Consider the following 57190-nt stretch of genomic DNA (forward strand, 5'->3'; position numbering starts at 1 on the left):
GGAAGTGCAAAAGGGGCAATTTTCTTTTGCCGGGTTCCGCGCTAAAGGGCTCGGCGGGACAGGCGAAACCGTCGCGACGGCGGCTTCGCAGCCATTGCGCTAGAGATCAGGGACGACACGATGAAACTCCGCACCATTACCGCGGCCGGGATTGCCATTGCGCTTGCCGGATGCACGACCATACCTTCCGCCGGCAATCCGATCGAGGCCCGCTGGGTCGGCAAATCGGCCGGCATCTTCTTTGCCGCCTACGGGCCGCCGATCAGCGATCGCGAGGAAGGTGCGAGCACCATCTATACCTGGCGCGGCGGCTACAAGACCGTGCGCATTCCGGCGAAATATGCCGAGGGCGCCGACGGCAAGCGCGGCAAGCAGATTTCCGCCGCCCGCACCGCCTATCTGCGCTGCCAGGCCGAAATCACCACCAATTCCGACTACACGATCCGCGACATCCGCACCGTCGCCGACATCCCGGGCGTCAACGGCCCGTCCTATTGCGCCGAGTTCCTGGCGCCCGAACAGAAATAACGGACGCTTCGTCCGGCATGTGAGGACAGGCGGCCCCGAGTGCCGCCTGTTTTCGTTTGGGATCCACAAGTTCTGCCTCGAAGCATCCGCATGAATGGCAGTTGGAGATCGTTTCAGGCCAGCGGGTTCGCGCCCGTTGTCACGGAGCGAACGATGAGGTCAGCCTGTGCCGTGTGGCCCCCTTATCCGCGTCGATGGATCTCACCCCTCCGCCGGCCCGTAGAGGCCGAGCTCATCGAGAAGCGCCCGCTGCCGGTCGGCATTTTCGACCAGAAGGCCGGTGTAACGCGCGACGATCCGCGCGCGGTGTGCCGGGTCGGAGACGGCGGACAGCGCGCCGGTGACGGCGGCGATCTTTTCCGAGGTCTGGCGCAGCTCTTCCAGAAGTGCGGCCTTGCCGCCGGCCTCCGCGACCACCTGCTTCGTCACCTTGCCGATGCCGGCCGGCGTGCGGCTGCCGCCGGAGACGTAACCCTCCGGCAGGTCGCCCTTGAGATTGACGACTGTTTTAAACCGGATGACGTCGAAGATCTGGTCGACCGCCTGCCTGGCGCCGGTCACCCGTGAGGGGTGGTCGGTGTCGGCGGCGGCGTGCGGCAGGAGTTCCAGCTTGCCCTTGTGGCGCTCCTCGAGCGGCAGGTAAGGCAGCATCGGGCCGCTCAGCGTGCCGGTCGCCGCGTCCCGGAAGAGGTCGGCGTCGATCGCCGCATGGGCAATCTTGCCCGACGACAGGGCCGCGTCGAGCGCCTCGGCATCGACGACTTCGCCGCGGTCGTAATTGACCAGCACCGCGCCGTACTTCATGGCGGAGAGCACCTGCGCATCGACGGTGCCGGCATTGGAATAGATGCCGGTCGATGCGTCCAGGCGGCCGAGGCCGATATGGACGGAGAGCACATCGGCGCCGCTTGCGGCTTCGACCGGGCTTGCGGCATAGTCGAAGCCTTCCGCCTCGATCCAGCGCCTGTGATGCTCGCGGGCATAGATCGCCACTTTCATGCCGAAGGCCTTGGCGAGCTTGGCGACTTCACGGCCGATATTGCCGTAGCCGAGAACGGCGAGCTTGCGGCCCTCGAGCTTTGCCGTCGGAAAATCCTTGAGCTGGCGGCCGGTATCGAAATCGCCGCCGGCGACCATCCGGTGCAGCCGGTCGACCGGCAGGTCGGGAACGACCTTCAGGATCGCCTTCATCACCATCTGGGCGGTCGCCCGGCTGTTGATGCCGGGCGTGTTCATCAGGGCCGCAGTGCCGCCCTCGCCATTGCCGCCGCCCCAGGAGGCCGAGCCCATATTGCCGGTGCCGGCGCCGATGCGCACGCCGCCGAGCGGAAAGACCGAGGCCTTGGGAATGAAGGTCGCCGCCGCAATCAGCGCGTCGTACTGGCCCTTGTCGGTCTGCGGCAGGATCTCCGCCTCGGTGCTGAGGTTCGGCTGATAGAAGAAATGGATGCGGCCCTTTTCGAGGCTGGCGCGATCACCGAGCGGGCCGAGATGGAAGCTGCCGCCCTTCCCCTCGATATAGGCCTTGACCTCGCTATAATCAGGCTCGCCGTCGGCGCCGAAGCGTAAGCCCACCAGATCGGCGATCAGCACGGTATAAGCGCGGTGCGGATCGTCCTTGCGCACGGCGCCATCGGCCTTGACGGGCGCTTCGAAGGTGACGCCGTTCCTTGCCAGCTCCTCCTCGAGCACGACGATCTTGGCTCTGAGATAGGCGTATTGCAGATTATCAAGCAGCGCGACGACATCGTCCGGTTCGCGGATGCCGCCGACCCAGGCGCGGTAATCGCCCGGCGTGCCGGGGAAGGCGTTGACGTAGCGGGCCGCGTCGAGGCCGGGCTCGTATTCGCCGTTCGGATGGGTGATGCCCTCATAGCCGAGCAGCTGCTTGGAACGGGCGATGATGCGGGCGTGGATGGCGGGATCGGTGATATCAGCGTCCTCGACCTTCAGCAGCGTCACCGCCGCCCCGCGCCGTTCGGCATCGGTGACGGTCAAGGACAGCAGCGGATGCGACTTGACCCATTCGTCGATGACGGCGCGATTGGCGGCGGAGCGGCGGTTGAGCTCGACGACGGAACCGACCCGGGCCTCCGACTGCAGCAGGCCGAAAGTGGTCTCGGCAAAGGCGAGCGCGCTGTAGGTGTTGATGACGCCGCCGAGCATGCGGTCTTCAGCCGCATCGTAGAATGGGCCGGCATCGACGGAGCGCTTGGCCGAAAACGGCTGGCGCGGATCGATCGGCGGGGCGATCTTCAGCTGGCGCGGGATCGCCCAGGCCGGATCCTGCTGGTTCTTCTCGATCAGCGCCAGCGCATGCGGCGTGAAGGAGGCGACGAAATAGCCCGAGATGCCGCCGATCGCCTTCTGGAACGGCATGAACAGGCAGCATTTCGCCATCACGGCGCTGACCAGTTCCGGCTCCCACGGCATGGCGCCGAGCATCGAGGTGGCGTCGAACACCGCATGGCGGTTGGCCGGGTCGCCGTCGAGCCAGCTCAAGAGCTCGCGGATCTCGCCGCTGGTATAGGCATTGGCCCCCGTCGTCTCGTGGCCGACGCCGACGAAGATCGACACGCCGAGGTCGGCAAGTTCGCCCGCCGTGGGGATCACGCCTTCGGAGGCGGCGAAATGAATGCGGCTCTCGCAGCCCTTTTCGGCGAAACGCTGCATCTCGATCAGCTGTGTCGCCCAGGACTGGCGGAAGAAGCCGGCGGCCTTCGACGGATCGCTCTCCGGCCGCGGCGTATCGACATAGACGCGCTGGGAAGCGTCGTTGGCATTCATCAGGTGCTGGATGCAGACGGTGAAGCCGCTATGGCCGCCACCGAGCCCGACCGCCATGCGGTTGACCTTCGGGAAACCGAAATAGCGATGGATCGCCCGCATCATGTCGGTCAGGATCTTGTCGGCCGGATAGCCGCGATGCATGCTGCGGGAAATCTCGGCCGTGGTGAAGCCGCCGATATCGTTGCCCCGATCGTCGAACTTGCGATAGGTCTTTTCGATCCAGGCGTCGAAGGCGATGCGCCGCAGGCGGCTATCGACTTCATCGGTCGTCGCATCGGTGATCGGCCCGACGCCGAAGAACGGGTTGGACGGCAGCTTCGGCGCGCCCGACGCGGTCTGTCGAAGGGCGCTCAATCGCTGTTCCTGCATCTGCGCGATATCTGTCATGGCCTGCCTGTCTGTTTGCGGAGCTGAAGTTGCCTTCATGGTGAAGCGACTGTTCCGCCGAGACAACCTCATCTGCGCCGAACGACAGGCGAAACGCGTCATCGGGGTCGTATCGTTGATGATGGCGCGATGGGCGGGGGGACGCGACGCGCTTTCCTGCCTGGAGATCGGCGGTACTGGGATGACGGAGGAGAAGTGGTGCTGCGGATGGAGGGGCAGACGTGGTGCCGCGAGCTGCATCGCCGGTGCGTCTGGCAACAAAGCCAACCACACTCTCCGTCGTCCCAGGGCTTGACCCTGGGATCCACAACCAAGGACGCGCGGACTGCTATTTCTTTGCCCCGATCCACCTCGTCCCAGCCGCATGGATCCCAGGGTCAAGCCCTGGGATGACGGAGGAGAGGTGGTGCCCGGGATGGAGGAGGAGAGGTCGTGCCGGGGACCAAAAGCCTCGTCAGGGCGCGAAGCGAACCGTGAGCGCGGCGCCACAAAGCATCACAGCCGCAACCATCCCCGCACAAAAACGGGCTTGCCGCACGCAACCATCCGGCGTATGTCTTGCCCGTCGCGAAAAGCGACTGCCTCCCTTGATCCGCTCAGTGGCGGAGTAAACAGGTGGACGAATGGGTCGTCCAGGCGGTCGAGCACACGCCGGCCATGCGCTTCAGCCATGGTTCGGCCAGCACTCCCTGAAACCAACGCCTGACGAGATCAGGCCTCATCGTGAGCCCTCGGCGTCGCGACGCAATTCCGTGATTTGAACGAAATCAGGGAAGCGCTGGCGAGCCTCCCGGCTTGCGTCGACCGTGGAACGCACCCATGACCAGATCCCTTATCGTCATCTTTACCGCCATTGTCCTCGATGCCATCGGCATCGGGCTCATCTTCCCCATCCTGCCGTCGCTGCTCCAGGACATCACCCACAGTGGCGACGTCGCCCCCTATATCGGCGCTATGACCGCGCTTTACGCGGTGATGCAGTTCATTTTCGCGCCGGTGCTCGGGGCGCTGAGCGACCGGCTCGGCCGGCGGCCGGTGCTGCTGCTTTCGCTTGCCGGTGCAGCCGTCAACTACCTGTTCCTGGCGCTCGCGCCCAACCTGCTGCTGCTCTTCATCGGCCGGGCGGTCGCGGGGCTGACGAGCGCCAACGTCTCGGTGGCCACCGCCTATATCACCGACATCTCGCCGGAGGAAAAACGCGCCCGCCGGTTCGGCCTGTTCAACGCCATGTTCGGCCTCGGCTTCATCATCGGCCCGGTCCTCGGCGGCGTGCTCGGCGATCACTGGCTGCGGCTGCCCTTCATCGCAGCCGCCGCACTCAACGGCGCCAACCTGCTGCTCGCCTGCTTCATCCTGCCGGAATCGCGCCGGGGCAGCCGCGCGAGGATCGATCTTGCGGACATCAATCCGCTCCGGCCGCTGCGCTCGGTGCTGGCGGTCAGGAGCCGGCTGCCGGTTGTCATCCTCTTTTTCATCTTCAGCGCCACCGGCGAGGCCTACGGCACCTGCTGGGCGCTCTGGGGCAGCGACGCCTTCCGGTGGAACGGGCTTTGGGTCGGCCTGTCGCTCGGCGCCTTCGGCATCTGCCAGACGCTGGCCCAGGCCCTCCTGCCGGGGCCGGCGGTCAAACTGCTCGGCGAACGCGGGGCAATCCTGACCGGCGTCGCCGGCGCCGCCATCGCACTTTTCGTCATGGCCCTTGCCGAGCGCGGCTGGATGATTTTCGCGATCATGCCGGTCTTCGCGCTCGGCGGCATCGGCGTGCCGGCGCTGCAGTCTCTCGCCACCCGGCAGGTGGATGAAAACAGCCAAGGCCAGTTCCAGGGCGTGCTGGCCTCGGCCGTCAGCCTCGCCTCGATCGTGGCGCCGCTCGGCTTTTCCAGCATCTATTTCCTCGTCCGGCAGGCATGGCCGGGCGCCATCTGGCTGTCGGTCGTCGCCGTCTATGCGCTCGCCGTGCCGCTGGTTCTCGGTCTCGGGCTGAGGAAGCGGGAAACGGCGCCGGCGAGTTGAACCGCTGCGGCACTGGTCTCGCTGGAATCCCTCCGGGAGCCGGTCATCGGCGTTTGGCGAGGACGCCAACCCCACTCTCCGTCATCCCAGGGCTTGACCCTGGGATCCACGACCGGGCACGCGGCTTCAATTTCTCTGCGGTGGGTGGCCATTGCTGTTCAGCGCCAGCCTCATGGATCCCAGGGTCAAGCCCTGGGATGACGGAGGAGAGGTGGTGCCGGCACGCACAAGCCGGCGCGGACGAGAGGTGGTGGCGGGATGTATTTGTCCGCCAGCGCGGAGGCGAGGTGGTGCCGCGACGCGTCGGCTCAGCAGCGGTGAGGAAGCTTCGGCAAAGCGACCCCACACAAGCCTCGGCGAAAGCGAGGTCTCACAAGCTGCGCCGGTTCTCAAGCTGCGCCGGCGGTGCGTTTGGCAACATCGCCACCCCACACTCCGTCATCCCAGGGCTTGACCCTGGGATCCACAGCCAAGCACTCTGCCCACATGGCAGGATATGTTTACATCGTCACCAACCAGAAAAACGGCACCCTCTATATCGGCGTGACATCCGATCTGGAGCGCCGCATCTACGAGCATCGCGAAGGACTGACACCGGGCTTTGCCTGGAAATATGGCTGCACCCGCCTCGTCTGGTACGAGGAGCATTGGGACATCGGCAGCGCCATCCAGCGCGAGAAATCATTGAAACGGTGGAACCGGCAATGGAAGATCGACCTGGTCGAGGCGATGAATCCCGAGTGGGACGATCTCTATCTTACGCTGTGGTGATGGCGGTTGTGTCTTCTGTGGTGCTCTGCGCATGGATCCCAGGGTCAAGCCCTGGGATGACGGAGGAGAGGTGGTGCCCGGACGCATAAGCCGACGCGGACGAGGGGTGTGGCTGGGATGCATAAGTGCGCCAACGCGGAAGCGAGGTGGTGCCGCGAAGCATCGCCAGCGGCGGCGATGAAGCGACGGCAAAAGCGGCGCCGCACAGGCTGTGCCGGCGGCGCGTCTGTCGACGGAGGAGAGCTGGCGCCCTCCCCCGCCCAACGCCGGCGCTCACGCCGCCTCTTCCTTCTCAGCCGCCCCTTCCGCCAGCTTGCGCGCGGCGACGAAATCGACCTTGCCGGAGCCCAGCACCGGCACCTTGCCGATGGTGACCTCGGCCGGCACCATCATGTCCATCGCGCCCTTCGACTTGGCGAAGGCGAGGAATTCGGCGCGGGTGGCGGTCGGCGCGTCGGTGAGCAGCACCAGGCGCTCGCCCTTCTTGGGGTCGGGCAGCGAGGAGACGACCGAGAGCGCGGCCGGCCAGAGTTCGGCGGCGAGCGCCTCGATCGCCGCCAGCGACACCATCTCGCCGCCGATCTTGGCGAAGCGCTTGGCCCGGCCGCGGATGCTGACGAAGCCGTCCTCGTCGATGCTGACGATGTCGCCGGTGTCGTGCCAGCCATCGGCGAGCGGCTCGAGCACGCCGGGCTTTTCGGCACGGAGATAGCCGGCCATGACATTAGCGCCACGCACATGCAGGCGGCCGCCCTCATCGATGCCGGGCACCGGTTCGAGCTTCCATTCCATGCCCGGCAGGATCTTGCCGACCGTGCCGGAGCGGTTGTACATCGGCGTATTGATGGAGATCACAGGCGCGGTCTCGGTGACGCCGTAACCTTCGAGGATGCGCAGGCCGAATTTTTCCATATAGGTGTGGCGGGTTGCCGCCTTCACCGGCTCGGCGCCGGCGAAGATGTAGCGGATCGAGCGGAAATCGTAGGGGTGCACCGTCCTGGCATAACCGTTGAGGAAGGTATCGGTGCCGAAGATGATCGTGGCGTTGGAGACATAGATCAGCTCCGGCACGATGCGGTAATGCAGCGGCGACGGATAGAAATAGACCGGCACGCCCGAGATCAGCGGCAGCACGGTGCCGGCCGTCAGCCCGAAGGAATGGAAGACGGGCAGGATGTTGAACACCTTGTCGCCGCTGTGGAAATCGATGCGGGCGGCGGCCTGGGCGGCGTTCGACAGCACGTTGCGGTGGGTCAGCACCACGCCCTTCGGCGTGCCTTCCGAGCCCGAGGTGAAGAGGATGACGGCCGGATCGTCGGCCTGGCGCTTCACCAGCGGCCGCGCCTTGCGGAGGAGCCCGAGGAGCTTGTCCTTGAGGCCGATTTCGTCTCTGAGATCGTCGAGCCAGACGATGGTCAGCTGCTTCTCCAGCTCCTCGACGACGGGGCCGAGCTTGGCCTGGGCGACGAAGGCGCGCGAGGTCAGCACGTGTTTCACCTCGGCCGCCTTGCAGGACGAGAGGAGATTGGCGGCACCGGCGGTGAAGTTCAGCATCGCCGGCACCTTGCCCGCGCTCATGACGGCGAGAAGGGTGGCGGCGGCGCCATTGGCATTCGGCAGCATGATCCCGAGGTTCTGCTCGGGGAAACGGGCGCGGAACTTGGCGCCGAGCACGGCCGCCCCGGTCAGGAGCTTGCCATAGGTCAGCCGGCCGGTGACCGGATCCTCGACCGCAGGCTTCTTCATGCCGAATTCGTGGCCGGCGCGGATGACCCGCTCGAGCACGGTCGACGAGGTATCGGCGGTGCGGAAGAGCAGGTTCGACATCACCTGGTAGAGTGCGGCGCCGGCCGCCGTGCGGCGCTTGCGGCCCTTCAGCTCCGTGGGCACTTCGAGCTTGACCGGCTCGAGAATGGTGACCTTGACCTTGGGGAACAGCCGGCGGCGGATCTTGCCGTCGTCGAGATAGGAGAAATAGGTCTTTTCCAGCCCGTCGATCTTGACCGGCACCACCATCGAGCCTGTCTTGTCGGCGACCATGGCGGCGCCGTCATAGACCTTCATCAGCGTGCCGGTCACCGTCAGCCGGCCCTCGGGGAAGATGCCGATCGCATTGCCTTCCTGCGCCACCTTGATCAGCGAGCGTGTCGCCATCGGCTTGGTCGGGTCGAGCGGCAGGAATTTGCACATTTTCAGGAAGGGGCGCACCCACCAGGCCTGGGCGATCTTGTAATCGACGGCGAAGGTCGGCTCCTCCTCGGTGATGGCGAGCGCGAGCGCGCCGTCGAGCAGGCTGACATGGTTCAGCGCAATGATCGGCGCCGGGCCGGCCTTCTTGATATTCTCCAGCCCCTCGACCTCGAGGCGCATGAAGGCGCGGAACAGGATCGAGATGAAATCGCGGAAGGCATTGGTCGGCAGCGTCTTCAGCATCAGCCAGGCGACGCCGAAATTGACGATGCCGAGGCCGATCAGAATCTGCGGAATGGAGGCCCCGAGCGCCTGGATGGCGGCGACCAAACCGAGGCCGACGGTGATGAACAGCGCAGACAGCACATTGGCGGCGCCGATGACGCGGGCGCGGTGATCCTCATGCGCCCATGTCTGCAGGGCGGCGAAGGTCGGCACGGCGATGAAGGCGCCCGAGATCGCCATGCCGGCGAGATCGATGGCGACGCGGATGGTATTTTCGCCGGCGAAGAAATCGAGGATCGTCGTCGCGTGCGAGGTCGAGGTGAGGCCCCAGAGGTTCCAGGCGAGATCGAGGCTGAAGAGGCCGAGCAGCGCCGTGCCGACGGGGGCCGGCAACAGCACGACGCGGCCCGCCGACATCCAGGCGGCAATGCCCGAACCGACGGCGACGGCAATCGCGAACACCGTGAGATAGGCGGGTACAACGAGCTCGGAGCCGCCGAGCAGCTCGGTCACCATGGTCGGCAGGATGGAGAGGATGAAGGCGCCGACCAGCCAGAACCAGCAGTTCATCAGCGCCGAGCGCCACAGCCGCTTGTCCTGACGGATTTCCATGACCAGCGTGTAGCTGGAGCGGATGACGTTGCGGTCGATCTGAAGATCCGGCGCCTTGGAGCCGGTCGCCGGGATCATCCGGGCCGACAGCCAGCAGAGCACCGACAGCCCCATCATCATCGAGCCGAAGAGGATGACATTGTCGCCGCTGGAAAAAGCCAGTGCGGCGATGATGGTGCCGCCGAGGATGGCGATGAAGGTGCCGCCCTCGATCCAGGCATTGGCCTTCGGCAGGTCGCGGCGTTCGAGATGATCGGGCAGGATGCCGTATTTGATCGGCCCGAACAGCGCCGAGACGATGCCGAAGCCGAAGAGGGCCGCCATCAGCACAAAAATCGAGGAAAAGGCGAGGCCGATAACGGCAAGGGCGGCGACCGCGATCTCGCAGCGTTTCAGCAGTTCCGCCACCTTGGCCTTGTCGTGCTTGTCGGCGATTTCGCCGCCGAGTGCGGAAAGCAGCAGGAAGGGCACGATGAGGATGACGCCCGCGAGCGTCACCAGCGCCGCGCCCTCGCTTGCCGACATCTTGAAGAGGATGAGGAAGACCAGCGTATTCTTCAGGAAATTGTCGTTGAAGGCGGTCAGGAACTGCGTCCAGAACAGCGGCGCGAATTTCCTCGATGTCATCAGATTGTGTTGCACGGCGAGACCCTCTTTTCGTGGGCAGAGAAGGCCACAGAGTTGTTACGCAAAAGTTGAGTGCGATAACAACTCTGCGATGTGGTTAAGGAAGATCAATCTTCACCGTTACGATTGAAGTTGACCAGCAGCTTTTCGGTGCGGGCATCTTCGACCTTGCGGATCAGCTTCTCGGATTCGGCATTGTCGCGCAGCGTCTTGGTGATGTTCACCGTCGTCTGCACCAGCATCAATATGCCCATGGCGAGATAGCCCTTCCCCCAGAGATCGAGCGGCATCATGTAGAGGCCGAGCGCCAGCATGAAGGCGGCGGCGCCGAAGGAGATGTAGGAGAAGCTGACCCAGCTGGCGGAGTGTTTCTGGAAACTGTCGTTCATAGCAGTGACCCTTTAATTTTGAGGGGTGGATGGTGGGATGACGATGTCAGGCGGCCGGCGTGATGCGGCTCTTCAGTCGGGCGAGCACCTCATCGGCCGATGAGGTGAGCGGCGCGCCGCAGCCGGCATTGGCAAGCTTTTCGATGATGCCGGCCGGCCGCGTGGCGCTTTCCATCTCCTTCAGCGCCGCCGCCGTCAGCTCGTTCTGGCTCTGGCGCAGGCGAAGGCGGGCCAGCGTCTCCTCGGCCTCGTCGAGGGTGGCCAGGCCGGGACCGGCGACTGCGATATCGAGCTTCTGCGCCTCCTGAGTGGCGCGGGCCAGCCGCTCGCCGCGCTGCAGCGCCTGCAGCCGCGCCTCGGCATCCCTGACGATGCCCTTCAGCTTGGCGATCGAAGTGGTGAACTGGCTTTGCGCCTGTTCCGACGCATCGCGCTCGGCCTCGAGAAAGGCGATCGCCTCGGCCGCTTCCCGCGCCAGCCCCTCATTGCCCCTGGTGAGGGCCGCGGTGGCGCGGGTCTCGAGATCGGCGATGCGGGAAAGGATCGTCTGATGCTGCGCCTTCTCCTGCTCGTTCTGGGCGATGGCGACGGCGACGCTGCGCCGCGCCGACTGGATCGACTGGGCGGCATCTCGGATCTGCTGGGCCAGCAGCGGCACGGCGTTGCGATCGGCGAAGGCCTGCTCGGCAGCATGCGCCCTGCCCCGCAGCAATGTGGAAATCAATTTGAACATTTCCTTCCTCCGGTTTATGAACGTTGTTCACGAGACGAGTTATGGCAGAATCATGAACGACGTTCAAGACAATTTTTGAACGTCGTTCAAGAATTCGAAGGGAAATGGTTAATGGCCGGCAGACGAGAAGAAAAACGCGAGGATTTGAAGGCGCGGCTGATCGAGGCGGCGCGCGAGCGCATCGCCCGCGACGGGCTTGCCAACCTGCGCGCCCGCGACATCACCCAGGATGCCGGCTGCGCGCTCGGCGGCCTCTACACCGTCTTCACCGACCTCGCCGAGCTCGTCATCCATGTGAATTCCGCGACGCTGAAGGCGCTCGAAGCGAGGCTGACGCTTGACGAGGCCAGGGGCAAAAGCCCGACCGATCGCCTGCGCAACCTCGCCCAGGGCTACCTCGCCTTCGCGGTGGAACACCGCAATCTCTGGAAGGCGCTGTTCGACCACTTCCCCCCCGCCACCAGCCCGACGCCGCAATGGCACCTCGACGAACACCTCTTCCTGATGGACGTGATCGCCGAACCCCTCGCCGAACTGCAGCCCGACATGCCCGCCGAAGACCGCGCCATCCGCGCCCGCACCCTCTTCGGCGCGGTGCATGGGGTGGTCAGCATCAGCCTCGAAGGCCGCTTCGTGGGATTGCCGCTGGAACGGTTGGCACGCGAGGTGGACGAGCTGGTGCAGACGATTGCGGCAGGCGCGGAGCTGCGGCGGCAAGGGACGTGAGGGTGTTGAAATGGCGGGGTGGAGCGGCGGACCAACGTTGCCGTGTTCGCCGCACCGCCACCACACACTCCGTCATCCCAGGCCTTGAGCCTGGGATCCATGCCCCCCCCGAGCATTGTGCTCGCCGTGTCAGACGGAGCGGCATCATCCGAGTGACGGCCTTGCGGTTCCGGCCTAAACCCCACCCCCCTCTCCGTCATCCCAGGGCTTGACCCTGGGATCCATGCCCGAGCATTGTGCTCGCCGTGTCAGACGGAGCGGCAGGGGGCATCCTATGCGTGAACGCATGTACGCCGAGTGCTGCGAGTGGATCCCAGGCTCAAGGCCTGGGATGACGGAGTGTGTGGGGGCGCCCTGCCAAGCTCCAGCCTCCCCGCACCCACACGCCGGCCAGACTTGCTCCACCATCTCGCCTCTTGCCAATCGCGCCTCCCCACCCTCCGTCCCCCAGGGCTTGACCCAAGCACCCCCACCCTATCACTCTGCACCCAGCCCACGCCCCCTCGCGAAAGGAACCCCCATGAGCCGCATCTTCATCACCGGTTCCACCGATGGCCTCGGCCTCGCCGCCGCCCGCACCCTGATCCGCGAAGGCCACGAGGTCGTCCTCCACGCCCGCTCCCGCGAACGCGCCGCCGCCATCGCCGAGACCTCCGCCGCCGCCCTCGGCCTCGTCATCGGCGACCTCGCCAGCGCCGAGCAAACCCGCTCGATCGCTGACCAGGTCAACGCCATCGGCCGCATGGACGCCATCATCCACAATGCCGGCATCTACCTCGAGAAGAGCCGCGGCGAAACGCCCGAAGGCCACGCCAAAACCCTGGCGGTCAACACGCTCGCCCCCTATCTCCTCACCGCCTGGATCACGAGGCCCCACCGGCTGATCTATCTCACCAGCGGCATGCACCGCAGCGGCAGCAGCGCGCTTGACGATATCGACTGGAAGAAGCGGCCCTGGAGCGCCAGCCAGGCCTATTCCGAAAGCAAGCTCTACATCGCCACCCTTTCCGCCGCCATCGCCCGCCACTGGCCCGACGTCCTCAGCAACGCCGTTGACCCCGGCTGGGTGCCGACCAAGATGGGCGGCGCCGGCGCGCCTGATGATCTGGAGATGGGGCACCTGACGCAGACATGGCTTGCGACGAGCGAGGATGAGGCTGCGAAGGTGAGCGGAGGGTATTGGTATCACCGCCAGCAGCGGGAGGCGGCGGCGGAGGTGAATGATCGTGGGTTTCAGGAGGCGCTGGTGGAGAGGCTGGCGGGGTTGACGGGGGTGCGGTTGTTTGAAGCAGCCGGCAAGGGGTAATATCCGTCGATTATCGAGATCCTCCACACTCGCCAAAGAGACTCTGGATCGAATGTTCAACCTTAATAGGAGCCATGCGAGTCCTCGGGGGAATGTTTGGCGCCTGCGAGATGAAGCAGTCGGCCCTTGCCAGCCCGCATCCGCCGGGAAAACAATGGTGAAGCAGGAGGGAGCGGCCACCATCGGTTAAAGCCTTAGCAGCTGGGCTTTCTGGGATGGCTAGTGGGACACGATGTCCCACTTATGTGTCTCTGCATCGCACGGAAGCCTAAAGGTTGCAACAGTGCCGGTTGTCCCTGCTTGCGATCGGTAAAGAGCAAGCGATAATAACTGCTGCACCCCAGATTAAGGCTGCGTATGACTGGTTCTTTGTCGCCTGGGATGCCGAGGCCACCAAGTTGGCCGCTAGCGCTCAATTCGCTGCCTTAACCCGACTTGAAGAAAAACGAGATGCACTAGAGCGCGGGGTTTTGTACTAATGTTCGGCCAGCTTGATCGCAAATATGCATCTTTTAGTAGGGCTTCCCCGGAAATTGAGGGAGAAGCCGTATCTCTGTGACACTTTCAACGATGAAAGACCAATTCAGGTCATCAAGAGAAATCCAAAACTTCTCTTTGCGTGATGTCATAAACACTGAAAGAATATCCTTGTTGCCAACAACGTAGATAGTCCTTCATGTCCTTGGTGACGATGATTAACCCAGGAGCGAGCTGGCAATATTCCGTAACCATATGAGCCATATGCATGAGATACGCATCAACATAATCGAGCTTATGCTTCAACATCCAAGCAGAATCAGCATTCAGGTAAGCCTGAATATCACTTTCCCTAGGGCCGTGGGGGGCTGGCAGCAAAATAACTCCGCTACCAGGGGTAAGGAGCCATCGCAGAAGTTTTAATGCGAGATCGTGTCGCTTCTTCTTGCCAATAATGAAACTACAGGCTTCTGCCACCACAGGCGGCGGCACTCCGAATATGAACTGGTCCTGTTCTTCAATGAATTGTTCGACCTCAGCGTGAAGCGAATCGTCGGGAAGTGCCAATGCAATCAGAATATTGGAATCAAGTATCGCGAGGTTTCGCGGAAGGTCCAGCTCGATTCCTTCGATTGGATAAAGTGGCATATCACAAGACCAAGTCGGCTCCCAGCGACGCTGCAAGGTCGATCAGGAAGCGATCTATTTCTTCCTCGATTAGCTTCCCCTCTGTGCTCCCCTCTGAGCATTTCATCCGCCTAGTCGCCAATTCGCGAAGCTGCCCAGCTACCATCTCATCCTCTGCGATAGGCGTAAGGACGGGGATTGCGGACAAAACCCCCGGCTCAAACTTCTGGAAATCGCCCCTGAATGAAGGAGTCTGCTGCTTGATCAGGGAGTTGACCACTTGGCTATTAAGATAGGCGCAAAGTGGCAGGCAGAGTTCAGGGTCGGCGGGAACGACAGCGGTCCCGCTTACGATAAACGCTGTGCCACGCTCATCGAGCGCAAACGCGGTAGCAGGAGCAAGGTCTCGGATAAGTAGCTTCGGGCATCGCAGCCACCTTTCATCTCGAGGCCGTATCAATTCATAGTAGTTTGAGCCTGTTCCCTTCAAACTGGAACGCGCCGACAGCAGTTCTCTGTAGGCATAAAAGTATTCATAAGCCCGAGGATAGCGCTCCTTGAGCTCCGTCTCTGTCAGCGCAACATTGTTTCTATATGGATAAAGGAGCTTGCGCGACGGGGCCGTCAGTGAGTATCGCTGCAATTCTGTGCCAAAGACAACAGGTTCTAACAAGTCACGCTCGACAAACCAACTTTCGCCCAGCCCGTTCCTTACTCGTGCAAGTGCAGTGCCGTCGTCGTCCTCTACGTCGAGGATGAACAAGTCATTTGCACCGGTTCGTATTCCCTGAGCAACCGTTGCAATTGAATCTAGCCGAAGGGAAATTTCGTCCATCGCAATACGGTTACGTTGCTCAGCCACAGATAACAGCGACCACGGCGATTTCCCTGGTTGACGAGCCTTGTATGATCTGAGAGTTCCGCCCTCCAGGACTACGTCACGTTCCTCGGCCCCGAAAAGCTCTGCGGTCATATAATCCGGCTCAAGAGACTGTACTCTAATCACCCTCACAGACTGGTTTACAATTCCATGACCATCAGTCTTTTCGGCGATTATGCAGCCTACATACGCATCAGCGTCAAAGACTTTTGTGGAGCCGAAGTCGACAATAACGTCAACAGCAGATTTGACGGACAGCAGCCCCCGTAGGGGTTCGGCGCTTTTGTTCAAGAATAGTCTATTTGGGATAACGAGCCCGAGTCTGCCTCCCTCACGCAGCACTTTCAAAGCCTGCTCTACAAATAGCGACGAAAAATCATAGCGCCCCTTCGCAGTTTCAAACTCTGCTTCAAGTCTATCTCTGTTGGCTACGAGTGACGTCGCCAGAAAGGGTGGGTTGCCGAGGACGATGTCATACTGCTTATTAAGGTTATCCCACGTTCCAGGAGCCAACCCATCACCCACGCGAATGACATTTGATAGATTCGGCAACGGCAATGCGTCGGGCTCTTCAATCATTCGCTGCCAGACATGCAGCCGCGCGGCCGTCACTGCCTTCGGATCGACGTCGATACCCGCGATGTGACCGCCTTCGATAAGCTTACGTGCCCAAGGCTGCGATGAATCATGCCTTTTGAGATGGCCTAGCAGATGGTCCACAGCAGCGACTAGAAAGGAGCCCGAGCCACATGCAAAATCGATTATGTCCGGAATGGCATCAGGGGCAGCGTCTTCGTAGAAACGCCTGATGCAACTACCAGCCAGATAACCAGTTAGAAATCTTGGTGTATAAAACGCCCCAGCCGATTTCCTGACACTCAAACGTTCCACACCTCTTTGAGGCTGGGCGAACATTTCAGTTTGTGCAGGCAGAGGTGCAGGTTGCAGTACGGTAGAGAGGTATTTCTCGTAGGCTAGTCCGAGTACATCCGCGCTGATCCAAGAGAAGTCATAGCGAACATCGCGCCCGGGAATACGCTTCGGGAAATACAAGTCCCGAACGATGCCGGAAAGAATGAATGGCTCAATATCTTTGGCGACGTTTTCCGTGAAAAGATCGCTACCAATCCGTGCCTTCGCACGTTCGTAGATCGTCTCCCAGCGGCCGAAATCAAACCCATCCGACGCTACACACGCTTCTAGAGCAGGCGGAATTGTGTCGTCCAAGCCCCGGTCTTCAATCGTACGCAGAACAAACAATTGAGCGTACAAGGTCTGTAGTTGTTCATCGACCTTAGTGACAGCTCCTCTGGAATATCGAACGGCTCGGTCGCGCCAATTGTCGAGTCTATCTACAAGAGCGTCGTCTACCGCCTGTAGAAATGTCGTTGGTTCCTCTAGAGCCAGCAGGCTGCGCTGCGGCGCACTACTTCTGACACCGGCAGGCGCAAAAGCACTGAGCAATTCCACAGACTTTGTCACCTCCCCCCACTGTATAGGAGGAAGGCGATACCAGTCATTTTCTCGCAGCCATCGAGAACTTAGAACATGAATGCCCTGCTCGTCAGCTACAATGCCCCAAGGGCAGGATGAGTGATACCCATATAAGGCCACCATATCCAGCTCTTGTCGCGTCGCCTGATCATCTAGGCGAGTGAACATAACAGCACCTTCACCCTGAAGATTGGCGGTTTCTACAGTCAGCTCACGCTTACCGACCGCGATCTTACGTGTTTCCAAACCATCAGACGGCCAGCCCAGCGCAACAGCTAAGTCGGTGCCGGTTGAAATTGCTTCTGGTTTTTCAAGCTGTTCCACTACGCGAATCCGTCATATTTTTTACGCTTCTACCATGCGTAGCGATAATTTAAAGATGCCGTGACAAAGCCAGATGACAGGGATGGAGAGCGACCGTCGGCCCCAGATAGTACGAGCAACCTGTGTGAACTGGCCTCGACCACGCTTCCAATCCGTTTGCGTGAAAGTCGCGCAAACTACGATCAGAAAAACCAGAAAATTTTACGAGAGGGTATTTAAGCCTCTTCGCGCAGCCATTTCCCTCATACGGCTTCAACGGCAATGAGCTACGTAACCCAAGGCGGTAATGCGATCATACCGACTGGTATCGGCCGCGCCGTGCACCAAGGCGGCATAACGGCGGGTATAGGGGGTGTCCACAAGAGTATACTCCACCGGACAACAAAGTGATCGCGCGAACCCAATGTGCAGAACCGATAGAGTAGTGGCTGGGGCGCCTGGATTCGAACCAGGGGATGGCGGTACCAAAAACCGCTGCCTTACCGCTTGGCTACGCCCCACCAGAGCTTGAGCGGCGAACCGCTTGCTCACAAATCGACGCCTGATTAGCAAAGCTCTTTGCCTGTCACAATGACTAAGTTGCGCCTGCGGCAGATTTCTGCGCGCGAAGCGGCGGGCGGTGTGCTAGCATGCCGCGATATTATCAACCTGAGATCATCGTCCCGCATGGAAAGTCCCGCATTCGACCTTGCTTTCGAGCCGGCCTATGGGCGGGCCGTGCCGATTGTTTCCGGCATCGCGCGGGTCACGGCGGAAAATCCCGGGCCCTTCACCTTTTTCGGCACCAACAGCTATCTCGTCGGCTCTTCCTCGCTTGGCATCATCGATCCCGGGCCGGAGGACGAGGCGCATTATCAGGCGCTGATGGCCGCGATCGGCGGGCGGGAGGTGACGCATATCTTCGTCAGCCATACCCATCGCGATCACTCGCCGCTTGCCCGCAGGCTGCAGGCGGCAACCGGGGCGGTGACGGTGGGGCAAGGGCCGCACCGGCCGGCGCGGCGGCTGCGGGAGGGCGAGGTCAATCCCTTTGCCGAAAGCTCGGATATGGATTTCGTGCCGGATATCACGCTCGACGATGGGGAGACGATAACGGGTGACGGCTGGGCGCTGACAGCGGTGCTGACGCCGGGGCATACGGCCAATCATGCCGCCTTCGCGCTCGACGGCCGCGACATCCTCTTTTCAGGCGATCATGTCATGGCCTGGTCGACCTCGATCGTCGCACCGCCGGATGGGGCGATGGCGGATTACATGGCCTCGCTCGACAGGCTGATTACACGCGAAGACGCCCTGCTGCTGCCCGGCCATGGCGGGCCGGTCAACGAGCCGAAGACTTTCCTGCCGGCGCTGAAGGCGCATCGCCTCGGGCGCGAGCAGGCAGTGCTGGCGCGGGTTGCGGCCGGCGATCGGGAGATTGCGGAGATGGTGAAGGCGATCTATCGCGATACCGATCCGAAGCTGCATGGCGCGGCCGCGCTTTCCGTGCTCGCCCATATCGAGCATCTCATGGAGCGCGGCGAGGTTGCGGCGGATGGGCCGCCCTCGCTTGCCGCGCGCTATTGGCCGGGGTAAAGGAGAGGCGGAGGGAGATCAGCATGGGCCGCGCCGATTACAGCTATCGCACCGATCCCGCCGTTCCCGCCTTCGCCGATGACCGGCCGCTCATCGTTTTCGATGGCGAATGCGTCTTCTGCTCCGGCTGGGTGAAATTCGCGCTGAAGCACGACAGGCGGCAGCGCTACCGCTTCGTCGCGGCACAGTCGTCGCTCGGGCAGGCGCTCTACCGGCATTACGGGCTCGATTGCCGCGATTACGAAACCAATATCCTCATCGAGAAGGGCCGCGCCTTCTTCAAGTCGGATGGCTCGATCCGCATGGTGGCCGGGCTCGGCTTTCCCTATTCGCTGGTGAAGCTCTTCCGGCTCATGCCGCGGCGCGCGGCGGACGCGCTTTATGAATTCATCGCCCGCAACCGGCTGAAGATTGCCGGACGGCAGAGCTGCATGGTGCCGACGCCGGAGCAGCGCGGCCGCTTCATCGCATGAGCGGCGGCACCTTTTCCCTGCTGATCATCGGCGGCTACGGCGCCTTCGGCGGCCGGCTCGCCCGGCTGCTCGGCGAGGAGCCGCGGCTCAGGCTGCTGATCGCCGGCCGTTCGCTCGAAAAGGCCGATGATTTCGTCTTCGATATGCGATCGCCGAAAGGCGGCGCCGGGCGGCTCGGCGGCAACGATCTCGGCGCCTGGCTGCAGGCGGTGGTGTTCGATCGTGACGGCGATCTCCGGGAGCAGCTGACGCGGCTGAGGCCCGATCTCGTCGTCGATGCCTCCGGGCCGTTCCAGAGCTTCACCGGCGATGGCTACAAGGTGGTGCGGGCCTGCATCGAGCTCGGCATCGATTATGCCGATCTCGCCGACAGCACCGGTTTCGTCGCCGGCGTCAGTGGGCTCGATGCCGAGGCGAAGGCGAAAGGCATCTTCGTGCTCTCGGGGCTGAGCAGCCTGCCGGCCCTCTCCTTCGCGGCGCTGGAGGCGATGGCGCCGCATTTTGCCCGCGTCGACAGCGTCGCGGCCGGCATTGCCCCGTCGGCGCATGTCAGGATCGGCCTCAATGTCGTCCGGGCGATCGCCAGTTATGCCGGCAGGCCGGTGGCGCTGCTGCGCGAGGGGCAGCCGGCCAAGGGGCGCGGGCTGATCGACGAGATGCGGGTGACGATCGCGCCGCCCGGCGTGGCGCCGCTCGCCAGCCGCAGCTTCCTGCTGGTGGATGCGCCCGACCTGGCGCTGCTGCCTGATCGTTTTGCCGGCCTGCAATCCACCTTCACCGGCGTCGGCACCGAGCCGCAGGCGCTGCAGCGGCTCTTGAGATTTGCCGCCCGGCTGGTCGAGATCGGGCTGCTGCCGTCGCTCACGCCGTTCGCCCGGGCGCTGCAGGCGGCCAGCCATCGCTTCGCCGCCGGCGCGCATCGCGGCGGCATGTTCGTGCGCCTGGGCGGCGTCGATCATGAGGGGCGGCGGCTGACGGCGGACTGGTCGCTGATTGCCGAAGGTGATGACGGGCCGTTCATCCCGGTTCTCGGCGTCGAGCTGCTGGTGCGCCGGCTGCTCGACGGCCAACGGCCGGAAAGCGGCGCCCGGCCGGCGGCGGGGGAATTGTCCCTTGCGGATTTCGAAGCGGCCTTCAGCCAGTTCTCCATCGCCTCGGGCGTCCGGCTGGATCACCAGGAAGAGGCCCAGCCGCTCTACCGGCGCATTCTCGGCAACGCCTGGGAGAAGCTGCCGCCGGCGCTGGCGGCGATCCATGCGGGCGGCACCCGGCTTGCCTCCGGCCGGGCGCGGATCGAGCGCGGCAGCGGTCTCCTCGCCCGGCTGATCGCCGGCCTCATCGGCTTTCCCGCCGCCGGCGAGGATGTGCCGGTCGCGGTGCGCTTTGTCGCCGAGGGCGAGCGGGAGATCTGGACGCGCAGTTTCGGCAGCAAGACCTTCCGCAGCTGGCAGGCCGCCGGCCCCGGCCGCGATAGCCACCTGCTCGTCGAGGTGTTCGGGCCGTTCCGGGTGCTGCTGGCGCTGGTGCCGGAGGGGCAGAAGCTCAGGCTCATCGTGCGCGGCTGGCGCTTCTGCGGCATCCCGCTGCCGCTGTTTTTGGCGCCGGGCGGCGATACCTACGAGGAGGAGCGCGATGGGCGCTTCCACTTCCACGTCGAGATCGGCGGGCGGCTGACCGGGCTGGTGGTGCGCTATTCGGGATGGCTGGTGCTGGAGTGAGACCCCTCGCCCTGGCCAGCATCAACGGCCGGCGAAACGCTGTCTGGCGGCCTCGGTGACAGGCGTATAGAGGGCGATGCGGGTCCCCTCGGGGTCGGCAAACTGCGCTGTCCGGTTGGCCCATGGCAGATCCTTGGGCGTACGACCGTGACCCGGTCCTTGAGCCGGGCGAATTCCGCATCGACATCCGACACCATGAATTCGAGAATGGCCGTGCGATTGGCTCCCGGCTCGGCGCTGCCCTCGCTGAACAAGGCCACCGTTTCCGCGCTGCCGATGGCGAGTGTGGCGCCTGGCATGACGATCTCGGCGAAGGCGGGCGCAAGCCATTCGGCGCGGCAGCCGGTCACAAGCTCATAAAAGGCCACCATGCTGTTGATATCGGCGGCGATGAGGCGGGTGGATGCGAATATCATGATGTTCTTCCTTGGCTGCGCGATGATGGGTGCGCGACGATCTCTCGGCTTGCCTTTGTGACACAGCCGTGCTGACAGCGTTGTGGCAGCAGGAATCAGCAGGCATGCGAAAAGCAGAGCGGCTTTTTCAGATCATCCAGATTCTTCGCCGGTCGAGCCGGCCGGTGACCTCGTCGGCGCTCGCGGATGAACTGGAGGTCGCCAGGCGGACCGTCTATCGCGATATCGCCCATCTGATTGCCCAGCGTGTTCCGATCGAAGGCGAAGCCGGGTTCGGCTATGTGCTCGATCCGCGCTACGACATGCCGCCGCTGATGCTGACGCCCGACGAGATCGAGGCGGTCGTGCTCGGCGTGCAGATGGTGGCAAGGCTGAATGATGCGGCCATCCGCAACGCCGCCAGCGATGTCATGGCCAAGATCACCTCGGTCATACCGCCGGAGCTGCTTCCCTTTATTGCCGAGCCCGCGGTCGGCATCAAACCGGAGGCTATCGGCGGCGATGCGACGCTCGACAGGCGTCCTCTGAGGTCGGCGATCCGGGAAGGCCGCAAGCTGGAACTCGACTATCGCGCGGCGGACGGGACGATCAGCAGCCGCATCGTCTGGCCCGTGCTTCTCGGCTATGCCGATAGGCACAGCCTGCTGATCGCCTGGTGCCAATCGAAACAGGCCTTCCGTCACTTCCGCACCGAACGGATCCTCAAGGTCGAGATTCTGGCTGAATCCATCGGCATGTCCAGGAGCCGGCTGCGACAGCAATGGCAGCAGTGGCGCGATGCCGAGATGCGCAAGTCGGGTTAGATGCGGAGATGCTTCCGGCCGACGAGCGTGGAACGGAAACGTCGCGGCATGCCCTTTCGCCCCGTTTACGGGATGGCAGCCGGATGCGGGGCTGGCTGCGCCGATCTGCCACGATGGCGCTGGAAAAGCGACGAAAAGTCGGTTGCCGATTTATACAGTTTACCTGTATAAATCGGCATTGGGATAGCAGAAAGGATCGATCATGGAGATCGAGAATAAAGAGGTGGTTCGCCGCTTCAACGTTGAAGTGATTCAAGACGGCAGTGAGGCGGCGTTCAAAGCCCTGATGGCCCCGGATTTCATCAACCATGCCGCGCCGGAAGGAATGGCGAATGGCCCGCAGAGCATGTGGAACACGTTCCAAAATGTCCTGCGCCCGGCGCTGTCGAATATGAAAGTGACGATCCATGATCAGATCGCCGAAGGCGACAAGGTGACAACGCGAAAGACGATCAGTGGCACTCACTCCGGTCCCTTGATGGGAATTCAACCGACCGGTCGGGATGTCGCCATCGATGTCATCGATATCGTGCGTGTCGAGGACGGCAAATATGCCGAGCATTGGGGCCTGAACACGTTCTCAACCGTCCTTGCGACTTTAGCGAAGGCCTGACGCTACGGACGAACAAGTCTTTCGATGATACGAATTGCGGCTTCGAGTGTTCGCCTGTCCTCCTGGGACAAGCGCTCGTCGATAAGCGCGGCAATTTCCGCCGTCCGAGCCTTTCTGGAGCGGGTCAGCTCTTCCCGGCCTTTCTCGGTTATGGATAGAAGCCGGCTGCGGCTATCCACCGGATTGGGCAACTTGCTGACCAATTCGGCGGTCTCCAATTGGCCTGCGACCAATCGCATGCTCTGATGTCTGACATTGCGTCGGCTTGCCAATTCGGCGACGCTGAGAGGACCGCTTCGATCGAGCAGCGCCAGAGTTTCAGACTGAGACGTTGTCGGCGTGTTTGTATTCGCTCTTATGCCCCTGACGAAATTGCCGACCGTGACGCGAAGACTTTCCGCAAGCGCCAAGGCGGACTCCAGCTTTTCGGGGCTCTCTTCATCTCCGGCCATCGGCCACTTCTTCCTTGGAAAGAATGCGTTGCTCTTCCATAAACCGAGACATGCGGGAAATGAAACGGCATCGACCGATCTGAGTGTGAGGGGCAGTCCTGATGCATCGCAGCTTTCGGCCGAGGACCTGGTAGGCTTGTCGCACGAGATCGGAACCAATAAGGGGTTGAAGGCTTCCTGTGACGGTCGAGATTGATTTCGGTTTCGGGCGACAACTTGAACTCCCCCTGCGGACCAGACTGTCATGGTTCGATGCGACAGCTGCGATGAAAGACAGGAAAATCGAAACAGCCATGCTCCATTCTCACGATCAATCCAACTCGACGATCGCAACGGTCCGCGATGTTCGGCAGGCCGATGCGATCTGTTATCGAAGAGACGGAAGCGGGCAGCTTCGCATCGCTACCATGTCACCGTTCATCTGCTGCACGTCGTCGAGGCGAGATGCGGCACAGCCCGGCTTGGAGGCTCTGCTTTCCAGGCTGGAAGGCGTGGTGGTTTGAAGCTCGGCTTCACCCAATCGCTGTCGAGACTGTTGACGACGCGACGGCGAGCCGCACGCTTGTTGGAGAAGGCATGGCGTCCGCTTCGCCATAAGCCATCCAGGCAGGAGCGACCGAGGCTCCAGACGACCGCCGCATTCGGCAGCAACCCCGGAAGGCTTGTCATGAAGAGCTTCGTGCCCGCCGATCTGCCAAGCAAACCGGCCCTTGTGGTGGTGCTTCATGGATGCCGGCAGACGCCGGAAAGCCTGGACGCCGCCAGCGGCTTCTCGAGACTGGCGAGCGAGAGAGGGTTCGTGCTGATTTACCCGCAGCAGACCCACGCCAACAATGCGCATAAATGCTTCAACTGGTTCCGTCCGAGCGAGGTCGCTCGCGATCGCGGCGAGGTGCTTTCCATCAAGCAGATGATTGACCATGCGCTCAAACGACATCGAGCCGATCGCACGCGCGTTTACATTGTCGGCCTTTCTGCCGGCGGCGCGATGACAGGTTCGTTGGTCGCCAACTATCCGGATATGTTTGCAGGTGCCGCCATCGTCGCCGGGATGCCGGTTGGCGCGGTGCGCGATGCAATGTCAGCGCTGCGGGCGATGAAGTCCGGCGCGGCACTGCCTCCGGATGGCTGGGGCGCAAGGATTGCCGAAATCTCCCCCGGCCAACGCTCCTGGCCGCCGATCAGCATCTGGCAGGGGACTGCGGATCGCACGGTCAATCCGGCAAATGCGAGGGCCTGCGTCGATCAATGGGTTGAAGCGAACGCTGTCGATCGAAGCAGCGCCCGTGTCGAGAAGAAGCCCTGGGGCGAGTTGTCCTCCTGGAACGCCGGAGGTGCACGCCCGGTATCGCTCTATTCCATCCATGGCATGGGGCACGGTCTTCCCGTCAAGAGTCGAAGGCCGACCCGTTCAGGCTCGACAGACCCGTTCGTGCTGACAGCGGAGATCTCGGCTCCGGTGGAACTGATGCGTCTGTGGCGCCTGGCAAGGCGGTAAGCACGCCTGGCCACTCCAGGCGATCTCACCATCGGGCGCTGGGTGTTCCTGCAACGAGTGCTATATTCAATTTCGGTCGTTGCACCTGAGACGAACCGGGAAAGGAATTCTCGATGGGAGAACAGAAGCGCCCGCTGCAACCTGGGAACACCGCGCCCGCCTTCGAGCTCGCCTCGGCCAATTTCGACGGGACGGTCTCTTTGGCCGATTTGAGCGGCCGGCCATTCCTGATCGGCTTCTTTCGCGGGCTGCACTGCCCGTTCTGCCGGCGCCAGCTCGAGCAGCTTGCCGGCATAGAGCCCACCCTCAGCGCCGCCGGGGTGAGGACCGTGGCCGTTATCAACACGCCGGTGGAGCGCGCTCGCCTGTATGTCCGCCACCGTCCGACGCCGGTGACGCTGCTGTGCGATCCCGACTGCCGCACGCATCGCGCCTATGGTGTGCCGCATGCCGAGTTCCTGCCCGAGGGCAGCAGCGAGCAGCCCGAATGGCCTTATACCGCGACGATGGCGCAGTTCCAGGCGGCGCGCATCAACCCCATGGGTGTGTTTCCGGAACCGATCCAGCCGATGGAAGCCAACACGGTGCTCAACGCCAGGGACGGTTTCGTGCTTGACGAAGCCGATCAGGCGATCTTCGCCAAACACCCTACCCAGCTCGTCGGTCACTTCCTGGTCGATCAGAACGGCACCATTGCCTGGGCACAGATGGAGGCGCTGGACGGACCCAGCAGCCTTTGCATCTTCCCGACGGCGACGGAGATCATCGCTGCCGTGGGCGAGCTTGGGCGCTAGGCTGCAGCGTTATCGGTTGGTGGTCGGATGATTGCCGGCGTCTTTGGCGGCCCGCAACAAGGGGGCCGGTCTGCCGCGCCTATCCCGGCTTTGCTGGGCTCGGGGCGTTTGCTTCCACCTCTCCTCCCTCATTCCTGTGCTCGTCACAGAATGAGGGAGGAGAGCTAGGCAATATCGCAGGACCGTCGAGTTTGCGGTACGGTATGCGGGTCGCGTTCGCCGCACCCTCTCCCGGCCCTTCCATTGGGCTCAGGGCGTTCGCCGCTGCAATCGATTCACTGGATCGATTGCAGGCGCTTTGCGCCACCGGAACAGGGGGTCGCGTCTGCCGCGCCCTCTCCCGGCCCTTCGCTTGGGCTCAGGGCGTTCGCTGCTGCAATCGATTCACTGGATCGATTGCAGCCGCCTTTGGCGGCATCGGAACAGGGGGCCGCGTCTGCCGCGCCCTCTCCCGGCCCTTCGCTTGGGCTCAGGGCGTTCGCCGCTGCAATCGATTCACTGGATCGATTGCTGCCGCCCTTGGCGGCACCGCGGCTCACCCACCCGCAATTCCCAGGAGTTCGGAGTCGAGCGCCTTCAGATAATCGTCGGCGATTGCGGCGCTGAGGCCGAGGTCGTGCTGGCCGTAGCGGGAGGCGACGCGGATGTCGACGAAGGTGGTTTCGGCCTCTTCGCGCAGCCGGATGACCATATCGAAGCGCAGGCCGAGGATCAGCGTGCGGGTGGTCGCCTGCAGCGTCACGCCGTTGGCGCCGCGGATCAGCTTGGCGACGTCGTCGTCATAGGGACGCGGCGTCGGCACGGGAATGATGCCGGGCGCGTCGGTCACGGCGTCGTCGTCGGGGTCGGGCTTTGCCGGCCTGTCCTCGAGATCGCGATCCGGCTCGCTCGTGCCAGTGCTCCTGACGATCGTAAAGCCGCTCTGCTTGGCGACCTTGCGCACCGCCTCCAGCACGCGGTCGAGAGCGCCCTCATAGCGCCGGCCGGTCAGTTCGGGATAGGCCTCCATCTGCTTCTCGCGATCCTCCGGCGTCACCAGCGGATTGCGCTTCAGCCAGATCTGGTCGGATTTCGGCGGCGACAGCCAGTCGGGCGCTGCGACCGGATCGGTGGAGACATCGTAGATCGCAGGCAGGCTGAGGTAGCGCTCCGCCGCCACGGCGCCGATGCCAAGCGGAAAGGCGGCATAGATCAGCGCCGCCAGTGCGGCGAGCCCGCCTTCGGCCCCTGATACCCAGAGGCTGCGCAGGCCGACGGCGGCGAGCAGTGCTGCAAGCAGCGCGCCGCCGGCGGCGGCGATCAAAAGCAGCACCAGATAGGGGGTGGCGAGCCCGCCGAAGCGGTGGGCGATCAGCACGGCGAGCGCCAGAACCAGGGAAAATGCCCCGATCAGCCGCGAAGCGTAGGCGGCGTTGGAAACGGGACGGTCGTAACGGATGGGCATCAAACTTACCGGTTGCTCGTCAGCGCCGCGCCATCAACCACGCAAATCGCCTTCTCCCTGTTTAGAGCATGATGCCGAAAAGTGTGAAGCGGTTTTCGGACGACATCTTGCTCTATTTCTTTGATTTAGATTCGGATTCAGATTTAGAGCTTTTCCGGGTTAGATTGAATCATTCTGTTGGCTCAAACGGAGTCGGATGGTCGACCGGCCGGCGCGCGTCGTAGCCCAGCACTACGGCCAAGCCGGCCGGTCGATCAGCCGGCCCGTTTCAGCCAACCCTCCCGCAGATTTGTCTGGCAAATCTGCAAGACTTTGGAATCGCCGGACGCACTTATCGCTTCGCCATGGCGAAGCGGTGCGGCCGGTGGGCCGGGCATCTTTCCGCCAGGACAAAGGCGATCGGCTCGGACGTACCGAGGGGTATGTCCGTCGCCAATCGCCTTTGTCCTGACGAAAATCTGCTCCGGCAGAATGCTTCAATCTAACCCGGAAAGACTCTAGGCCGGGCCGGCCTAAAATTATCCGGATCTGGGGCAAGATTCGGCTGAATTGAAACTGTTGTCTCGGAATATCAGATGGAATTCAGCGGAGACCGCCGGGCAATCGACCGCCGACTTCATAAGCCCTTGCTGATATGTCAAAAAAAGGCCATTCTGCCGCGGTTTCATCTCCAGGGTCACGGACAGGAGAGACGGGATGATTTCACCCGAGATAGCAGCAAGGCCGCAGGCGTCTGCGCTTGGCGGGATCGATCACACCGAACCGACGCTGCCGATGGAGCTCGTCGAGCTCGAACTTTCGCTCGAAGGTTATGCCGGCGGCGATGCCGGCTTCTGCGAGGCGGTGCGCCAGGCAGCCGGCCGTTCCGGCGGCGAACTGCTGTTCGACCTGCCGGCCGCCGGCCTGATCGAGGATTGTCGCCGCATCGCCGTCCTGCGCATCCCCGATGGCGAGGGCATGCGCGTCGTGCTGGCGCTGCTCGATCAGAACGGCACCGAGATCCGCATGCAGGCGCCCGATGAGGACACTGCCCATCTGGTGCGCTTCGCCGATGCCTTCATCGAGGTGCTGGAGCGGATCTGAGCGTCCGTCTCGGTTCTAGCGCCGTTCGACCGCCGCTTCCGCCAGGCTGCGGAAGGGAAATTTGCGGCCGCACTCGCATTTGATCATGAAGCTTTCCTGGTGGTTGGAAGCCCGCTGCACGCCAAAGCCGCGCGGCAGCTGATCGACCTGGAAATCCGGATGCTTGCGCTTGGGATCATCGATCTCCGAGGCCTCGGCAAAACCCGCATTGCCGCATTGCGGGCAGTTCAGTTTCTTCGAAAATCGATCGCGGATGGCCATGCTCGGTTCCAGTGTTTTCGGCCTCCTCATACAGAGGAATGCTCCTTGTGCATAGGTGGGTGGCGAAAGCGGAACCATCTTCCGGCGGTGCCGTTCCTTTTGGAAAGGAGGCGATCATGCCGAACAGAGATCCGATCCCGACACCGACGACCGATACACCGCGCGGGCCGACGCCGACACCCGGCATTCCCGACCGCATCCAGGAAAAACCGCCGCTGACCCCGGCCCAGGACCCGGGCGACACGAAGAACCCGCAAGACCCGCCGCTCGATCCGGCGCTGCTGCCGATCGGGGATCCCGCCGGGGCGGCGTGAAGATGGCGAGAGGCGTTGTCGTCGCTCTCGACGGCTTTTTCTCGTAAGTAACTGAAGCCGCGTGCTTGGTTGTGGATTCCAGGGTCAAGCACCCTGGGATGACGGAGTGTGGGGTTGGCGATGTTGCCAAACGCACCGCCGGCGCAGCTTGGGTGCCGGCGCGGTTTTTGGGATGTCGCAATGCCGCGGCTTGTGCAACGACGCATCTGCCGAAGGTTCCTCACAGCTGCTCAACCGATGCGTCGCGGCACCACCTTGCGCGCTGGCGGACGTATGGGTCGCGGCACCACCTCTCTTCCGCGCTGGCGGCTTATGCATCCCGGCACCACCTCTCCTCGCGGTGAGCCGATCTGTCTCGCGACCACCTCTCCTCCGTCTTTTGACCCTGGGATCCACGCGCGGCAGGCACGACAGACGACGCAGCCGGCATCACCACAGCGTAAGATAGAGATCGTCCCACTCGGGATTCATCGCCTCGACCAGGTCGATCTTCCATTGCCGGTTCCATCGTTTCAATGATTTCTCGCGCTGGATGGCGCTGCCGATGTCGCAATGCTCCTCGTACCAGACGAGGCGGGGTGCAGCCATATTTCCAGGCAAAGCCCGGTGTCAGTCCTTCGCGATGCTCGTAGATGCGGCGCTCCAGATCGGATGTCACGCCGATATAGAGGGTGCCGTTTTTCTGGTTGGTGATGATGTAAACATATCCTGCCATGTGGGCAGAGTGCTTGGCTGTGGATCCCAGGGTCAAGCCCTGGGATGACGGAGTGTGGAGTTGGCGTTCTCGCCAAACGCACCGCCGGCGCAGCCTGTGAGGCGCCGCATTTGCCGTAGCCAGTGTGGCGCCGCGTCTGCCGAAGCGTCATCGCTGCCGCCGAGCCGATGCGTCCCGGCACTACCTCTGCCGCGCGCTGGCGGGCTTATGGGGCGCGCCACCACCTCTCCTCCGTCATCCCAGGGCTTGACCCTGGGATCCATGCGGCTGACACTGCGGGAAGATTGACTGAGGCCGCATGCCGGGGCTGATCCCAAGGCAGCTCAAGGGCGAGCATGACGGAGCGTGGGATGCGCAGGAGAAACCATTCCCGGCCTGGGCCACTCGGCAAGGGACGAGCGGTCGCTTGACGCCCTCGCCCGAATGGCTTTTCCTCAGGGAAAAGCAAGGACCAAACCAATGCGCATCGCCCTTCTCCTTACCCTCCTCGGCCTTTCCGCCTGCCAGACGATGACGCCGGAGGAGCGGCGGGCGGCCGATGAGCAGAAGTGCCTGAATTATGGTTTCCGCCGCGGCACCGACGCGTTTGCCACCTGCCTGCAGCGCATCGATCTCGACCGGCGGGCCGAGTCGCGGGCGCAGAGTGCCGAGTTGATGCAGAGCATGGCCTGGGATCTGAACGGACCCTATATCTATCACGATCGCTGGCGGTACCATCACTGACGTCGGCGCTGCCCGGTCCTACATGTTTTCCGAAATCACCGCCTGCGCCGCCGCCAATCTGGCGATCGGCACGCGAAACGGCGAGCAGGAGACGTAGTCGAGGCCGATCGTTTCGCAGAAGCGGATCGAGGCGGGGTCGCCGCCATGTTCGCCGCAGATGCCGAGCTTCATGTCGTTGCGGGTGCGCCGGCCGCGTTCGGCGGCGATGCTGATCAGCTCCCCCACCCCATCGAAATCGAGCGAGATGAAGGGATCGTGCTCGATGATGCCCTTGCGCTGATAGGTGGGGATGAAGGTCGACGCGTCGTCGCGTGAGATGCCGAAGGTGGTCTGCGTCAGGTCGTTGGTGCCGAAGGAGAAGAATTCGGCGGCCTCGGCGATCACATGGGCGCGCAGCGCCGCGCGCGGCAGCTCGATCATCGTGCCGACGAGATAATCGATCTTCATGCCGGCTTCGGCCATGACATTGCCGGCGATGGCGTCGATGCAGGCCTTGACGTAATCCAGCTCGGAGCGCAGGCCGACCAGCGGCACCATGATCTCCGGCACGACGGCCGCCCCGGTCTCATGCGCCGCAGCCACCGCCGCCTCGAAGATGGCGCGGGCCTGCATCTCGACGATCTCGGGATAGGAGATCGCCAGCCGGCAGCCGCGATGGCCGAGCATCGGGTTGAACTCGTGCAGCGCATCGACGCGCTGGCGCAGCGCAAGCGGCTCCAACCCCATGGCGAAGGCGACCTCGGCGACCTCGTCGTCGGTCTTCGGCAGGAATTCGTGCAGCGGCGGATCAAGCAGGCGGATCGTCACCGGCAGTCCGTGCATGACGGTGAAAAGGCCGGTGAAATCCAAGCGCTGCATCGGCAGCAGCTTGTCGAGCGCCAGCCGCCTGCCCTTCTCATCCTCGGCCAGGATCATCTCGCGCATGACATGGATGCGCTCGCCCTCGAAGAACATGTGTTCGGTGCGGCAAAGGCCGATGCCCTCGGCGCCGAAGGAGCGGGCGGCGCGGGCATCAGCCGGCGTATCGGCATTGGTGCGCACCGTCATGCGCCGGGCGCGGTCGGCCCAGCCCATGATGCGGCCGAAATCGCCCGACAGTTCCGGCTGGATCATCGGCACCTCGCCCCTCAGCACCTGGCCGGCCGAACCGTCGATGGTGATGATATCGCCCTTCTTCAGCGTCACGCCGATGCCGAGCAGGCGCTCGTTGCGTTGATCGATGCGCATGGTGCCGGCGCCGACGACGCAGGGAATGCCCATGCCGCGGGCAACCACCGCCGCATGGCTGGTCATGCCGCCGCGGGTCGTCAGGATGCCTTCGGCGGCATGCATGCCGTGAATATCCTCCGGGCTGGTCTCGACCCTCAGCAGAATGACCTTGCGGCCCTCGGCCTCCGCCTCGACCGCCTCTTCGGCGGTAAAGACGATGGCGCCGGTCGCCGCCCCCGGCGAGGCCGGCAGCCCGGTGCCGATCACCTGGCGGTTGACGCGCGGATCGATGGTGGGATGCAGGAGCTGGTCGAGGCTCGAAGGTTCGATGCGCAACACCGCCTCCTCCTCGGTGATCACTTTCTCGTCGACCATGTCGACGGCGATCTTCATCGCCGCCCGGGTCGAACGCTTGCCCGAGCGGGTCTGCAGCATCCACAGCTTGCCGCGCTCGATGGTGAATTCGATATCCTGCATGTCGCGGTAATGCATCTCGAGCTCGGTGCAGATGCGGGTGAGCTCGCGGAAGGCTTCCGGCATCAGCTTTTCCATCGAGGGCTTGTCGGAGCCGGAGGAAAGCCGCCCCTCCTCGGTGATGCTGTGCGGCGTGCGGATGCCGGCAACGACATCCTCCCCTTGCGCATTGACGAGGAATTCGCCGTAGAGCGCCTTCTCGCCGGTCGAAGGATTGCGGGTGAAGGCGACGCCGGTCGCCGAGCTGTTGCCGAGATTGCCGAAGACCATCGCCTGGATATTGACCGCCGTGCCCCAGCCTTCCGGGATGTTGTGCAGCTGGCGGTAGGTGACGGCGCGCGCGCTCTTCCAGCTGGAAAAGACGGCGCCGACCGCACCCCAGAGCTGGACTTCCGGATTCTGCGGAAACTGCTGTCCCAGCTCCTCTTCGATCAACCTTTTGTAGAGGGAGACGACATGCTGCCATTCGGTGGCGCTGAGCTCGGTATCGAGTTCGTGGCCGAGCTTGGCCTTCTCGTCCTCCAGGATTTCCTCGAAGGCGTCGTTGCCGAGGCCCATGACGACATCGGCATACATCTGGATGAAACGGCGGTAACTGTCCCAGGCAAAACGCGCGTCGCCGGCATCATGGCCGAGCGCCTGCACGGTCTCGTCGTTGAGGCCGAGATTGAGCACCGTGTCCATCATGCCGGGCATGGAGACGCGGGCGCCGGAGCGCACCGACAGCAGCAGCGGCTGGCTGGTGGAGCCGAAATGGCGGCCGGTGATCGCCTCGATCGCCGCTATGCCGTCGCGCACCTCGGCCTTCAGCCGGTCGTCGATATGGCCGCCATTGCTGTAATAGGTGTTGCAGGCATCGCTGACGATCGTCAGTCCCGGCGGAACGGGAAGGCCGAGAGCGCACATTTCAGCAAGATTGGCGCCCTTGCCGCCGAGCATCTCGTGGTCGCGCGCGCCACCCTCCGCCTGTCCGTCGCCGAACCTATAGACCCACTTGGTCATCTTCCCCCCAACTCCAGATCGGGATCAGCGTGATCCCTCGGCTGTCGACGACCCTCGCTCTTTTCTCGCCGTCATCCTCGCCCCTGTGGCGAGGATCTGCTGCGTGTGACCGGTCGCAGATGCTCGGGACAAGCCCGAGCATGACGAAAGAGAAGAAGGCAGTGTCGTCAGCCTGACAAATCAGCTTAATGCCTTGGAGTTGAAATGAAAATCGACAAATGCGGCAAAAATGCTGCGTCGCACAATAATTTTCGCGAGAGTGGCGGCCGAAGGCATGCAAACCGCACCCGATCTGAAGAAGGCATAAAAAAGCTTTGCGGGACTGCAACAATGTCCCGCAAAGCCTTGTTTCCGTCCGGCCAGGAAAACCGGACGGGGGGTCCCTCAACCCAGGACGGTTCATGGAACCACCCTGATCTTCGTGTTCGGCAATACCTCAGGATTTCCCGGGATTGCTCAACACCTCCCGGGTCTTTGCCCTCTACCCGGAAAGCGCATCGCAAATTCGACAATACGCAACGTTGACCGCCCGCTTTTCAGCAAAGTCATCAGGTTGCGTTGAAACAACTTCTAATGCAAGTCAGAGAAAAGAGCATCATCCAAATGGGGTACGGACCGCAAGACAGCCGACCTTTTTTGGTGTTTATCACTGAATGCGGGAAAATTGCGCGCGATTTGTGCACAGTCCGGCTGGAGTTCGGGTTTTGGCCGGCCGATGAGCAACCGCCTCGTCGTCGATGCGACCCTCTCGAAATGCGAGGCAGATCCTGCGCCGATGGCAGACAGCCGTTCCCGCAAAAGCTGACGCCGGACGGCGGTGAATGTCGGAATCCCGTTTGGCCGCACGTCTTCAATGTGGACAAGCGATGGAGAAAGCGATGACGATCACCATTACCGCCTTTGAACGTTCGCCCGATCGGGGCCGGGGTCTCGCGCGCGACATGCGGGTTCGCTGGGCGCTCGAGGAAGCGGGCCAACCTTATGAGGTTCGCCTCGTCTCATTCGAGACGATGAAGCAGCCGGCGCATCTGGCGCGTCAGCCTTTCGGGCAGATCCCGACCTATGAGGAAGGCGATCTTACCCTGTTCGAATCCGGCGCGATCGTCCTGCATATCGCCGAGCGTCATGGCGACGGCTTGTTGCCTGGGGATAGCAATGGCCGGGCGCGGGCGATCGCCTGGATGTTTGCCGCGCTCAATACGGTGGAGACGCCGATCTTCGAGCACAGCCTCGCCAGGATCCTGGAGCGCGACGAACCCTGGTACGAAAAGCGCCTGCGTTCCCTAGAGGGCAGCATCCGCAAACGACTGGACAGCCTTTCTGCCCATCTCGGCCATGCCGACTGGCTCGACGGCGCCTTCAGCGCCGGTGACCTGCTGATGGTCTCGGTACTGCTGCGGCTGAAGTCGTCAAACATACTGGACGATTATCCCAGCCTTGCAGCCTATGTCGCCCGCGCCGAAGCACGGCCGGCCTATCAGCGCGCCTTCGCCGCGCAGCTGGCGGTCTTCCAGGCTGCATCGGGCGGCTGACCAGGGATCATGGGGGGTGAACCGCTTGGACGGAAGTAGTCATTGATTGCTTCGTGTTCTGGCGTTTTCGTTGGTCGAGATACGCAGGAGTTCAATATCCGTGCAACGTCCCAGGCTGGGAGATCGGTGGGGGGGCTGCCCCTCAACCGCAACTACCTCTCGTCCTTCGAGCCCGGTTCATTCTCTCCTCTGCCAACCCAAGCACCACCCTTCCCGCCAGCCCGGCATCACCTCTCCTCACCATCCGGGCACCACCTCTCCTCCGTCATCCCAGGCCTTGAGCCTGGGATCCACGGCCTGGCGCTGGTGGATGCCGCATGGATCCTCGGGTCAAGCCCGAGGAAGACGGAGGATAGGGTGACAGCCGCAGCAAAATAGCGGCGGACCGCCAAATACCAATTCGGTGGCGCCCGTGTGTCTGTCCGCGGCCTCCTGCCGCGTCCCGCGTTTCCGGCCGGTCCCTTGCCTCAATCCCATCACCCTGGGCCCTGAGCCTGGTCTCCGCGGCTCGCGCGGACGCCTTCAGGCGATTTCGCGCAGGCGTTCGGCCGTCTGCAGGTCGACGGAGACGAGGGTGGAGACGCCCTGCTCGGCCATGGTGACGCCGAAGAGGCGGTTCATGCGGGCCATGGTGATCGGATTGTGGGTGATGATGACGAAGCGGGTTTCGGTCGATGCCGCCATTTCGTCCATCAGGTTGCAGTAGCGCTCGACATTGTGGTCGTCGAGCGGCGCGTCGACCTCGTCGAGCACGCAGATCGGCGCCGGATTGGTGAGGAAGACGGCGAAGATCAGCGCCATCGCCGTCAGCGCCTGCTCGCCGCCCGACAGCAGCGTCATGGTCTGCGGCTTCTTGCCGGGCGGCCGCGCCAGGATTTCGAGGCCCGCCTCCAGCGGATCGTCGGATTCGATCAGCTGCAGCTCGGCGGTGCCGCCGCCGAAGAGATGGGTGAACAGCCGCTGGAACTGGCCATTGACGACGTCGAAGGCGGCGACCAGGCGCTCGCGGCCCTCGCGGTTCAAGCTCTGGATGGCGCCGCGCAGCTTGCGGATCGCGTCGATGACGTCGTCGCGCTCCTTGATCAGGGCTTCGAGCTTTTCGCTCAGCTCCTTCTGCTCCTCGTCGGCGCGCAGATTGACGGCGCCGAGCCGTTCGCGCTCCATCTTCAGCCGCTCGAGATCGCGCTCGACCTCGCGCGGATCGGGCAGCGCCTGCATCGGCTGCAGGCCGGCAAGCCGCAGCGCCTCATGCGGCGGCACGTTCAGCGCCTCACGGATGCGGGCTTCGCTTTCCTGCCGGCGCTCGCGGGCAGAGACGAGGCGCTCCTCGGCGCGGCCGCGGCGTTCGCGGTATTCGGCAAGCTCGGAAAGCGCGGTCGCCGCCTTGTGGTCGGCGTCGCGCTGGATGCGTTCGGCTTCGGCGAGCAGATCGCCGGCGTTGCGGCGCGCTTCTTCGGCCTTCTGCAATTCGCTGAGCAGAGCGCGGCGCTTGTCGTCGAATTCATCCGGCGCCATTTCGAGCTCGGCCGCCTCCTCGCGCGCCTCTTCCTCGCGCTCGCGCAGTGTGGCGACATGATCCTCGCCACTTGCCGCCCGCTGGCGCCAGGTCTCGCGCTCCTGGCCGATCGCCATGATGCGACGCTGGCGGGCCTCATTTTCCCTCGCCAGGCTTTCGTGCCGGGCGCGGGCCTCGGCGAGCGCGCCGCGGTCGGTCGCAACCTCCGCCTGCTGGAAGCGCAGCCGCTCGTCGATCAGCGTGAGATCAGGCGCATCCTCCAGCTCGATGCGGGCATTTTCTTCCTGAACGCCGATCTCCTCCAGTTGCGTGCCCAACTGGCTGGCGGCCTCGCTGACGACGTCGCGGCGGCGGATGAGATCGCCGGAAGCGCGCTCGGCCGCAGCCAGCGCCTCGCGCGCCTCGGCGAGATGACGCGCCGACAGGCGGCTCATGTCGCGGGCTTCCGCGAGCCTGCGTTCCTCGATGCGGATGGCTTCGGCGGCGGCTGCCTGCCGTTCCTCGGCCTCGGCAAGCACGTCGCGGGCAATCGCCACTTCACTTTCGAGTTCGGCCAGGCGGTTCTTCTGGGCAAGGCGCAGTGCCGCGGCACTCGGGGCATCTGCGCCGGTGACATGGCCGTCCCAGCGATAGACGGCGCCCTCCTTCGTCACCAGGCGCTGGCCGGGCTTCAGCGCCGCCATCAGCGACCGCGCGTCGCCCTCGCCAACCATGCCGATCTGGCGCAGCCGGCGCGTCAGAGCGGCGGGTGCGCTGATATGGGCGATGAGCGGCGTCACGCCCGGCGGAAGCGCCGGGTCGGCGGCGCCGTCGCCATTGACAGACCAATGGGCCGGCGCCTCGGCATCGAGCGGGGATTCCAGATCGTCGCCGAGTGCCGCACCCAGCGCCGTCTCAAAGCCGCGATCGACCTTCAGCTCCTCGGCAACCGGCGGAAACTTGCCGGCGGCCGCACCGGCGGCAAGCATGCGGGAAATGGTGCGGGCCTCGGTTTCCAGCGCATTCAGGGCGGAGCGGGCCTGATCGACCGGCGCGCGCGACAAGGCCTCGGCCTGGCGGGCGGCGGCGAGCGCCCGTTCGACTGTCTGGGCCGCGGCTTCGGCATCGGCCAGCGCGATTTCACCGGCCTCGACGATCGCCCGTTTTTCATCGGGATCGGCCAGGCCTGATATCTTCTCTGCGATGGCCGACAATTCCGCATTCGCCTCGTGCATCTGGCGCTCGAGGCGCATGCGGCGGTCGGCGAGATCGCGGATGGCGCGCTCCAGCTGGTTGCGGCCGGCGGCGGCTTCCGCCCGCTCGGCCGTCAGCTGGGTGAAGATGCGCTCGCTGTCGGCGAGCTTCGCCGCCGCCCCTTCGAAGGCTTCGCGGGTCTCCTCGGCAAAACGGCCGGAATCGGCGAGGATTTGAGAAATCTCGGCCTCTTCGGCGTCGAGCTTGGCGAGGATGACGGCATTGTCGGCGACCAGCCGTTCCTCGCGGCGGATATCTTCGGCCAGCTGGGCGAGACGGCGGGTCAGCTCGTCGCGGCGGCGCAGGATGCGGCCGGCATCCTCTTCCAGCTGGCTTCTGGCGATCTGCAGGCGTTGCAGGGCGGCAGCCGCACGCGCCTCGCCCTCGCGCAATTCCGGCAGCTTCAGGCTGGCAATACCCTGCTGCTTGGCCGCCTCCATCTGGATCTGCGCCTTTTCGGCGACGATGACGGTTGCCTGGTTGAGGGCGCTGTCGGCCTCGGCCTCGGCCTCCTTGGCCTGCACCCAGCGGATATGCAGGAGCATCGCCTCGCGGGCGCGGATATCGGCCGACAGCGTCTTGAAGCGATTGGCCTGGCGGGCCTGACGCTTCAGGCTCTCGATCTGGCTTTCGAGCTGCGAGGTGACGTCGTCGAGGCGCTCGAGATTGGTTTCGGCGGCGCGCAGCCGCAGTTCGGCCTCGTGGCGACGCGAATGCAGGCCGGAGATGCCGGCCGCCTCTTCCAGGAGCTGGCGGCGGGCCTGCGGTTTTGCCTGGATCAGCTCGCCGATGCGGCCCTGGCCAACCATCGAGGGCGAGCGGGCGCCGGTGGAGGCGTCGGCAAAGAGCAGCTGCACATCCTTGGCGCGGCTTTCCTTGCCGTTGATGCGATAGAGCGAGCCTTGTTCACGCTCGATGCGGCGGGTGACCTGGATCTCGTCGCTGTCGTTGAAGGCGGCGGGTGCGGTCCGCTCGCCATTGTCGAGATAGAGCGCCACCTCGGCGGTGTTGCGGGCCGGGCGGTTTCCCGAGCCGGAAAAGATCACGTCGTCCATGCCGGAGGCGCGCATGTTCTTGTAGGAATTCTCGCCCATCACCCAGCGCAGCGCCTCGACGAGATTGGACTTGCCGCAGCCGTTCGGTCCGACGACGCCGGTCAGCCCCCGTTCGATGATGAATTCCGTCGGCTCGACGAAGGATTTGAAGCCGACCAGGCGCAGCTTGTTGAACTTCATGCGGAAATATCCACGGCAGGAAGCCCCGCCCGCAAACTGCGCTGAAAACAAAAAACGGGCGCACGGCTTTCGCCGTCGCCCGCTGTGGTCGAACGGTCCGGTTCAGATGAGGCTGTCGATGAGCTTCGACATGGTGTCAACCGGCATGTCTCCAGAATAGCGCTTGCCATTGATGAGGAACGTTGGCGTGGCGTTGACGCCGAAATCCTTGGATCCCCTTTCCCGCGTGGCGTTCACTTCATCCAGAAGCTTCTGGTTCGTCAAGCATTTCGTGAAGCTATCCTCAGTAAATCCGGCAAGCTTCGACATCTGCAGCAGTGCGGCGCGGCCGTCATCGGCGGCGGCCCAGACCTGCTGCTGCTTGAACAGCATCGAAACCATCGGGAAATACTGTTCCGGCGTGCTCAACTGCTCCGGATTGGCGGAACTGCAGCGGGCGAGCATGAAGGCGGCTGCGGCACGCGGATCGAAGGGGAATTCGCGGATGATGAACTGCACCTTGCCGGTATCGACGTATTTCTGCTTGATCGTGTCGAAGGTGGTGTTGTGGAAATGGGCGCAATGCGGGCAGGTCATCGACATATATTCGACGATCTTGACCGGCGCGTCGGCCTTGCCAAGCGCCATCTCGGGCAGCGCGCCGGGCTTCAGCACTTCGGCCATGTCGACATCGCCGTCGGACTGGGGCATGTCCCCCGCCGAGGTGGCCGCCGTCTGCATGGTATCGACATCGGTGCCGTCGGCCATGGTCTTGCCGGAGGACGAAGCATCGGCAGCGTCCTTGCTGTCGTTGCAGGCGACAAGCGCTGCGGCAGCTGCGGCGATGGCGATCCCACCCAGGAGGCGGCGTTTCGTCAGTTGCATTTCGGACATCTGCATGGGTTCCCCATAAGTAATGAGAGTGACGGCATGATTGTGCGATATAACGGCTGGCAGCCGCCTACAAGGCACGGTTGGCCAACTTCCTTCAAAGAATTGTGACCGTGATGGGACCGCCGGACAAAATTGCTATCGGTCAGCTCCCGGATTTCATCGATAGACATCACGGCGATTGCCAATCCGCACGATGAGGGTTCGCACGGTTCCATCGTCGATGCTTGCGATCACCCGATAGTCCCCGATGCGGTACTTCCAGAAGTCCCCAAGTTCAGATCCTTTAAGCGCCTCTCCGATGGATCGTGGATCGTCCAGCTTGGCAACGCGATCATTGAGAAACCGGAGGATTCGGCGAGCCGCCTCATGTCCAAGCTTCTCAAGCTCACGCTCGGCTGCCCGGTGAAACTCAATTCTCCAAGCCATGACGTGCCATCAGCTCGGCCAGCGGCACTGTATCGCTCTCACCTCGGCGAAGCTCTTCGAGGCGCTTTTCGGCGAGATAGACATCCTCGAGATCATCGAGATGTTCGAGAATGGCTTGACGCGCGTAGAAGCTCTTGCTGCGGCCCGTGCGCCTGGCAAGCTCATCGAGGCGTGCTTCGATTTCAGGTGGCAACCGCAAGGCCAACATGATTTTTCTCCTGTCTGCTATACAAATATAGCACCCGAAGCGTTCGGTCACCAGTCTCCTCCCGGAAATCTCGCTGATGCGATTACGCAATGCGAGCCCTATACGTCGGTCTCGGGCAGAGTCGAATTCCTTGTGACCCGCGAGCGTGTTGAAGCAGGATCAAAAAATTAAACGCCCGTAGGACGCCTCGGTCGCCAGAAGCGGACAAACTTCCACTCAGATTTGCTCATCAGCGCCCTCTTCCCCGCTTGCCCATCACCGCAGTTCCCAAGCGCTGGATCGCCTGACGCAGCTTGTCGCCCTCGATGCCCTCCATCATGCCTTCGAGCTTGCGCGCGGCCTCGCCCTTCAGCGGCGCGGGCGGGCGGGAGCGGCGGACGGCTTGCGACACCGGCTTCTGGACGATGCGGATCTGGTGGACGGCGGCGAAGCCGAAGAAGCTGTTGATGCGCTGGATAAGTTCGCCCTGGGCATGGGTGAGGAAGAGCGCGCGCGCGCCTTCGCAGGCGATCGTCAGCACGCCGGGGCGGAAGCTGCCGTCATCGCCGCCGCCGCGGGCCCAGGCGATCTTTTCCGGCCGGGTGCAATCGGCGAAATCCTCGCCGGCGATTTCGCTCCACGAGCCGAGTAGCGCCGTGTTGATGCCGGCGCGGCGCGCCAGGACCGGATCGATCAGCCCGTTCGCCAGTTCGGAAATCTGCTTCACATCTTTGCGTGGATAACTCATCGAAACCTTTGAACGGCGTCACGAATTGGTGCGGCCGACTTGATCGCGCGGCGTTGCTTCGCCAAGTATAGGGCCTTCCCCCCATTGCGGCAAATCATGACGACCACGACACTCGACACGCCCTCGGCGAAGCCCCTCCTCGACTGGTACGACCGCCATCACCGCGACCTGCCCTGGCGCGTTTCGCCCGGCATGGCGGCGCGCGGCGTCCGCGCCGATCCCTATCGCGTCTGGCTGTCCGAAGTGATGCTGCAGCAGACGACGGTGCAGGCGGTCAAACCCTATTTCGAGAAGTTTCTCGAGCGCTGGCCCGAAGTCTCCGATCTTGCCGCAGCCGAAAACGAGGCGGTCATGGCCGCCTGGGCGGGGCTCGGCTATTATGCGCGGGCCCGCAATCTGAAGAAATGCGCCGAAGCGGTAGCTAGGGAACATGGCGGCGTCTTTCCCGACACCGAAGAGGGACTGAAATCGCTTCCCGGCATCGGCGATTATACCGCTGCCGCCGTCGCCGCCATTGCTTTCAATCGGCGGGCCGCCGTCATGGACGGCAATGTCGAGCGGGTGATTTCAAGGCTTTATGCCATCGAAACACCGCTGCCGGGCGCCAAGCCGCTGATGAAGGCGAAGGTGGCGCTGCTGACGCCAGCGGCTCGGCCCGGTGATTTCGCCCAGGCGATGATGGATCTCGGGGCGACGATCTGCACGCCGAAGCGGCCGGCCTGTTCGCTCTGTCCGTTTCGCGATGCCTGCCAGGCGCTGAAGCTTTCCGATCCCGAGCTCTTTCCGGTCAAGGGGGCGAAGAAGGACAAGCCGGTTCGCCAGGGCGCGGCCTTCATCGCGGTGACCGCAGAGGGCGAGATCCTGCTCAGGCGGCGGGCCGATAGCGGCCTGCTCGGCGGCATGACCGAGGTGCCGACGACGGGCTGGACGGCGCGCATCGACGGCGAGACCTCCGTCACCGCCGCCCCCTTCGAGGCGGCCTGGCAATCCTGCGGCACCGTCATCCATGTCTTCACCCATTTCGAACTCCGGCTGTCGATCTGGCGGGCGGCGATCGCTGCAAAGCCGAAGCCGAATGCTGGCGTGGATGACGGATGGTGGGAACCGGTTACAAATCTTGAAGCGCAGGCCTTGCCGACCGTCATGAAAAAAGCGATCGCAGCGGCTATTCCTCTCGCGTTCAAAACATCCAGGGCATAAACATGACCATCGAAATAAGGCATATCGTTTTCGACATCGGCAAAGTTCTCATTCATTACGATCCCAATCTTCCCTTCGCCCGCCTCATTCCCGACGAGGCCGAGCGCAATTGGTTTTTCGCCAATATCTGCACCCATGACTGGAACGTCGAGCAGGACCGCGGCCGCACCTGGGCGGAGGCCGAAGCGCAGCTGATCGAAGCGCATCCGACGCGCGAGGAGCACATCCGCGCTTTCCGCAAATACTGGCACGAGATGGTCCCGCACGCTTATGAGGAGAGCGTCGCGATCATGGAGGGGCTGATCGACGAAGGCCGCGACGTGACCATGCTCACCAACTTCGCCTCCGACACTTTCCGCGAGGCGCAGCAACGTTTCCCGTTCCTGACGAAACCGCGAGGCGTCACCGTTTCCGGCGATGTCGGCCTGATCAAGCCTGACATCGCGATCTATGAGACGCATACGAAGAGCTTCGGCCTCGATCCCGCCGCGACGATCTTCATCGACGACGCACCGGCCAATGTCGAAGGCGCCAAGGCCTTCGGCTGGAACGCGGTGCGGTTTTCGGGCGCGGACAAACTGCGCAGCGATCTCGCTGCCTACGGCGTGAAGGTGTGAGAGCCATGGCCTTCGACCCGGCAGAGGAAATCGAACGCTTCCACGCCGCCATCAACGCGCTGGATTTTCCGGCGATCGAGGACTATTTCGCCGAGGACGCGACCTATGTCTCGAACGGCGTCGGCAGCCTCTCGGGGCGACCAGAGATCATGGCTGCCTTCCGGCGCTATTTCGACGATTATCCCGATCAGACGGCGGAGAATTCGCTGGTGGAAAGCCTGACGCCCCTCTCCGGCCGCGCGGTCTGGTCGCTCAGCGCCCCCCACAGCCGGACCGGCAAACCGCTGCTGCGCGAGGGCGAGGAAACGATCACCTTCAATGAAGATGGCCGCATCACGCGGGTCGAAGTCACCGACTATCGCCAGTTCTGATCATTGCGCTTCCCAGCTCAAATAGAAGACGCCCGAGGCTTGAACCCCGGGCGCCTTGGTCTTCTTCCGCAACTGGAGGAAACCGGAAGAAGTTATTTCGATTCGCCAGAGCATGATGCCGAAAAGTGTAAGCGGTTTTCGGACGACATCATGCTCCAATTATCTGGTTTAGGTGGTGCTCACTCCACCTTTGCCAGATCACTGCGGATGACGGACCTGAGCTCGTCGATCGGGCGCAGGGACAGCCCGTCTTCGAAGTGCCAGAAGGTCCATCCGTTGCAAGCATCGAGACCCTGCACCTTGGCGCCGAGACGATGAATGGAGCCGGCCTCGCCGCCTGATGCCACCGTGCCATCGGCGCGCACGATCGCGCTGTAGCGGCGCTTGGCGTCAGTCAGCACCTGGCCGGGCTTGATCAGGCCGCTTTCGACAAGCACGTTGAAGGCGACGCGCACCTCGGCCTTCTTGCCGGTCATGACGGTCAATTCCGCCTTGCCGAGCGGCTCGACGGCGGCGATGCGGGCGGCGGCCGCATCGATATAATCCTGCTCGCGCTCGATGCCGACGAAGTGGCGGCCGAGGCGCTTGGCGACGGCACCCGTCGTGCCCGAGCCGAAGAAGGGATCGAGCACGATATCGCCGGGCTTGGTCGAAGCCATGATGACGCGGGCGAGCAGCGCTTCCGGCTTCTGGGTCGGATGCACCTTCTTGCCGTCCTCGCCCTTCAGCCGCTCGCCGCCATTGCAGATCGGGAACAGCCAGTCCGAACGCATCTGCACGTCGTCATTGGCGGCCTTCATCGCGTCGTAGTTGAAGGTATAGCCCTTGGCCTTGGCGTTGGGGCTTGCCCAGATCATCGTCTCATGGGCGTTCTGGAAACGGCGACCCTTGAAATTCGGCATCGGATTGGTCTTGCGCCAGATGATGTCGTTCAGGATCCAGAAGTTCAGATCCTGCAGCGTGGCGCCGACGCGGAAGATATTGTGATAGGAGCCGATCACCCAGATCGAGCCCGTGGGCTTCAGCACGCGGCGGCAGGCGAGCAGCCACGCACGGGTGAAGGCGTCATAGGCCTCGAAGGAGGCGAATTGATCCCATTCGTCGTCGACCGCGTCGACCAGCGACTGGTCGGGACGATGCAGCGTTCCGCCGAGCTGGAGATTGTACGGCGGGTCGGCGAAGATCACGTCGACGGAGTGGTTGGGCAAGGCTTCAAGGGCGCTCACGCAGTCGCCCTTGATGATGGTGTCAACCCAGGAGTCCGTCTTGACGGAGGCCTTCAGGTCGGCAAGCGGAAAAACTGACGCCATTCTGATACTCACTCATACGCTTTACGCTTAACTCTCCGTTATGGTTACCCAACTTAGTTACCAAAGCCTGAAGCGATGACTGATTTCGGGAATTTATTGTGGCGGCTGGTGAGCAGAGGGATGTAGTTGCCGCCATCCGTCCGCGCTTGACGCAGTTTGCTTCCCGCTCTCGCTGAGCCTACCAAGCGCTCACTCTGACGCCCTCTTGAACCCAGACGTATTCTGTCTCGCAAAGAAACAAAAACGCGATCGTAATCCAGCAGGAACGTTGTCAGCCATTGCCCTAAATCGCTAAACCATCACGGATTGGGAGAAATGTGAGCTTTCTTCGGACCCGGCAAAGGTAGGCAAAATGCGTCGCGGGGCGCGTGATCCATCATGGCAACATACGAGTCGAAATCGGGAATGATCTTGAGCTTGATGGCGAGTCTTACGCAGGTTTCCTTATCTCTACGTGTTTTCAAACAGCTATCAACGCGTTGATAATCAACCTGAGTCTCGACATTTGCGAACATCTCTTGCGGATTTGAATCAAGGCTTAGCCCATATTTGTCAAATCGCGCGCTCACTTCCGGGTCTCTCCAGTTGTAGAGCTTGAGGGCGATCACATGATTGATCAGATGGCTCTGGAGGGCGTTTTCCGGCAGTGGAAAATAAGTAGGCGGAACAAGCGCTCTATAGGGAATGACGACGAAAGCGATATCGCTGAGTGTCTTCTGGTCTCCCTGTCTGGCATAGTGCCACAGTTCTTTCCATGCCTGGGCACAATCGCCGCGATCAAGCAACCCCGACACCTTTGTCTCAAGTGGCGTCAACTTGGTACCTTTGGCGTTGACGATGGTCGGCGCAATTAAGACTGCGGTTGTAAAGACGATCCATTTGTACTGGCTTAATAAAACTTTTCTTTTAATACCCACAGGAACCGGCCCCACAGGCGCGGAATAAATACAACTTGCTGCTGAACTGCCTTTATGTTGCGATTCTTGTCAATCGTCATCATTGCGTACTTTTCTCCCTTCCCGCTCTCGCGGCTCAGGGCGTGGCGCCGGGAACACGCGCTGCCGCAAAAAATATGTTGAGGTTCCTCTCCACACACGCCCCTCCGCCTGTCATCACGCCGCATCATGGACAGTGCGGCTATCGGCCGGCGCCTCGTCGCGTTCGAACATGCCATAATCGCGCACGACACTGGCAATGCGCAGCCGATAATTGGCGAAGATGCCGCCGCGGCCGGCCTGCTGGGCGGCGCGATGGGTCTCGCGGTTGCGCCATTCCTTGACTGCCGCCTCGTCGCGGAAGAAGGAGAGCGATAAGAGCTTGCCGCGGTTGGTCAGGCTTTCGAACCGTTCGATCGAGATGAAGCCGTCGATGGTCTCGAGCTCTGATCGCAGTTCGCCGGCGAGATCGAGATATTTGTGGCGCTCGCCCATATAGGGCACGACTTCGAAGATGACGGCGATCATGGCAGCACCAGCTTTGCGTGGGGAGCAGAGACGTTTTTCAGGAAGACGCGATCCTCCTTCAGGATAAAGCGTTCGCGACGGGCGAACTCGTAATTCTCGCGGCCGAGCGGGTCGGCGGCCAGCCGGGCGCGGTAGGCTTCGTAGGCGGCGAGGCTTTCGATATTGTAGACGCCGTAAGCCGTCGTCGCCGACCCTTCATGCGGGGCGAAATAGCCGATCAGGTCGGCGCCATTCCTCGGGATCGCCTGGCCCCAGTTGCGGGCATACTCAGTGAAGACGTCCTTCTTGAAGGGGTCGATCTCATAGCGGATGAAGCAGGTGATCATCGGGTTCTCCTTTGTGCTTCCCCGTTTTCGCACATTGCCGGACGAAGATGCTTCGGTTACGATCGAACTATGAAGGAAGGACCAGACATTGCCCAGATCGGCGCGCTGATCGGCGATCCTGCGCGGGCCAACATGCTGGCGGCGCTGACCGGTGGGCGGGCGCTGACGGCGACCGAGCTTGCCGGCGTCGGCGGCATCACGCTGCAGACGGCAAGCACCCATCTCGCCAAGCTCGAAGCCGGCGGGCTGCTGGCCCAGCGCAAGCAGGGGCGCCACCGCTATTTCACGCTGGCCGACGAGGCCGCCGCCCGGCTGATCGAAAGCATGATGGGTTTTGCCGCCGGGCGCGGGCATCTGCGCCACCAGCCAGGGCCGAAGGAGCCGGCGCTGCGCAAGGCGCGCATCTGCTACGATCATCTGGCCGGCGATTATGGCGTGCGCATGCTCGACAGCCTGATTGCATCAGGCGCGATCGAGGCGGTCGGAGAGGGTCTGGCGCTGACGGAAAAGGGCGAGAGCGATCTCGCCCGCATCGGCATCGACGTCGGCAATCTCAAATCCTCGCGCCGCCCGCTCTGCCGCTCCTGCCTCGACTGGAGCGAAAGGCGAGCGCATCTGGCGGGCAGCCTCGGCAAGGCGCTGCTGTCGAGCTTCCTTGACAGGGGCTGGGCGAGGCGCACCGCCGAAAGCCGCTCGATCCTCTTTACACCGGAAGGCGACCGGCAATTTCTATTGCTTTTTCCGGCTGGACAGACGGGTGCAGATCTGCAAAACCCTGCCAGCGTAAAGGCGCAGGTGATGAATGCGCCGAACCGACCGTCGGGCATATCCGTCACTCGCCTCGCTTGATTGCCACCCCTGCGCCCCCGCTCCAGTCGAGGCATGTTCGCATTCGGCCGAGCGCGGGCTCCCATCCGGCGTCCTTTGCTGGCACGCGAAGCCGTTTGCGGCTTCATCACCCCTGGCAGCCTTTCTTCCTCATCTTCTTTTCGATCTTTGCCTTCCTTTCGACGCCATCGTCGGCATGTTTTCCGCCGGTCAAACCATGATCCATCATCGCCTGCAGCTGTGCACAGCTTCTGTGATTGTGGTGCTTTCCGCCCTTGGCGGCGGCTCGTGTCGCGCCGCCACAGAAGTGCGTTGCAAATTTCTTCGCCGCTGGCCGATCGCGATCGGATAGAAAAAGTCGGGGGATTATCCGAGCGAGGCTTAGGAGAGAAACAGTGAGGTTTAACCGACGTTCGCCAAGCAGCTATCCATCCGCTCCGGATGCGAAAGCGCCTCGCTAGAACAGGATGATCTAAGGCCGGGTGGGCCTTAAATTTTAATCCTCAAACAGTTAGAGCATGATTTCCTCCGAAAATCGCTCACACTCATGCTCTAGAATCTCACGTCCAACCGGGCATTGGCGCTGTGGCGGTTGAGGCCACCGCCGAATTCTCCTCGGTACGACAGGGAAGCGGCCGCTGCCTCCGTCAGCTGCAACGTCACGGATCCGCCCGCAACGACGCTGTTTTCGGCATTGCGCAGCCCTCTCACGACGAAACTGCCGCCATTTTCGAATGCCAGAGCGGCGAGCGGCGTATCCTGATCGGCAATCCGTCTCCAGGCGACATCAAAACCAGTGGTGACACTCTTTCCGGCGATCGAAGCCTGTCGTTTCGTCCGTAGCCCCACAGTCGTCGCAAACAGATCTTCGCGTGCGCTCTCGCCCGAAAGGGAGGCTGCGCCGCCGTCCTCGTGGAAGCTGTCGCGCTGGCCGATGGCATAGTCCAGTCTGCCGAACGGCGTCACGATCAGGTCAGGGGAAAGGCCGAAGTCGAATGACGCCTCCGAGAAAAACTGGGCGGTACTGCCATGATAGCTTGCCGTTTGACTGTCGGAAAAACCGTCAAAGGCGATGTCGCGGCGCGTTTCGATGTCGTGCCAGCTATTCGACGCCCCGAACTTGACCTGCAGTCCGCCGAATCGCTGGGCGGCATAGAGGCCAAGATGCACGCTGTCGATATTGGCCGTGGAGCCAAGGTCCGGGATCTGGAAAGACGATTGTCCGACGCCTGCGAACACCCCGGCCGAACGATCGTCGATCACCCAGTCGACACCGTACAGCGCACCGCCGCGCGCCGTCGTCGCGCTGGAGGCGTTTCCGTCGCCCTTCAACCAGGAAAGATTGCCATAGGCGCTCGTCCATGCCTTGCCGCCGGTCTCGAACGCCTCGTTCAGCCGGTCATAGACCGCATTGCGCACGTCATCGGCTTCGCTGAAAAGGCCATTTTGCAACGAGGCGTGAATCTCGCCGGAGAGCTGATCGAACGCATCCCTCGCTTCTGCCCTGTCGCTATAAAGAATCGCATTGTAGAGCGCCAGGCTGCTGGAACCGCTCGTCTGGTCGAGAAAGTCGAGCCCGTAAGCCGACTGTTGCTGATTAAAGGTGAGGGCGGCGCTCGGGAACAGAGAGCCGGGGCTCAGCACGGTACGCAGGGTCAAGGTTACGTCGGTGGCGGAATAGCTGAGGAAAGACTTCAGGAAGGCGGAATCGATCTCCAGATCGCCAAAGGTGCCCGACACGGCGCCGGCGGAGACGATCGTGTAGGACTGGCCGTTGATGTAACTCACGGCCGGGTCCCATAGGATTGCCTGGACTTTGGCGCCGTTCAGGAAGGCGGTGCCGGTGACATCGACCTTGTCGCTCAGCCCGGCGCTGCCGATCTCGACCTCGAAAAGAGTGAGTGGATCGAGGTTCAGATCTCCGGAGACCGCGAGGGTTCCAATCGAATTGCCAGGAGCAAGGACGCTGTTTGCGGCAAGCGAGGCGGTGCCGACGCTTCCCGTTCCCTGAAGTCTTGCGCCGGAACCGATGTTGACCGCACCAGTCAGGCTGCCATTGACCGACAGCGTGCCGTCAAGCACATCCGTATCGCCGCTATAGCTGCTGTTTCCAGTCAGGTGAAAGAGGCCATCGCCAGTCTTGACGAGACTGCCATCGCCGGTGATCGACCCGGCGAAAGTGGTTGAACTGTCGTCGCCGCCGACCGTGAGTGTCGCCGTGTTAAAAAGGTTCACATCTCCGCCCGACGAACCGCCGCCGGCGAGCGAGCCGATGGTTTCGGAGGTGGCGACGTCGAGCCCGGTTCCGGCCAGATCAGTAATGGTCACGCCCGCTCCGTCGGCCAATGCATTGCCGTTCTGGATGAATAACCGCCCCTGGTCGATCACCGTATCGCCGGAACGCGTGTTGTTGCCGGAAAGGGTCAGTGTCCCCGCGCCAGTCTTGGTCAGCCGTCCGGTACCCGACACGTTGCCGGCGAAGGTCACAGCATAGCCGTTCGTGTTCACGGTGCCACCGGCGCCTCCGATGACCACACCCCGGGCGGCTGGAGACGCAACAGTGCCGAATGTCTGCAACGTCGCGCCGTCGAGGGTCACGGTATTGGTGGCGCTGCCATCACCGAGAGATGCGGATGAGGACACGAAGAGGGTTCCTCCCAGCACATTCATCGCGCCGGAGAAATTGTTGGGTCCAAATAGCCCAAAAGTGCCGGCGCCCGATTTGGTAACGGAGCCGCTGCCGGATATGACGCCGCTGAACGTCCCGCTCGCGCCGGAAGCGCCAAGGGACAGGCTGGCACTGCCGAGCAGAATGTCGCCGCCGCCGGAAAGGCTCGCAATAGCCTGGTTGAAGCCGCCCATATCCAATTGGGTGCCGTTATTCATGAAGAGTCCGGACGAGGTGGAAAGCGCGTTTGCCGACATCAACTGCAATTTGCCGGCTGAGATGGTCGTTGCACCGGTATAGGACTGCTGGCTGCTGAGCGTGAAGGTGCCGGTGCCGGCTTTGGTCAGGCCGCCGTCACCTGATATAACTCCGTCGAAAGTGGTCGAGCTATTGTCAGCTCCAACGGAAAGAACGGCGTTGCCGGCGACGTCGACACTCCCACTACCGGTTAGTGCATCGACAGCTTCACTTGTCTTGATAGTCAACGTCCCGTCGAGATTGATGTCCGCAAGGCCCCCGAACACCTTGCCGCCATCAGCAGTCAGTGTCGCGCCGGACAGGACATCGATCGAGAGGCCCCCTTGCGCGATTCCCGACCAGAGAAAATCCCCGGAAATCGTCAGCCCGCGGGTGGCGATGATCTCGCCGGAATAATTTCCGGATCCGATCGCCAGCGTTTCCGTCGTGCCTATCATGCCGGAGCCGTAGAGGTTGTTGAGCGAGGCGTCGTACGTTCTTAGATCCAGGGTCGAGCCTGACGACAATCGAAGCGAATCGAGCGTCGAAAGATTTGCAGCGGTGGCGGCATCGAGAATGTTTAGCGTCCGGTTGGCGGAGAGCGCGACTTCGCCGACGCCGACGAACCTGCCCTGCCAGTTTCCGCCCCGGCTGAAGGTCACACTGTTTGCGCCGTCGATCGTTCCATCGAATGTGAAGTCTCGGATCTCAAGATTAGCATTGTTGAGGCGGATGGTGCCGCTGCCGGCAAGAGAGGCTATCCAATCGTTGTGCGTCCCGAAGTCGATGGTTGCGCCGGATGCAACGGTTGTCGTGGTGGCGCGGAGCAGTGCCCCTTGACCGTCCCCCGGGATCAGTAGCGTGCCAGAATCGACATAAACGTCCTGGCCTCCGCCCGAGAAGAAGTTATCCGCAAGCGTGACGGTGCCGGTGTCGCCGGCGCCGCCGAAATGAAGTTCCGCGGCCGTCCCGGCCCGATAAAGCCTGAGATTCAGATCACTACCGGCAATGGCGGAGAAACGCACAACGGCGCCGTTCATAATATCCATTTCCGGCACCAGGTTGACGGTTCCGGCCCCCACGGATCTGATCCATCCACCCGTCGACATGTCGACCTGATCCGTTCCCAACTCGCCGCCGTTGCTGATCTCGACATAGGAATCGAGCAAGGGATCGCTTTGCGCGGTAACGGCTGAAAGGAAGAGTGGAATAAAGGCTGAACCGGCCACGGCGAAGTGAACTGAAATACGGCCCTGTGCTTTCATCAGAATCAACTTTATTGAAGAAAATTAAACGCGGAAGCTGTATAAACCGCCTCCCCGCCCAGGGCAGAGTCTAAACTTTGCATTGATCAGGTAAGCAGACGAAAAGAAAAATGAGTGAGACAAGGCTTTACGCAGGAGTGAATGACTTCGCCGCGGACACTCTGTGGGTCGAGGCGGCCGGCTTGATGCGACATCCCTCCTATCGCGGCGCGGTGCTATCCTATTGCGAGGCAATGGTTGCACGCGTGCCGAAGGTGTTGCCTGCCAACAAGCTTTTTGCCCAGAAGCAGCGCTATCTCGTTTCCTTCGTGCTGATTTGTCTTTACATTCAGTGGCTTCAAGCGCGTGGCCCAGCGCCATCGCTTGCCCTTCTTCAGCGCGCTGCACCCGGCAGCCCGCGCCAGATCGCCGATTTCATCGGCGGGCTGCGTGACCGGGGCCTTGTCACCGCGATGTCACTGGAGACGGATCGCCGTACGCAAATCCTGAAGCCGGGTCTGGCATTGATGCGGGAAATCGCACACTCGCCATTGGCCATTTTGAGATCCTTCGAGCTCCTGGCGCCGCCTCTGCCCATCCGCCCGGACGAACTCGCCCAGGACGAGGACGTGCTGGCGCGCTGGCTGGCGCTCTCCGCGGAACGTTATGCGTTGAAGGACGACCTATTCGGCCCATTTCCGGCCATCGTGCGCCACAGCGAAAGAGATGCCGGCCACCTCGTTTTCTGCGCCGTCATCGCCGAGGCGCTGCGCGAGCGCCCGGCCGACGCGGAGGTCCCTGCAAGCCTGACTTATCGAGCGCTTGCGGAGCGCTTCGGCGTGTCCCGTCAGCATATCAGCAACATCCTCGACGAAGCCGCTGAGAAGGGCTGGTATTGCGTCTCCGCGGGGGGCGAACTCGCCTCGATGCCCGATGGGACGCTCCTTCAGTTCGAGACCTGGGTGGCCGGACAGATGGTCCATTACAGCCGCCTGACGGCGCTGATCGGCGGCAAAAAAGTCGAAGCCGCCGCGCCGAACGATTAAATCGGCCTAAGGTCCGAGGCCTTGTCCGACTGAGTGCCTAGATCAGGAACAGCCGGGTAAAACCGTCGTTTGTCAAACAGTCGTCCATCCACTCCGGATGCGACGGCAACTGACAAACAATCGGAGGAATATCCTATGATGAAGGTAACACATCTGGCATTGGCAGCGGCCCTTCTGGCCGGCACGGCGGCGTCCGGCTTTGCGCAGTCTTCGAGCACAGTCGGCACCGGCGGTTCGACGGCGGGCGGCGGAACTGCGAGCAGCACCGTCGGTACTGGTGGCAGCTCTGCCGGGGGCACCTGCCCGGCTGGTGCGACCAACTGCAATTCCGGTTCGTCCTCGACGCTCGGCACCGGCGGCTCGTCGGCTGGCGGCGGGACCTCGAGCAGCACGGTCGGTACCGGCGGCTCGGCCGCGGGCTCGGGCTCTGGATCCGGTTCCGCCTCTACGCTTGGCACCGGTGGCTCGTCGGCCGGCGGCGGCACGTCCAGCAGCAGCGTGGGCACCGGCGGTTCCGCCGCAGGTTCGGGCGATGCAAATTCGGCCTCGAGTGTCGGAACCGGCGCTTCGTCGGCGGATGGAGACAAGACCGGCAGCACCGTCGGCACCGGCAGCAGCGCGGCAGGCAGCTCGCACGACAACAAGGGCAAGAAAGGCTGCGCGCCTGGCCAGGTCAAGAAGGGTGCCGCCGGCACCGAGGATTGCAAATGATGATCCCGGCCGGCGCCTTCCGGGCGCCGGCCAAACTCTTGGAGAGAAACCAATGACCCGGTTTTCCACAATCGCACTGGCCGCTTCGCTCATTGTGATCGCCGGCCCGACAATGTCGGAAGAGATCAAGCTCGACGACGGGACGACGTGCACGATCGTCCAATCCCAGGCGGGAGACACGTCAACCACCGTCACGGCCGGCAACGGGCACGTGTCCTCGTCGACCACGACGGGCAGCGGTTCGACCGGCTCCACTTCGTCATCCGCCTCGGCGGGCTCCTCGGCGGGATCGGGAAGCGTCGACAGCTTTTCGACGGCAAGCGTGACCCGGCCGGACGGCACCGTCATCACGAAACGGTCCGATGGAACCTGCTCCATCACCAAGCCGAACAAATAGGAGATGGCAATGAAACCCATCAACTTTATCGCCGCCGCCTCGATCTCGCTCCTCGCATCGAGCCCGGCCGCCCTTGCGGAGGACTGTAATGCGGCCGGAACCGTCGGCACGGCGGGAAGCGCTTCGGCCGGAGGCACATCCGCCAGCTCGGTCGGAACGGCGGGCGCCTGCCAGACCGATGGCGGCACGACATCGTCGATCGGATCTGGCGGAAGTGCGGCCACGGTCGACGGAAAGGCGCAAAGCAAGACTCATGTCAACGATAATGGCGACAAGCTGAAGGCGCAGACCAAGGCCCAGGCCGTCGACAAGGGCACGTTCAGCAAGTCCCGCACCAAGACCAGCACGGACGGCAGCTCGCTCGACAGCACGACTCGTACGATGTCGCATGTTCCGGGCGAAAAGCCGGTGAAAAGCACCACCACTCAGAAGATCATTCTGCCGGAACAATAATTGCCCGGGGCTCGCCGCTTGAACTTCGACGAGCCCTGCCCCTCCAGTATCACCATTGAGCAGCGACCACGGAGCCGGTCGCTTGCCGCATCGCAGCCATGCTTGAGATCAGGTTGAGCTTTGCCCGGTGATCGTGTAAAGCCGCAGCATCCCCGCACAAGACCAGATTTCCAGCAAGGCGTGAACAATGGACGGCTTCGATCTCATCATCTTCGACTGCGACGGTGTCCTCGTCGATTCCGAAATCATCGCGGCCGAAGTCGAATCCGCACTGCTGACGGAGGCCGGATATCCGATCGGCGTCGAGGAAATGGGCGAGCGTTTCGCCGGCATGACCTGGCACAACATCCTGCTGCAGGTCGAGCGCGAGGCCAGCATCCCGCTTTCGGCCTCGCTGCTGGATAAATCCGAGCAGCTGCTCGACCTCAGGCTGGCGAATGACGTCAAGGCGATCCCGGGCGTCGAATTCGCCGTCTCCAGGCTACCGATGAAGCGCTGCATCTGCTCGAATTCGAGCACGAAGCGGCTCGACATGATGCTCGGCAAGGTCGGCCTGAAGCCGCTGTTTGCGCCCAACGTCTTCTCCGCCAAGGATCTCGGCGCCGACCGCGTCAAGCCGAAGCCGGATATCTTCCTGCACGGAGCAAGCCGCATGGGCGTCTCTCCCGACCAGACGGTCGTGGTCGAGGATTCCGTCCACGGCGTGCACGCCGCCCGCGCCGCCGGCATGCGCGTCATCGGCTTCACCGGCGCCTCGCACAGCTACCCCGCCCATGCCGACAAACTCACCGATGCCGGCGCCGAGACGGTGATCTCACGCATGAACGACCTGCCGGGCGTGGTTGCCGCGCTGGCGGCGTGGGAAGGCGTGCTCTAGGCCTGGACCATTTCGCTCGGCTGCTGCCGATGCGGTCGCGGCACTACCTCTCCTCCGCGCCGGCGGGGCTTATGCATCCCGGCACCGCCTCTCCTCCGTCATCCCAGGGCTTGACCCTGGGATCTTTACTGTGGGCAATTAATTGAAGCCGAGTGCCTGGCTGTGGATCCCAGGGTCAAGCCCTGGGATGACGGAGTGTGGGGTTGGCGTTCTCGCCAAACGCGCCGGCGGCGCAGCTTGTGAAGTGCCGCTGTTGCCGAAGCTCGTGCGGCGCCGCATCTGGTGTCGCTTCATGTGGCTGCTGAGGCGATGTACCCAGACACCACCTCTCTTGCACGCCGACGGGGCCTATGCACCCCGGCACTGCCTCTCTCCCGCGCAGATGGGATTATGGGTCACGGCACCACCTCTCCTCCGTCATCCCAGGGCTTGACCTGGGATCCATGCGGCTGGCACTGCGTGAGGAGCGGCGACATTTCCCCGTGGGCAAGCAATTGAGGCCGAGTGCCGGTCGTGGATCCCAGAGTCAAGCCCTGAAATGACGGTGTGGGCGTGGCAATGGCTGAGATTGCGGCTATGTCCTCTCGGCATCCAACGGATATCCCGAGCATGACAAAGGCAGGCCTAGCTGCTCTTCTTCGTCTTCGCCGGCTGGGTGTCGAAGCCGACGTTGACGCGCACCAGGGCGCCGGCGCCGACCGGCATCTTGATGCCTTCCTTGCGGAAGATGACCTGCGTGCCCGGCGAGCCCGCCGGGATTTCGGTCGGGAACTTGGTGACTTCGGAGTAGAGCACGTTCTCGCCGTCGAGGACGCTGACGCGGATCGGCAGCGTCACCGGGCCGGGAGCGCCCGCCGGGCCCGTGATGAGGCGCAGTTGGGCGACGACGGTCATCGTCAGGTTGGTATCGTTCAGCATGCACTGGCGGGTGTAATCGCCGAAGGAGGCCTGGACGGCGATCTGCTGCGGATCGTCCTTCTTGCCCTTGGCGTAAGTGCGGAAGATCGCATCCTGATCGCGCATGAAGATCTGCGGGCAGGCGCCCTGGACGACCGGGGCGACGGTGCCCTGCGCAGTCGTGGCCGTGCCGATCGACGGATTGTTGGACGACGGATTGGCGGGCGCCAGCGGCATGATCTGGGCATTGCCGTTCGGCTGGGCGGGCGCTGCCTCCGGTTTGCTGTCGCCGCCTATGCCGAGCGAATTGCAGCCGGCGAGCAGGGCGACAAGAGAAGCGGAGACGATGAGACGCGAGACCTTGCCGAGCACGATATTCCACCCCTTGCACAAGCGTTTCTTGGAGGCCCCATGTCTTTTGCGTGAGGCCTTTCACGACGGTTGGCGATGGTCTATATCAGCGGCTCAAACAAAAATCGATTGGGTACGCGCCGTTTTGATGCACTTTTCGCCGCCGGATGCGGGCAACTTCAACAAGATAACGGCGATCATATGTCGGCAGGGCCGCACCTTCTCGGTTTCCGGCGAAGCAGGCCACGGCCGCGCCCGGCCGGATTTTCTCCAGCGATAGATCAAGGATGACGAACGTGGACTATATCTCGACCCGCGGCGAGGCCCCTTCCCTCGGCTTTTGCGACGCCCTCTTGACGGGGCTGGCGCGCGACGGCGGGCTCTATATTCCCAGTGAATGGCCGCACTTCTCCAAGAAGGAGATCCGGGCGCTCCGGGGCAAGAGCTATCAGGAGATCGCCTTCACCATTCTCTCGCCCTTCACCAATGGCGAGATCCCCGAGGCGACCTTCCGGGCAATGATCGACGAGGCCTACGGCACCTTCCGCCATCCGGCGATCGCGCCGCTCGTCCAGACCGGGCCGAACAGCTTCGTCATGGAGCTGTTCCACGGCACGACGCTTGCCTTCAAGGACGTGGCGATGCAGCTGCTCGCCCGGCTGATGGATTATGCGCTGGAAAAGCGCGGCGAGCGGGCGACGATCGTCGGCGCCACCTCCGGCGATACCGGCGGCGCGGCGATCGACGCCTTTGCCGGCCGCGAGCGCACCGACATCTTCATCCTCTTCCCGCACGGCAAGGTCTCGCCGGTGCAGCAGCGGCAGATGACCACTTCGACGTCTTCGAATGTGCATGCGCTCGCCGTCGAAGGCAATTTCGACGACTGCCAGAACCTGGTGAAGGCGATGTTCAACGACGCGGCCTTCCGCGACAGGGTCCGTCTCTCCGGCGTCAACTCGATCAACTGGGCCCGCATCATGGCCCAGATCGTCTATTATTTCACGACGGCGGTGGCGCTCGGCGGGCCGGACCGGAAGGTCTCGTTCACGGTGCCCACGGGCAATTTCGGCGACATCTTCGCCGGCTACTGCGCCAAGCGCATGGGCCTGCCGATCGACCGGCTCGTCATCGCCACCAACGAGAACGACATTCTCACCCGCACGCTGAAGACCGGCCGCTACGACATGAAGGCAGTCAAGGCGACGAGTTCGCCGTCGATGGATATCCAGATCTCGTCGAACTTCGAGCGGCTGCTGTTCGAAGCCTATGGGCGCGATGCCTCGAAGGTGCGCGCCGCGATGGAAAGCCTCAAGCAATCCAACGGCTTCGAGATCGGCGCGCAAGCGCTGAAGGCGATCCGCCGCGATTTCCGCGCCGGCCGCGCCAGTGAGCGGCAGGTGGCCGAGACGATCCGCAAGACCCATGCCGAGACCGGTTATCTGCTCGATCCGCATTCGGCGATCGGCGTCTTTGTGGCGAAGAAGAAGGAAAAGGCGAATACGCCGATGGTGACGCTTGCGACCGCGCATCCGGCGAAATTCCCCGTCGCCGTAAAATCGGCCAGCGGTATTGACCCGGCGCTTCCGACGTGGCTTGCTGGTCTGATGCAAAGGGAGGAGCGCTTCCAGATCATCAAACCGGAGCTGAAAGCCGTTGAAACCTTTATCGGCCAGCACGCCCGCAGCGAGACGACAGCAGGCGCAGAAAGATAGCCAATGACAGTTGAGTGCACCCGGCTCAAATCCGGGCTGACAGTAGTCACAGAAACCATGCCGCAC

The 57190-nt window shown here is 62.9% G+C and carries 50 protein-coding genes, 1 tRNA gene and 2 pseudogenes (1 of these 53 only partly in view); 28 read left to right on the forward strand and 25 right to left on the reverse strand.

Annotated elements, in window-relative coordinates:
* Positions 1-120 precede the first annotated feature (120 nt).
* Positions 121-528 carry a hypothetical protein gene (locus tag HJB91_RS07385; RefSeq protein WP_210628863.1) on the forward strand — a complete coding sequence of 136 codons (408 nt, stop codon included), beginning with the start codon at positions 121-123 and terminating at the stop codon, positions 526-528.
* Positions 529-729: 201 nt separating this feature from the next.
* Here the strand turns inward: HJB91_RS07385 and HJB91_RS07390 are convergent, their stop codons facing one another.
* Positions 730-3705, reverse strand: coding sequence for an NAD(P)-dependent oxidoreductase (locus tag HJB91_RS07390; RefSeq protein WP_221124271.1), 2976 nt, complete (start codon positions 3703-3705; stop codon positions 730-732).
* A gap of 819 nt (positions 3706-4524) precedes the next feature.
* Here HJB91_RS07390 and HJB91_RS07395 point away from each other — a divergent pair.
* A complete protein-coding gene (locus HJB91_RS07395) occupies positions 4525-5718 on the forward strand; it encodes a TCR/Tet family MFS transporter (protein WP_221154133.1) in 1194 nt (397 codons plus the stop codon).
* Between the two features lie 486 nt (positions 5719-6204).
* Entirely contained in the window at positions 6205-6489 is a 285-nt protein-coding gene (locus HJB91_RS07400) for a GIY-YIG nuclease family protein (RefSeq protein WP_020920629.1), read from the forward strand.
* A gap of 273 nt (positions 6490-6762) precedes the next feature.
* Here the strand turns inward: HJB91_RS07400 and HJB91_RS07405 are convergent, their stop codons facing one another.
* From HJB91_RS07405 to HJB91_RS07415, 3 genes are all read right to left on the reverse strand, one after another.
* Complete coding sequence (locus HJB91_RS07405; RefSeq protein ID WP_221154135.1) at positions 6763-10158, reverse strand: acyl-[ACP]--phospholipid O-acyltransferase; 3396 nt, start codon at positions 10156-10158, stop codon at positions 6763-6765.
* A gap of 92 nt (positions 10159-10250) precedes the next feature.
* On the reverse strand, positions 10251-10532 hold the full coding sequence (locus tag HJB91_RS07410) for a YiaA/YiaB family inner membrane protein (RefSeq protein ID WP_221154137.1): 282 nt from the start codon (positions 10530-10532) through the stop codon (positions 10251-10253).
* 46 nt (positions 10533-10578) lie between these two features.
* A complete protein-coding gene (locus HJB91_RS07415) occupies positions 10579-11265 on the reverse strand; it encodes a PspA/IM30 family protein (RefSeq protein WP_221154150.1) in 687 nt (228 codons plus the stop codon).
* A 111-nt stretch (positions 11266-11376) separates the two neighbouring features.
* Here HJB91_RS07415 and HJB91_RS07420 point away from each other — a divergent pair, with 111 nt between their 5' ends.
* Positions 11377-11991, forward strand: coding sequence for a TetR/AcrR family transcriptional regulator (locus HJB91_RS07420; RefSeq protein WP_221154152.1), 615 nt, complete (start codon positions 11377-11379; stop codon positions 11989-11991).
* Positions 11992-12511: 520 nt separating this feature from the next.
* Positions 12512-13297: an SDR family NAD(P)-dependent oxidoreductase gene (locus HJB91_RS07425; protein WP_221154161.1), complete on the forward strand. Its 786-nt coding sequence runs from the start codon at positions 12512-12514 to the stop codon at positions 13295-13297.
* A 591-nt stretch (positions 13298-13888) separates the two neighbouring features.
* Here the strand turns inward: HJB91_RS07425 and HJB91_RS07430 are convergent.
* The 3 genes from HJB91_RS07430 to HJB91_RS07440 all read right to left on the reverse strand — a co-directional run bounded on the left by HJB91_RS07430 (position 13889) and on the right by HJB91_RS07440 (position 17599).
* Positions 13889-14422, reverse strand: a complete 534-nt coding sequence (locus HJB91_RS07430; RefSeq protein WP_221154171.1) for a PIN domain-containing protein — start codon at positions 14420-14422, stop codon at positions 13889-13891.
* A 1-nt stretch (position 14423) separates the two neighbouring features.
* Positions 14424-17099, reverse strand: coding sequence for an Eco57I restriction-modification methylase domain-containing protein (locus HJB91_RS07435; protein ID WP_221154181.1), 2676 nt, complete (start codon positions 17097-17099; stop codon positions 14424-14426).
* Between the two features lie 425 nt (positions 17100-17524).
* Positions 17525-17599, reverse strand: a tRNA-Gln gene (locus HJB91_RS07440).
* A 166-nt stretch (positions 17600-17765) separates the two neighbouring features.
* Here HJB91_RS07440 and HJB91_RS07445 point away from each other — a divergent pair.
* From HJB91_RS07445 to HJB91_RS07455, 3 genes are read left to right on the forward strand one after another with little or no spacing between them, the layout of a single operon-like run.
* The gene (locus tag HJB91_RS07445; protein WP_221154184.1) at positions 17766-18674 is read left to right on the forward strand and encodes an MBL fold metallo-hydrolase; all 909 of its coding nucleotides are present in this window, start codon (positions 17766-17768) and stop codon (positions 18672-18674) included.
* A gap of 23 nt (positions 18675-18697) precedes the next feature.
* The gene (locus HJB91_RS07450; protein WP_221154197.1) at positions 18698-19147 is read left to right on the forward strand and encodes a thiol-disulfide oxidoreductase DCC family protein; all 450 of its coding nucleotides are present in this window, start codon (positions 18698-18700) and stop codon (positions 19145-19147) included.
* Entirely contained in the window at positions 19144-20865 is a 1722-nt protein-coding gene (locus tag HJB91_RS07455; RefSeq protein ID WP_221154199.1) for an SDR family oxidoreductase, read from the forward strand. The genes HJB91_RS07450 and HJB91_RS07455 overlap by 4 nt, the downstream gene beginning before the upstream one ends.
* 21 nt (positions 20866-20886) lie before the next feature.
* Here the strand turns inward: HJB91_RS07455 and HJB91_RS07460 are convergent.
* Positions 20887-21281 (reverse strand): annotated as a pseudogene (locus tag HJB91_RS07460) (VOC family protein).
* Between the two features lie 104 nt (positions 21282-21385).
* On the opposite strand from HJB91_RS07460, the gene HJB91_RS07465 reads away from it, so the two are divergent.
* Both HJB91_RS07465 and HJB91_RS07470 read left to right on the forward strand, forming a co-directional pair.
* Positions 21386-22084 carry a YafY family protein gene (locus HJB91_RS07465; protein ID WP_221154201.1) on the forward strand — a complete coding sequence of 233 codons (699 nt, stop codon included), beginning with the start codon at positions 21386-21388 and terminating at the stop codon, positions 22082-22084.
* Between the two features lie 202 nt (positions 22085-22286).
* A complete protein-coding gene (locus tag HJB91_RS07470; RefSeq protein ID WP_221123995.1) occupies positions 22287-22697 on the forward strand; it encodes an ester cyclase in 411 nt (136 codons plus the stop codon).
* Positions 22698-22699: 2 nt separating this feature from the next.
* On the opposite strand, the gene HJB91_RS07475 is transcribed toward HJB91_RS07470, so the two are convergent.
* Positions 22700-23107, reverse strand: coding sequence for a MarR family winged helix-turn-helix transcriptional regulator (locus HJB91_RS07475; protein WP_221122538.1), 408 nt, complete (start codon positions 23105-23107; stop codon positions 22700-22702).
* A 221-nt stretch (positions 23108-23328) separates the two neighbouring features.
* Between HJB91_RS07475 and HJB91_RS07480 the strand changes: the two genes are divergently transcribed.
* The 3 genes from HJB91_RS07480 to HJB91_RS07490 all read left to right on the forward strand — a co-directional run bounded on the left by HJB91_RS07480 (position 23329) and on the right by HJB91_RS07490 (position 25441).
* Positions 23329-23652: a hypothetical protein gene (locus HJB91_RS07480; protein ID WP_221123997.1), complete on the forward strand. Its 324-nt coding sequence runs from the start codon at positions 23329-23331 to the stop codon at positions 23650-23652.
* Entirely contained in the window at positions 23649-24647 is a 999-nt protein-coding gene (locus HJB91_RS07485) for a PHB depolymerase family esterase (protein WP_221154211.1), read from the forward strand. Before HJB91_RS07480 ends, HJB91_RS07485 begins: the two co-directional genes overlap by 4 nt.
* 113 nt (positions 24648-24760) lie before the next feature.
* Positions 24761-25441, forward strand: a complete 681-nt coding sequence (locus HJB91_RS07490; protein ID WP_210628881.1) for a peroxiredoxin-like family protein — start codon at positions 24761-24763, stop codon at positions 25439-25441.
* A gap of 535 nt (positions 25442-25976) precedes the next feature.
* On the opposite strand, the gene HJB91_RS07495 is transcribed toward HJB91_RS07490, so the two are convergent.
* Entirely contained in the window at positions 25977-26885 is a 909-nt protein-coding gene (locus HJB91_RS07495) for a DUF1499 domain-containing protein (RefSeq protein WP_221154213.1), read from the reverse strand.
* A gap of 696 nt (positions 26886-27581) precedes the next feature.
* On the opposite strand from HJB91_RS07495, the gene HJB91_RS07500 reads away from it, so the two are divergent.
* Entirely contained in the window at positions 27582-27968 is a 387-nt protein-coding gene (locus tag HJB91_RS07500) for a hypothetical protein (RefSeq protein ID WP_221122535.1), read from the forward strand.
* 15 nt (positions 27969-27983) lie between these two features.
* Here HJB91_RS07500 and HJB91_RS07505 read toward each other — a convergent pair whose 3' ends face one another.
* The gene (locus tag HJB91_RS07505; protein ID WP_221154215.1) at positions 27984-28229 is read right to left on the reverse strand and encodes a hypothetical protein; all 246 of its coding nucleotides are present in this window, start codon (positions 28227-28229) and stop codon (positions 27984-27986) included.
* Between the two features lie 116 nt (positions 28230-28345).
* On the opposite strand from HJB91_RS07505, the gene HJB91_RS07510 reads away from it, so the two are divergent.
* Positions 28346-28543, forward strand: a complete 198-nt coding sequence (locus HJB91_RS07510) for a hypothetical protein (protein WP_029531594.1) — start codon at positions 28346-28348, stop codon at positions 28541-28543.
* A gap of 429 nt (positions 28544-28972) precedes the next feature.
* Here HJB91_RS07510 and HJB91_RS07515 read toward each other — a convergent pair.
* Positions 28973-29258, reverse strand: a pseudogene (locus HJB91_RS07515) (GIY-YIG nuclease family protein).
* A gap of 459 nt (positions 29259-29717) precedes the next feature.
* On the opposite strand from HJB91_RS07515, the gene HJB91_RS07520 reads away from it, so the two are divergent.
* Positions 29718-29981: a hypothetical protein gene (locus HJB91_RS07520; protein WP_221154217.1), complete on the forward strand. Its 264-nt coding sequence runs from the start codon at positions 29718-29720 to the stop codon at positions 29979-29981.
* A gap of 18 nt (positions 29982-29999) precedes the next feature.
* Here the strand turns inward: HJB91_RS07520 and ppdK are convergent, their stop codons facing one another.
* Positions 30000-32666 carry a pyruvate, phosphate dikinase gene (gene ppdK / locus HJB91_RS07525; RefSeq protein ID WP_221154226.1) on the reverse strand — a complete coding sequence of 889 codons (2667 nt, stop codon included), beginning with the start codon at positions 32664-32666 and terminating at the stop codon, positions 30000-30002.
* Between the two features lie 878 nt (positions 32667-33544).
* On the opposite strand from ppdK, the gene HJB91_RS07530 reads away from it, so the two are divergent.
* Positions 33545-34198, forward strand: a complete 654-nt coding sequence (locus HJB91_RS07530) for a glutathione S-transferase family protein (RefSeq protein ID WP_221154228.1) — start codon at positions 33545-33547, stop codon at positions 34196-34198.
* A 522-nt stretch (positions 34199-34720) separates the two neighbouring features.
* Here the strand turns inward: HJB91_RS07530 and HJB91_RS07535 are convergent.
* From HJB91_RS07535 to HJB91_RS07555, 5 genes are all read right to left on the reverse strand, one after another.
* Positions 34721-38182 carry a chromosome segregation SMC family protein gene (locus HJB91_RS07535; RefSeq protein ID WP_221154230.1) on the reverse strand — a complete coding sequence of 1154 codons (3462 nt, stop codon included), beginning with the start codon at positions 38180-38182 and terminating at the stop codon, positions 34721-34723.
* Positions 38183-38284: 102 nt separating this feature from the next.
* On the reverse strand, positions 38285-39055 hold the full coding sequence (locus HJB91_RS07540) for a DsbA family protein (protein WP_405048885.1): 771 nt from the start codon (positions 39053-39055) through the stop codon (positions 38285-38287).
* Positions 39056-39211: 156 nt separating this feature from the next.
* On the reverse strand, positions 39212-39481 hold the full coding sequence (locus HJB91_RS07545) for a type II toxin-antitoxin system RelE/ParE family toxin (RefSeq protein WP_221154232.1): 270 nt from the start codon (positions 39479-39481) through the stop codon (positions 39212-39214).
* A complete protein-coding gene (locus tag HJB91_RS07550; RefSeq protein WP_210631686.1) occupies positions 39465-39689 on the reverse strand; it encodes a DUF6290 family protein in 225 nt (74 codons plus the stop codon). Before HJB91_RS07550 ends, HJB91_RS07545 begins: the two co-directional genes overlap by 17 nt.
* 229 nt (positions 39690-39918) lie before the next feature.
* Positions 39919-40416 carry a DUF721 domain-containing protein gene (locus HJB91_RS07555; RefSeq protein WP_210628890.1) on the reverse strand — a complete coding sequence of 166 codons (498 nt, stop codon included), beginning with the start codon at positions 40414-40416 and terminating at the stop codon, positions 39919-39921.
* Between the two features lie 96 nt (positions 40417-40512).
* On the opposite strand from HJB91_RS07555, the gene mutY reads away from it, so the two are divergent.
* The 3 genes from mutY to HJB91_RS07570 are packed head-to-tail and all read left to right on the forward strand — an operon-like array spanning position 40513 to position 42604.
* The gene (gene mutY, locus HJB91_RS07560; protein ID WP_210628891.1) at positions 40513-41616 is read left to right on the forward strand and encodes an A/G-specific adenine glycosylase; all 1104 of its coding nucleotides are present in this window, start codon (positions 40513-40515) and stop codon (positions 41614-41616) included.
* 2 nt (positions 41617-41618) lie between these two features.
* Entirely contained in the window at positions 41619-42233 is a 615-nt protein-coding gene (locus HJB91_RS07565) for an HAD family phosphatase (RefSeq protein WP_210628892.1), read from the forward strand.
* A gap of 5 nt (positions 42234-42238) precedes the next feature.
* The gene (locus tag HJB91_RS07570) at positions 42239-42604 is read left to right on the forward strand and encodes a nuclear transport factor 2 family protein (protein ID WP_221154234.1); all 366 of its coding nucleotides are present in this window, start codon (positions 42239-42241) and stop codon (positions 42602-42604) included.
* 179 nt (positions 42605-42783) lie between these two features.
* Here the strand turns inward: HJB91_RS07570 and HJB91_RS07575 are convergent, their stop codons facing one another.
* From HJB91_RS07575 to HJB91_RS07590, 4 genes are all read right to left on the reverse strand, one after another.
* A complete protein-coding gene (locus tag HJB91_RS07575) occupies positions 42784-43914 on the reverse strand; it encodes a site-specific DNA-methyltransferase (protein ID WP_221146651.1) in 1131 nt (376 codons plus the stop codon).
* 299 nt (positions 43915-44213) lie between these two features.
* The gene (locus tag HJB91_RS07580) at positions 44214-44831 is read right to left on the reverse strand and encodes a hypothetical protein (protein ID WP_221154235.1); all 618 of its coding nucleotides are present in this window, start codon (positions 44829-44831) and stop codon (positions 44214-44216) included.
* Positions 44832-45026: 195 nt separating this feature from the next.
* Positions 45027-45377, reverse strand: a complete 351-nt coding sequence (locus HJB91_RS07585; RefSeq protein ID WP_221154236.1) for an antibiotic biosynthesis monooxygenase — start codon at positions 45375-45377, stop codon at positions 45027-45029.
* Complete coding sequence (locus HJB91_RS07590; RefSeq protein WP_210628897.1) at positions 45374-45703, reverse strand: NIPSNAP family protein; 330 nt, start codon at positions 45701-45703, stop codon at positions 45374-45376. Before HJB91_RS07590 ends, HJB91_RS07585 begins: the two co-directional genes overlap by 4 nt.
* 69 nt (positions 45704-45772) lie before the next feature.
* Here HJB91_RS07590 and HJB91_RS07595 point away from each other — a divergent pair, with 69 nt between their 5' ends.
* The gene (locus HJB91_RS07595; RefSeq protein WP_259669852.1) at positions 45773-46552 is read left to right on the forward strand and encodes a helix-turn-helix transcriptional regulator; all 780 of its coding nucleotides are present in this window, start codon (positions 45773-45775) and stop codon (positions 46550-46552) included.
* 106 nt (positions 46553-46658) lie between these two features.
* Here the strand turns inward: HJB91_RS07595 and HJB91_RS31230 are convergent, their stop codons facing one another.
* Positions 46659-46898, reverse strand: a complete 240-nt coding sequence (locus tag HJB91_RS31230; protein ID WP_405048780.1) for a hypothetical protein — start codon at positions 46896-46898, stop codon at positions 46659-46661.
* A gap of 185 nt (positions 46899-47083) precedes the next feature.
* A complete protein-coding gene (locus HJB91_RS07600) occupies positions 47084-50701 on the reverse strand; it encodes an autotransporter domain-containing protein (protein ID WP_221154245.1) in 3618 nt (1205 codons plus the stop codon).
* A gap of 110 nt (positions 50702-50811) precedes the next feature.
* Here HJB91_RS07600 and HJB91_RS07605 point away from each other — a divergent pair, with 110 nt between their 5' ends.
* From HJB91_RS07605 to HJB91_RS07625, 5 genes are all read left to right on the forward strand, one after another.
* Positions 50812-51726 (forward strand): MarR family transcriptional regulator, encoded by a 915-nt coding sequence (locus HJB91_RS07605; RefSeq protein WP_221154247.1) that lies wholly within the window; start codon positions 50812-50814, stop codon positions 51724-51726.
* Positions 51727-51861: 135 nt separating this feature from the next.
* Entirely contained in the window at positions 51862-52437 is a 576-nt protein-coding gene (locus tag HJB91_RS07610; protein ID WP_210628902.1) for a hypothetical protein, read from the forward strand.
* A 52-nt stretch (positions 52438-52489) separates the two neighbouring features.
* On the forward strand, positions 52490-52834 hold the full coding sequence (locus HJB91_RS07615; RefSeq protein ID WP_210628903.1) for a hypothetical protein: 345 nt from the start codon (positions 52490-52492) through the stop codon (positions 52832-52834).
* A 9-nt stretch (positions 52835-52843) separates the two neighbouring features.
* The gene (locus HJB91_RS07620) at positions 52844-53287 is read left to right on the forward strand and encodes a hypothetical protein (protein WP_221154249.1); all 444 of its coding nucleotides are present in this window, start codon (positions 52844-52846) and stop codon (positions 53285-53287) included.
* A gap of 187 nt (positions 53288-53474) precedes the next feature.
* Positions 53475-54164 carry an HAD family hydrolase gene (locus HJB91_RS07625; RefSeq protein ID WP_210628905.1) on the forward strand — a complete coding sequence of 230 codons (690 nt, stop codon included), beginning with the start codon at positions 53475-53477 and terminating at the stop codon, positions 54162-54164.
* Between the two features lie 624 nt (positions 54165-54788).
* Here the strand turns inward: HJB91_RS07625 and HJB91_RS07630 are convergent.
* Complete coding sequence (locus tag HJB91_RS07630; protein ID WP_210631687.1) at positions 54789-55436, reverse strand: hypothetical protein; 648 nt, start codon at positions 55434-55436, stop codon at positions 54789-54791.
* 263 nt (positions 55437-55699) lie between these two features.
* Between HJB91_RS07630 and thrC the strand changes: the two genes are divergently transcribed.
* Both thrC and HJB91_RS07640 read left to right on the forward strand, forming a co-directional pair.
* On the forward strand, positions 55700-57124 hold the full coding sequence (thrC, locus tag HJB91_RS07635; protein ID WP_221146656.1) for a threonine synthase: 1425 nt from the start codon (positions 55700-55702) through the stop codon (positions 57122-57124).
* Positions 57125-57127: 3 nt separating this feature from the next.
* Positions 57128-57190, forward strand: partial view of a pitrilysin family protein gene (locus HJB91_RS07640; protein ID WP_210628907.1) — the beginning only. It continues 1233 nt past the right edge of the window; the window shows 63 of its 1296 coding nt (coding positions 1-63); it begins with the start codon at positions 57128-57130; its stop codon lies beyond the right edge, outside the window.

The sequence above is a fragment of the Rhizobium sp. NLR10b genome, assembly GCF_019685435.1.
Taxonomy (GTDB): Bacteria; Pseudomonadota; Alphaproteobacteria; order Rhizobiales; family Rhizobiaceae; genus Rhizobium.

Bases quoted from the DNA above. Each gene is read 5' to 3' on its own strand.
- HJB91_RS07385 (WP_210628863.1), top strand. From the start codon at position 121: ATGAAACTCCGCACCATTACCGCGGCCGGGATTGCCATTGCGCTTGCC.
- HJB91_RS07390 (WP_221124271.1), bottom strand. From the start codon at position 3,705: ATGACAGATATCGCGCAGATGCAGGAACAGCGATTGAGCGCCCTTCGA.
- HJB91_RS07395 (WP_221154133.1), top strand. From the start codon at position 4,525: ATGACCAGATCCCTTATCGTCATCTTTACCGCCATTGTCCTCGATGCC.
- HJB91_RS07400 (WP_020920629.1), top strand. From the start codon at position 6,205: ATGGCAGGATATGTTTACATCGTCACCAACCAGAAAAACGGCACCCTC.
- HJB91_RS07410 (WP_221154137.1), bottom strand. From the start codon at position 10,532: ATGAACGACAGTTTCCAGAAACACTCCGCCAGCTGGGTCAGCTTCTCC.
- HJB91_RS07415 (WP_221154150.1), bottom strand. From the start codon at position 11,265: ATGTTCAAATTGATTTCCACATTGCTGCGGGGCAGGGCGCATGCTGCC.
- HJB91_RS07420 (WP_221154152.1), top strand. From the start codon at position 11,377: ATGGCCGGCAGACGAGAAGAAAAACGCGAGGATTTGAAGGCGCGGCTG.
- HJB91_RS07425 (WP_221154161.1), top strand. From the start codon at position 12,512: ATGAGCCGCATCTTCATCACCGGTTCCACCGATGGCCTCGGCCTCGCC.
- HJB91_RS07430 (WP_221154171.1), bottom strand. From the start codon at position 14,422: ATGCCACTTTATCCAATCGAAGGAATCGAGCTGGACCTTCCGCGAAAC.
- HJB91_RS07445 (WP_221154184.1), top strand. From the start codon at position 17,766: ATGGAAAGTCCCGCATTCGACCTTGCTTTCGAGCCGGCCTATGGGCGG.
- HJB91_RS07450 (WP_221154197.1), top strand. From the start codon at position 18,698: ATGGGCCGCGCCGATTACAGCTATCGCACCGATCCCGCCGTTCCCGCC.
- HJB91_RS07455 (WP_221154199.1), top strand. From the start codon at position 19,144: ATGAGCGGCGGCACCTTTTCCCTGCTGATCATCGGCGGCTACGGCGCC.
- HJB91_RS07465 (WP_221154201.1), top strand. From the start codon at position 21,386: ATGCGAAAAGCAGAGCGGCTTTTTCAGATCATCCAGATTCTTCGCCGG.
- HJB91_RS07470 (WP_221123995.1), top strand. From the start codon at position 22,287: ATGGAGATCGAGAATAAAGAGGTGGTTCGCCGCTTCAACGTTGAAGTG.
- HJB91_RS07490 (WP_210628881.1), top strand. From the start codon at position 24,761: ATGGGAGAACAGAAGCGCCCGCTGCAACCTGGGAACACCGCGCCCGCC.
- HJB91_RS07495 (WP_221154213.1), bottom strand. From the start codon at position 26,885: ATGCCCATCCGTTACGACCGTCCCGTTTCCAACGCCGCCTACGCTTCG.
- HJB91_RS07500 (WP_221122535.1), top strand. From the start codon at position 27,582: ATGATTTCACCCGAGATAGCAGCAAGGCCGCAGGCGTCTGCGCTTGGC.
- HJB91_RS07505 (WP_221154215.1), bottom strand. From the start codon at position 28,229: ATGGCCATCCGCGATCGATTTTCGAAGAAACTGAACTGCCCGCAATGC.
- HJB91_RS07510 (WP_029531594.1), top strand. From the start codon at position 28,346: ATGCCGAACAGAGATCCGATCCCGACACCGACGACCGATACACCGCGC.
- HJB91_RS07520 (WP_221154217.1), top strand. From the start codon at position 29,718: ATGCGCATCGCCCTTCTCCTTACCCTCCTCGGCCTTTCCGCCTGCCAG.
- ppdK (WP_221154226.1), bottom strand. From the start codon at position 32,666: ATGACCAAGTGGGTCTATAGGTTCGGCGACGGACAGGCGGAGGGTGGC.
- HJB91_RS07530 (WP_221154228.1), top strand. From the start codon at position 33,545: ATGACGATCACCATTACCGCCTTTGAACGTTCGCCCGATCGGGGCCGG.
- HJB91_RS07535 (WP_221154230.1), bottom strand. From the start codon at position 38,182: ATGAAGTTCAACAAGCTGCGCCTGGTCGGCTTCAAATCCTTCGTCGAG.
- HJB91_RS07540 (WP_405048885.1), bottom strand. From the start codon at position 39,055: ATGTCCGAAATGCAACTGACGAAACGCCGCCTCCTGGGTGGGATCGCC.
- HJB91_RS07545 (WP_221154232.1), bottom strand. From the start codon at position 39,481: ATGGCTTGGAGAATTGAGTTTCACCGGGCAGCCGAGCGTGAGCTTGAG.
- HJB91_RS07550 (WP_210631686.1), bottom strand. From the start codon at position 39,689: ATGTTGGCCTTGCGGTTGCCACCTGAAATCGAAGCACGCCTCGATGAG.
- HJB91_RS07555 (WP_210628890.1), bottom strand. From the start codon at position 40,416: ATGAGTTATCCACGCAAAGATGTGAAGCAGATTTCCGAACTGGCGAAC.
- mutY (WP_210628891.1), top strand. From the start codon at position 40,513: ATGACGACCACGACACTCGACACGCCCTCGGCGAAGCCCCTCCTCGAC.
- HJB91_RS07565 (WP_210628892.1), top strand. From the start codon at position 41,619: ATGACCATCGAAATAAGGCATATCGTTTTCGACATCGGCAAAGTTCTC.
- HJB91_RS07570 (WP_221154234.1), top strand. From the start codon at position 42,239: ATGGCCTTCGACCCGGCAGAGGAAATCGAACGCTTCCACGCCGCCATC.
- HJB91_RS07575 (WP_221146651.1), bottom strand. From the start codon at position 43,914: ATGGCGTCAGTTTTTCCGCTTGCCGACCTGAAGGCCTCCGTCAAGACG.
- HJB91_RS07585 (WP_221154236.1), bottom strand. From the start codon at position 45,377: ATGATCGCCGTCATCTTCGAAGTCGTGCCCTATATGGGCGAGCGCCAC.
- HJB91_RS07590 (WP_210628897.1), bottom strand. From the start codon at position 45,703: ATGATCACCTGCTTCATCCGCTATGAGATCGACCCCTTCAAGAAGGAC.
- HJB91_RS07595 (WP_259669852.1), top strand. From the start codon at position 45,773: ATGAAGGAAGGACCAGACATTGCCCAGATCGGCGCGCTGATCGGCGAT.
- HJB91_RS07600 (WP_221154245.1), bottom strand. From the start codon at position 50,701: ATGAAAGCACAGGGCCGTATTTCAGTTCACTTCGCCGTGGCCGGTTCA.
- HJB91_RS07605 (WP_221154247.1), top strand. From the start codon at position 50,812: ATGAGTGAGACAAGGCTTTACGCAGGAGTGAATGACTTCGCCGCGGAC.
- HJB91_RS07610 (WP_210628902.1), top strand. From the start codon at position 51,862: ATGATGAAGGTAACACATCTGGCATTGGCAGCGGCCCTTCTGGCCGGC.
- HJB91_RS07615 (WP_210628903.1), top strand. From the start codon at position 52,490: ATGACCCGGTTTTCCACAATCGCACTGGCCGCTTCGCTCATTGTGATC.
- HJB91_RS07620 (WP_221154249.1), top strand. From the start codon at position 52,844: ATGAAACCCATCAACTTTATCGCCGCCGCCTCGATCTCGCTCCTCGCA.
- HJB91_RS07625 (WP_210628905.1), top strand. From the start codon at position 53,475: ATGGACGGCTTCGATCTCATCATCTTCGACTGCGACGGTGTCCTCGTC.
- thrC (WP_221146656.1), top strand. From the start codon at position 55,700: ATGACGAACGTGGACTATATCTCGACCCGCGGCGAGGCCCCTTCCCTC.